Annotated in this window: 40 protein-coding genes, 1 other RNA gene and 2 pseudogenes; 25 read left to right on the forward strand and 18 right to left on the reverse strand. The window is 66.6% G+C overall.

What is annotated here, in order from left to right:
- The 3 genes and pseudogenes from Q0R27_RS02590 to Q0R27_RS02600 form a co-directional block, all read left to right on the forward strand.
- Positions 1-173 (forward strand): annotated as a pseudogene (locus Q0R27_RS02590) (N-acetylmuramoyl-L-alanine amidase); the annotation flags it as partial.
- A 15-nt stretch (positions 174-188) separates the two neighbouring features.
- Positions 189-564, forward strand: an RNA gene (gene rnpB / locus Q0R27_RS02595) — RNase P RNA component class A.
- Positions 565-725: 161 nt separating this feature from the next.
- Positions 726-1,271, forward strand: a complete 546-nt coding sequence (locus Q0R27_RS02600) for a DnaJ domain-containing protein (RefSeq protein ID WP_293940620.1) — start codon at positions 726-728, stop codon at positions 1,269-1,271.
- A 68-nt stretch (positions 1,272-1,339) separates the two neighbouring features.
- On the opposite strand, the gene Q0R27_RS02605 is transcribed toward Q0R27_RS02600, so the two are convergent.
- From Q0R27_RS02605 to pspA, 7 genes are read right to left on the reverse strand one after another with little or no spacing between them, the layout of a single operon-like run.
- Entirely contained in the window at positions 1,340-1,804 is a 465-nt protein-coding gene (locus Q0R27_RS02605) for a PaaI family thioesterase (RefSeq protein ID WP_293940622.1), read from the reverse strand.
- Positions 1,801-2,205, reverse strand: coding sequence for a SufE family protein (locus Q0R27_RS02610; protein ID WP_293940691.1), 405 nt, complete (start codon positions 2,203-2,205; stop codon positions 1,801-1,803). Before Q0R27_RS02610 ends, Q0R27_RS02605 begins: the two co-directional genes overlap by 4 nt.
- 30 nt (positions 2,206-2,235) lie before the next feature.
- Entirely contained in the window at positions 2,236-2,490 is a 255-nt protein-coding gene (locus tag Q0R27_RS02615) for a hypothetical protein (protein WP_293940624.1), read from the reverse strand.
- A complete protein-coding gene (locus Q0R27_RS02620; RefSeq protein WP_293940625.1) occupies positions 2,487-2,762 on the reverse strand; it encodes a hypothetical protein in 276 nt (91 codons plus the stop codon). The genes Q0R27_RS02615 and Q0R27_RS02620 overlap by 4 nt, the downstream gene beginning before the upstream one ends.
- 34 nt (positions 2,763-2,796) lie before the next feature.
- Complete coding sequence (gene pspC, locus Q0R27_RS02625) at positions 2,797-3,183, reverse strand: envelope stress response membrane protein PspC (protein WP_293940627.1); 387 nt, start codon at positions 3,181-3,183, stop codon at positions 2,797-2,799.
- Positions 3,184-3,187: 4 nt separating this feature from the next.
- Entirely contained in the window at positions 3,188-3,448 is a 261-nt protein-coding gene (gene pspB, locus Q0R27_RS02630; protein WP_293940629.1) for an envelope stress response membrane protein PspB, read from the reverse strand.
- Between the two features lie 21 nt (positions 3,449-3,469).
- Positions 3,470-4,138 (reverse strand): phage shock protein PspA, encoded by a 669-nt coding sequence (gene pspA, locus Q0R27_RS02635; protein ID WP_293940631.1) that lies wholly within the window; start codon positions 4,136-4,138, stop codon positions 3,470-3,472.
- A gap of 161 nt (positions 4,139-4,299) precedes the next feature.
- Here pspA and pspF point away from each other — a divergent pair, with 161 nt between their 5' ends.
- Positions 4,300-5,352 (forward strand): phage shock protein operon transcriptional activator, encoded by a 1,053-nt coding sequence (gene pspF, locus Q0R27_RS02640; protein WP_293940633.1) that lies wholly within the window; start codon positions 4,300-4,302, stop codon positions 5,350-5,352.
- 33 nt (positions 5,353-5,385) lie between these two features.
- On the opposite strand, the gene Q0R27_RS02645 is transcribed toward pspF, so the two are convergent.
- A complete protein-coding gene (locus Q0R27_RS02645; protein ID WP_293940635.1) occupies positions 5,386-5,955 on the reverse strand; it encodes a urate hydroxylase PuuD in 570 nt (189 codons plus the stop codon).
- Positions 5,956-6,110: 155 nt separating this feature from the next.
- Between Q0R27_RS02645 and Q0R27_RS02650 the strand changes: the two genes are divergently transcribed.
- Positions 6,111-6,734, forward strand: a complete 624-nt coding sequence (locus tag Q0R27_RS02650) for a superoxide dismutase (RefSeq protein ID WP_293940637.1) — start codon at positions 6,111-6,113, stop codon at positions 6,732-6,734.
- Positions 6,735-6,737: 3 nt separating this feature from the next.
- Here Q0R27_RS02650 and Q0R27_RS02655 read toward each other — a convergent pair whose 3' ends face one another.
- From Q0R27_RS02655 to dapF, 6 genes are all read right to left on the reverse strand, one after another.
- Complete coding sequence (locus tag Q0R27_RS02655) at positions 6,738-7,499, reverse strand: ABC transporter permease (protein ID WP_293940639.1); 762 nt, start codon at positions 7,497-7,499, stop codon at positions 6,738-6,740.
- Complete coding sequence (locus Q0R27_RS02660) at positions 7,496-8,431, reverse strand: ABC transporter ATP-binding protein (protein WP_293940641.1); 936 nt, start codon at positions 8,429-8,431, stop codon at positions 7,496-7,498. The genes Q0R27_RS02655 and Q0R27_RS02660 overlap by 4 nt, the downstream gene beginning before the upstream one ends.
- Complete coding sequence (locus Q0R27_RS02665; protein WP_293940643.1) at positions 8,428-8,985, reverse strand: inner membrane-spanning protein YciB; 558 nt, start codon at positions 8,983-8,985, stop codon at positions 8,428-8,430. Before Q0R27_RS02665 ends, Q0R27_RS02660 begins: the two co-directional genes overlap by 4 nt.
- Positions 8,986-9,196: 211 nt before the next feature.
- A complete protein-coding gene (gene ftsY / locus Q0R27_RS02670; protein ID WP_293940645.1) occupies positions 9,197-10,111 on the reverse strand; it encodes a signal recognition particle-docking protein FtsY in 915 nt (304 codons plus the stop codon).
- Positions 10,108-11,259 (reverse strand): radical SAM protein, encoded by a 1,152-nt coding sequence (locus Q0R27_RS02675; RefSeq protein WP_293940647.1) that lies wholly within the window; start codon positions 11,257-11,259, stop codon positions 10,108-10,110. Before Q0R27_RS02675 ends, ftsY begins: the two co-directional genes overlap by 4 nt.
- The gene (dapF, locus tag Q0R27_RS02680; protein WP_293940649.1) at positions 11,256-12,059 is read right to left on the reverse strand and encodes a diaminopimelate epimerase; all 804 of its coding nucleotides are present in this window, start codon (positions 12,057-12,059) and stop codon (positions 11,256-11,258) included. Before dapF ends, Q0R27_RS02675 begins: the two co-directional genes overlap by 4 nt.
- A 193-nt stretch (positions 12,060-12,252) precedes the next feature.
- Between dapF and Q0R27_RS02685 the strand changes: the two genes are divergently transcribed.
- From Q0R27_RS02685 to rimM, 4 genes and pseudogenes are all read left to right on the forward strand, one after another.
- Positions 12,253-13,278 (forward strand): outer membrane beta-barrel protein, encoded by a 1,026-nt coding sequence (locus Q0R27_RS02685; RefSeq protein WP_293940651.1) that lies wholly within the window; start codon positions 12,253-12,255, stop codon positions 13,276-13,278.
- A gap of 224 nt (positions 13,279-13,502) precedes the next feature.
- Complete coding sequence (gene ffh / locus Q0R27_RS02690; protein ID WP_293940653.1) at positions 13,503-14,954, forward strand: signal recognition particle protein; 1,452 nt, start codon at positions 13,503-13,505, stop codon at positions 14,952-14,954.
- A 32-nt stretch (positions 14,955-14,986) separates the two neighbouring features.
- Positions 14,987-15,454: pseudogene (rpsP, locus tag Q0R27_RS02695) on the forward strand (30S ribosomal protein S16); the annotation flags it as partial.
- Positions 15,455-15,745: 291 nt separating this feature from the next.
- The gene (rimM, locus tag Q0R27_RS02700; RefSeq protein WP_293940655.1) at positions 15,746-16,249 is read left to right on the forward strand and encodes a ribosome maturation factor RimM; all 504 of its coding nucleotides are present in this window, start codon (positions 15,746-15,748) and stop codon (positions 16,247-16,249) included.
- Here rimM and Q0R27_RS02705 read toward each other — a convergent pair.
- Positions 16,246-17,208, reverse strand: a complete 963-nt coding sequence (locus tag Q0R27_RS02705; RefSeq protein ID WP_293940657.1) for an NAD(P)/FAD-dependent oxidoreductase — start codon at positions 17,206-17,208, stop codon at positions 16,246-16,248. The two genes, rimM and Q0R27_RS02705, sit on opposite strands and share 4 nt — an antisense overlap.
- 56 nt (positions 17,209-17,264) lie before the next feature.
- On the opposite strand from Q0R27_RS02705, the gene trmD reads away from it, so the two are divergent.
- From trmD to Q0R27_RS02735, 6 genes are all read left to right on the forward strand, one after another.
- On the forward strand, positions 17,265-18,002 hold the full coding sequence (trmD, locus tag Q0R27_RS02710; protein WP_293940659.1) for a tRNA (guanosine(37)-N1)-methyltransferase TrmD: 738 nt from the start codon (positions 17,265-17,267) through the stop codon (positions 18,000-18,002).
- 4 nt (positions 18,003-18,006) lie between these two features.
- Complete coding sequence (gene rplS, locus Q0R27_RS02715) at positions 18,007-18,396, forward strand: 50S ribosomal protein L19 (RefSeq protein WP_293940661.1); 390 nt, start codon at positions 18,007-18,009, stop codon at positions 18,394-18,396.
- 163 nt (positions 18,397-18,559) lie between these two features.
- The gene (locus Q0R27_RS02720; protein ID WP_293940662.1) at positions 18,560-20,782 is read left to right on the forward strand and encodes an alpha/beta fold hydrolase; all 2,223 of its coding nucleotides are present in this window, start codon (positions 18,560-18,562) and stop codon (positions 20,780-20,782) included.
- A 50-nt stretch (positions 20,783-20,832) separates the two neighbouring features.
- The gene (locus tag Q0R27_RS02725) at positions 20,833-21,861 is read left to right on the forward strand and encodes an aspartate-semialdehyde dehydrogenase (protein ID WP_293940663.1); all 1,029 of its coding nucleotides are present in this window, start codon (positions 20,833-20,835) and stop codon (positions 21,859-21,861) included.
- Positions 21,862-21,902: 41 nt separating this feature from the next.
- On the forward strand, positions 21,903-22,376 hold the full coding sequence (locus tag Q0R27_RS02730) for a nuclear transport factor 2 family protein (protein WP_293940665.1): 474 nt from the start codon (positions 21,903-21,905) through the stop codon (positions 22,374-22,376).
- Positions 22,319-23,152 carry an alpha/beta fold hydrolase gene (locus Q0R27_RS02735; RefSeq protein ID WP_293940667.1) on the forward strand — a complete coding sequence of 278 codons (834 nt, stop codon included), beginning with the start codon at positions 22,319-22,321 and terminating at the stop codon, positions 23,150-23,152. The genes Q0R27_RS02730 and Q0R27_RS02735 overlap by 58 nt, the downstream gene beginning before the upstream one ends.
- Before the next feature lie 55 nt (positions 23,153-23,207).
- Here Q0R27_RS02735 and Q0R27_RS02740 read toward each other — a convergent pair whose 3' ends face one another.
- Together Q0R27_RS02740 and Q0R27_RS02745 are read right to left on the reverse strand one after the other, a co-directional pair.
- On the reverse strand, positions 23,208-23,726 hold the full coding sequence (locus tag Q0R27_RS02740) for a hypothetical protein (protein WP_293940669.1): 519 nt from the start codon (positions 23,724-23,726) through the stop codon (positions 23,208-23,210).
- 69 nt (positions 23,727-23,795) lie between these two features.
- Complete coding sequence (locus Q0R27_RS02745) at positions 23,796-24,275, reverse strand: peroxiredoxin (protein ID WP_293940671.1); 480 nt, start codon at positions 24,273-24,275, stop codon at positions 23,796-23,798.
- 97 nt (positions 24,276-24,372) lie between these two features.
- On the opposite strand from Q0R27_RS02745, the gene Q0R27_RS02750 reads away from it, so the two are divergent.
- From Q0R27_RS02750 to Q0R27_RS02775, 6 genes are all read left to right on the forward strand, one after another.
- The gene (locus tag Q0R27_RS02750; RefSeq protein WP_293940673.1) at positions 24,373-24,936 is read left to right on the forward strand and encodes a YqgE/AlgH family protein; all 564 of its coding nucleotides are present in this window, start codon (positions 24,373-24,375) and stop codon (positions 24,934-24,936) included.
- Positions 24,937-25,013: 77 nt separating this feature from the next.
- On the forward strand, positions 25,014-27,392 hold the full coding sequence (locus tag Q0R27_RS02755) for a PAS domain-containing sensor histidine kinase (protein WP_293940675.1): 2,379 nt from the start codon (positions 25,014-25,016) through the stop codon (positions 27,390-27,392).
- The gene (gene tsaE / locus Q0R27_RS02760) at positions 27,389-27,835 is read left to right on the forward strand and encodes a tRNA (adenosine(37)-N6)-threonylcarbamoyltransferase complex ATPase subunit type 1 TsaE (RefSeq protein ID WP_293940677.1); all 447 of its coding nucleotides are present in this window, start codon (positions 27,389-27,391) and stop codon (positions 27,833-27,835) included. The genes Q0R27_RS02755 and tsaE overlap by 4 nt, the downstream gene beginning before the upstream one ends.
- Positions 27,832-28,818: a phosphotransferase gene (locus Q0R27_RS02765; protein WP_293940692.1), complete on the forward strand. Its 987-nt coding sequence runs from the start codon at positions 27,832-27,834 to the stop codon at positions 28,816-28,818. Before tsaE ends, Q0R27_RS02765 begins: the two co-directional genes overlap by 4 nt.
- Complete coding sequence (locus Q0R27_RS02770) at positions 28,815-29,567, forward strand: nucleotidyltransferase family protein (RefSeq protein ID WP_293940678.1); 753 nt, start codon at positions 28,815-28,817, stop codon at positions 29,565-29,567. The genes Q0R27_RS02765 and Q0R27_RS02770 overlap by 4 nt, the downstream gene beginning before the upstream one ends.
- Positions 29,554-32,490, forward strand: coding sequence for a PD-(D/E)XK nuclease family protein (locus tag Q0R27_RS02775; RefSeq protein WP_293940679.1), 2,937 nt, complete (start codon positions 29,554-29,556; stop codon positions 32,488-32,490). Before Q0R27_RS02770 ends, Q0R27_RS02775 begins: the two co-directional genes overlap by 14 nt.
- A 315-nt stretch (positions 32,491-32,805) precedes the next feature.
- Here the strand turns inward: Q0R27_RS02775 and Q0R27_RS02780 are convergent, their stop codons facing one another.
- Positions 32,806-32,973, reverse strand: coding sequence for an isopropylmalate isomerase (locus Q0R27_RS02780; RefSeq protein ID WP_293940681.1), 168 nt, complete (start codon positions 32,971-32,973; stop codon positions 32,806-32,808).
- Between the two features lie 112 nt (positions 32,974-33,085).
- Here Q0R27_RS02780 and addA point away from each other — a divergent pair, with 112 nt between their 5' ends.
- From addA to Q0R27_RS02800, 4 genes are all read left to right on the forward strand, one after another.
- Positions 33,086-36,463 (forward strand): double-strand break repair helicase AddA, encoded by a 3,378-nt coding sequence (gene addA / locus Q0R27_RS02785; RefSeq protein ID WP_293940683.1) that lies wholly within the window; start codon positions 33,086-33,088, stop codon positions 36,461-36,463.
- 57 nt (positions 36,464-36,520) lie between these two features.
- The gene (trxA, locus tag Q0R27_RS02790) at positions 36,521-36,841 is read left to right on the forward strand and encodes a thioredoxin (protein WP_293940685.1); all 321 of its coding nucleotides are present in this window, start codon (positions 36,521-36,523) and stop codon (positions 36,839-36,841) included.
- A 133-nt stretch (positions 36,842-36,974) separates the two neighbouring features.
- On the forward strand, positions 36,975-39,716 hold the full coding sequence (gene secA, locus Q0R27_RS02795) for a preprotein translocase subunit SecA (RefSeq protein ID WP_293940687.1): 2,742 nt from the start codon (positions 36,975-36,977) through the stop codon (positions 39,714-39,716).
- A gap of 10 nt (positions 39,717-39,726) precedes the next feature.
- Positions 39,727-41,000: proline dehydrogenase family protein (locus Q0R27_RS02800; RefSeq protein ID WP_293940689.1), on the forward strand; the 1,274-nt coding region annotated here is incomplete at its 3' end.

Raw genomic sequence — 41,000 nt, forward strand, 5'->3', positions numbered from 1 at the left:
GGACCGACGCCGGATTTCTGCTGGCGCTGGAGCGGTTCGGTTATTCGGTCGCCGAGCCTCAAAAGGCGGTGATTGCCTTCCAGCGGCGCTTTCGCCCCGACCGGATCGACGGGATCATCGACGGTGAGTGCCGGGCCAAGCTGCTGTCGCTGTTGCTGCCGCGGCCGCAATAGGTCATATCACGGCCACCAGGCGGCCGGGCGACCGCGGCCTTCCGCAAGGAAGGGCGAGGAAAGTCCGGGCTCCACGAAAAAACGGTGCCGGGTAACGCCCGGCGGGCTCATTTTCGGATGGGTTCAGGGAAAGTGCCACAGAAAGCAATCCGCCGGCCTTCGGACCGGTAAGGGCGAAAGGGTGCGGCAAGAGCGCACCGCGTCCCCGGCAACGGGGGCGGCACGGCAAACCCCACCGGGTGCAAGACCGAATAGGGGTGGCATATGGGCATTTTCGGCTCGTCACCCGGGTTGGTCGCTTGAGCGGCGGAGCAATCCGTCGCCTAGAGGAATGGTCGCCCAGGTACCGCAAGGTGCTGGACAGAACCCGGCTTACAGGCCGCCTGGCGTTTTAGTTTTGTGCTGTGCCGACCCCCACCCCCACCCCCACCCGGCCAACCCATAGGATACACTCAGTGGGCTGGCCGGGTGGGGGCGTGGGCCGGCTCAGTTCTTCGCAACAAAAACATAAAACTGGTGGAGCCGACGCCCATCCCCTAAGCCGGACGAAGCATGGCCAAGGCAACGCGATCCGATAATTGGGGCTTTCCCCGCTGGAGCAGCTACGGTGCCAAGGGCACTGCCACGGCGCGGATCCGGCTGTGCGATCGCGAAGGCTGCAACGCGGCCGGTGACCGCCCCGCCCCCAAGGCGCCAAACCGTCCCGATCGCTGGTATTTCTGCGAGCCCCACGCCGCGGAATATAACAAGAACTGGAACTACTTCGCCGGGCTCAGCGCCGAAGAGGCGGCGCGCCAGGCGGCAGAGGCCGAGGATGGCCCCGCCTATCGCGCCTCGGCGCACTATCAGTGGGCAGGGCCGGGTGATGGCACGCGCAGTCGCGACGAGATGCGCGCGCTCGACGTCCTCGATCTTCCACCCGACGCCGATGCGGCGGCGGTCAAGGCCGCCTATCGCCGCATGGCCAAGGAAAACCATCCCGACGTCAATGCCGACGACAAGGAGGCAGCCACGCGCTTCCAGCAAATCCAGGCGTCGTACGACGTGCTGCGCAAGGCCGACGAGCGCCGCGCCGCGGTCGCGTCGGCAACCATCTAGAGCCTGATCGTTCGACGTGGGAGCGCATCGCGCTTCCGCCAAAAGCGTGAAACGGGATCCATCAAAGCCTAGGTCGGCATGAAGGTCAGCGCGGCGCGCGCGATCGGATCGTCGCGGTCGCCGACGTGCGCTACCCCCTCGACGAACGACACCGAGCGCGTGATCTTGATGCAACGGCACCACGCGAATACCGTCTCGTGCTTTCTCGCTGGCCGCAGATAGTCGATCCGCAGGTCGAGCGTCACGGCCGGACGGAACTCGCCCTGCTTGACCCAAACTGATATTCCGGCGGCAAGGTCGATCAGGCTGACAATCGCTCCGCTCGCCAGCAAGCCGGTTTCGGGCACCCCGACCAGCTCCTCGCGCCACGGCAGCGCGGCTTCGAACCAGTCGTCGCCGTGACCGACATAGTCGAAGCCGATCGCACCGCTATGGCCATAGCGGCTGATTATATCCGAAAACCGCCGCGCATCGAACGCGCCGCCTTTGATTCGCGCATCTTCCTCGGCGCTGACCGGCCGCTCGTCGCTCATGCAAGCCGCTCGGCGGTGTCGCGCACCAGCGTGATCATGTTGGGCAATCCCTGCGTTCGGTTCGAACTCAGCTCGCGGGTCAGTTCGAACGGGGCCAGCTGCGTCTCGATGTCGGCCGCCGCGACCTCGGCCGCCGGACGGTCCTGCACCGCCGCCAGCACAAGCGCGACAATCCCCTTTGTAATCGCGGCATTGCTGTCGGCGAGGAAATGCAGCCGACCATCATCGGTCCGCGTCGGGTAAACCCAAACCAAGGCGGAACAACCGCGCACTTTCGTGGCCTCGGTCTTGAGCGCGTCGGGCATCGGCTCGAGCAACCGGCCAAGCTCGATCAGCAGCCGATAGCGATCCTCGCTTTCGAGCATGGCATAGTCGTCGGCAATATCGGCCAAGGGGGGCAGGGGTGTCACGCTCCCGCGCCTACCGGTCGCCTAGCGGTCGCGCAATTGGTCGATTTCGCGCGCCAGGCTGTTTTCCTTCTCGACCGCGATCCGTTCGAGCACCTGGATGCGTTGCTTGAGCTGCGTGACCTCATCGCGCAGGCGGCGAGTCTCGCCCTCATCTTCCGCGCGGGGCGTGACGTCGAGTATCTCCGGACCACGATGGCGAAAGCGCCCCCTCGACTGCATGATTCGCCCGACCACCACGATCGCCACGATCAGCACGACCATTTCGAACGGGTTCATCGCACCTCCTCCTGCCCGGTCAGCCGCGGCGCGCGAAGCGCCTCGATTTGAGCAGCGGTCTCGACACCGCGATCGGTCGCAAGCTGTTCGAGTACGCGCACACGCTGTTCCAGCCGCTCGGTGTGCGCCGCATATTGCGCGCTCTTCTCGGCGGCGAGATTGCTCTGCGTTGCCAACTGCCGCTCCTTCAGCTTGAGCCACATCTTGAACGGTGCGATGCCGATCGCGGCGAGCGGGATCAGCACCCAGATCCAGCTGGCAATGTCATTCATAGGTTTCCCTTTCGAAGACTCAAACTGATCCGAATTATCGCAGCTGCTCGATTTCCTGCGCCAGGCTGCGATTTTCGGTCGTGACATGATATTCGATGTCGGCGAGCCGCCGGTCGATGTCGCGCATCCGGCTGCGGATCTCGCGCGCGCTCTGGGCGGGCGAGGCGCGCACGCCCTGCCAAAACTGGCGCTCGTCCTTGCTCTCGGCGGCGATCTCGCGCGGCTCGTCGCTGGCGATCCAGCCGACGATGAAATAGACCGGGATCAGCGCGCCCGCGCCGATAAAGATCGACAGTACCAGCCCGATGCGGACCAGGTTGACGTCGATCCCCGTGTAATTGGCGATCCCGGCGCACACTCCCATGACCTTCTTGTGGCGCTTGTCGAGGTAGAAGCGGGTCCGGCTCGGCGGCTGCGGCACGGCGCTACTTCCCTTCGTTCAGCAGGCGCTGGCGCGCACCGGTTTCAGGCAGGATATTCTGGCGCCAGTTGGGGTTCTCGGCGGTCATGATCCGCTCGATCGAGCCCAGGCGATCATCGAGTCGCCGCGCCGCATCGTACAGCTCGTCGAGTAATTTCTCGTCACCACCCGTCAGCCGCGCCGTGGTCTTCCATTTGGTGATGTAGTGAAACACCAGCCACGGCAGTCCAACGAACAAGACCCCCATCGTGATAAGCAGCGCCATGAGATCCCCGGAGTCCATGTCTTAATTACCCTTTGTCTTAAGCGCGGCCTTCATGGCCTGCAGTTCGGCATCGACGCTGTCGCTCGCGCGCAGGTCGGAGATTTCTTCTTCCAGGCTCTTCGGCCCGGTCATGCCGAGCGCGTCGGCGCGCCCCTCGGCAAAGTCGGCGCGCCGCTCCATGATCTCGAACCGCGAGAAGGCGTCCTCGGTGCGATTGCCGTGCAGCACTTCGCTCGTCCGGGCCCGCGTCACCGCGCTCTCGATCCGGCTGGCGATTGCGTTCTGCCGTGCCCGCGCCTCGCGCAGCTTGCCCTGCAGCTTGGCGATGTCGGCTTCGTAGCCCTTGAGCGTATGCTCGATCACCGAGATCTCCGCGCGTAGCCCCTCGGCCATGTCGGCCGCCTTCTGGCGCTCGCCGAGCGCGGCGCGGGCCAGGTCCTCGCGGTCCTTGGACAGCGCCAGTTCGGCCTTCTCTGTCCAGCTGCCCTGCAATTCGTCGAGCCGGTTGATCGCGCGGCGCATTTCCTTGCTGTCGGCGATCGAGCGCGCCGCCGAGGCGCGGACCTCGACCAAGGTTTCCTCCATTTCGAGGATGATCATCCGGATCATCCGCGCGGGATCCTCCGCGCGGTCGAGCAGCTCGGTCATATTGGCTGCGACGATGTCCCGCGTACGGGAAAAAATGCCCATTCAGCACTCCGTTCAAAATTCAGGCGCCAGTCGCAATTTCCTATGCAGCGAGCGTGCCAATATCGAGAAAGCCCCGAAAATGTAAAAAGCGCCAATCTTTTCGACGAACGGCGGTGCGAAGCATCTTGCCAGAACGTGGGAATTGCCACCAACTCTTGGCTATGGAGCGTACAACCCAATTTGTCGGTCAGAGCCTGGCCTTCCTCGACTCGGTCGAACGCGCCAGCCGCGCCGCGCCGCTCAACCGGCCAGTCCTCGTCATCGGCGAGCGCGGCACCGGCAAGGAATTAATCGCCGAGCGCCTTCACCATCTGTCGGGCCGCTGGGCCGGTCCGCTTATCACGATGAACTGCGCCGCGCTCCCCGAAACACTGATCGAGGCCGAGCTGTTCGGCCATGAAGCCGGCAGCTTCACGGGTGCCGCCAAGACCAGGCATGGCCGCTTCGAGGAGGCCGACGGCGGCACCCTGTTCCTCGACGAACTGGCGAGCCTGTCGTCGCCGGCGCAGGACCGCCTCCTGCGCGCGGTCGAATATGGCGAGGTCACCCGCATCGGCGCGTCAAAGCCGATCCGCGTCGACGTCCGCATCGTCGCCGCGACCAACGAGCATCTGCCCCGCCTGGTCGACGAGGGCCGCTTCCGCGCCGACCTGCTCGACCGGCTGTCGTTCGAGGTCGTCACCTTGCCCCCGCTGCGCGTCCGCAACGGCGACGTGCCGATCCTCGCCGACCATTTCGCGCGGCGCATGGCGGCCGAGCTCGAATGGCCGCAATGGCCCGGCTTCACGGCGCGCGCGCAGGCCGAGCTCGAAGCCTATCAATGGCCCGGCAATGTCCGCGAGTTGCGCAACGTGGTGGAGCGCGCGGTCTATCGCTCCGAGGATCCCGAGCGTCAGGTCGACGTCATCCAGTTCGATCCGTTCCACTCGCCGTGGGCTCCGGCCGATAGCGCCAGCGCCGCGCCGCACGAGAACCCCGAGCATCCGACCGCCGCTCCGCGTGCAGTCGAACCAGCGACTGCCGCCCTGCCGTCAGCCGCGACCGGCGACCTGCGCAGCGCGGTCAACGCCTACGAGCGCGCGCTTCTGGAGGACGCCTTGTCGCGTAACCGCTTCAACCAGCGCGCCACCGCCACGTCGCTCGGCCTCAGCTACGACCAGCTGCGCCACGCGATGAAGCGTCACAAGCTCCACGAAGGCGAGGCCGCCGCCTGAGGCGAACGGCCCCGTGATCGGTAACGGCTCGGCCTACGCCGGCAAGGTCTGGTAAGTCGTCATCGCATAGAGCATCGGGATCGACAGCAGCGTGTTGACCCGGCTGGTCAGCATCGCGGTCTTGGCCGATTTCGCCTTCGACGCATCGTCGGCCTCGACCAGTCCGAGCGCGCGCTTCTGGTTCGGCCAGATGATGAACCACACGTTGAACGCCATGATCAGCCCGAGCCACATCCCCGTTCCGATCAAGCGGAACCCCGGCTTGAACCCGAACGCCTCGTGGAAATAGCCGTTGAACCACGCCAGCAGCAGCCCGGCGAACACGGTGAACGCCGCGCCCCAACGGAAGTAGAACAGCGCCTGCGGGGCGATATATTTCGACACGCCCGGCTTCAGCTCGGCCGGGATGGTCGGCATGGTCGGGATCTGCACGAAGTTGAAATAGTAGAGCAATCCGATCCACACGATCCCGAAGAACGCGTGGAGCCAGCGGGTGATCACCGCGGCGGTGATCGTATCGGCATGGAACGTCGCGCTCAGCACGATCGCGAGCAGCAGTCCGATACCCAGCGTGATGTAAAGATTTCCGAGCAGTTTGGCCATCTGATCCCCCTGTCTGGCCGGACAGCTCCGGTCATGTTGCTGATCGTTACGGCGTCGTGTCGGTCGGATGCAAGCATTTGTCGCCGGTCGCGCATCCCAGGCGTTCACCGTTCGTTACTGGCCAACTACCACCGTCAATCCCACAAGGATTTCCCATGCCCTTCTCTCTGCCCGAACTGCCCTATGCCAAGGACGCGCTTGCCCCGCACATGTCGGCCGAAACGTTCGACTATCATCACGGCAAGCATCACAAGGCCTATGTCGACAAGGCCAACGGCATGCTCGGCGAGAAGGGCCTCGAAGGCGCCTCGCTGATCGAGGTAATCAAGTCCGCGTCGGACAAGGGCGAAAAGGGCCTGTTCAACAATTCGGCGCAGATCTGGAACCACAGCTTCTTCTGGCAGTGCCTCGCGCCCGCGGGTTCGACCTCGCCGTCGGGCAAGCTCGCCGAGATGATCTCGAGCGACTTCGGCGACCACAACACGCTGCTCGAAAAGCTGGCGACCGAAGCGACCAATCATTTCGCGAGCGGCTGGGGCTGGCTAGTCCTCAATAACGGCAAGCTCGAAGTGACGTCACTCCATGACGCCGACACCCCGGTCGCGCACGGGATGACCCCGCTGCTCACGCTCGATGTGTGGGAGCACGCCTACTACATCGACTATCGCAACGAGCGCCCGCGCTTCCTCAAGACGGTGCTCGAGAATATCGTCAACTGGGACTTCGTCGCGCACAACCTCGACGGCCAGGGCGCAAGCCGGGCAGATCAAATGAGCTAACCGCTACTTCTTCAATCGGTAGCCCGACTTGAAAATGCGCGTGATGGTGGTGAGGCAGATCAGGATGATCGCCGCCATCACCGCCACGCTCGACCACACCGGCACGTCGGCGCGGCTGTAGAAGCTCCAGCGGAAGCCGCTGATCAGATAGACCACCGGGTTGAACAGCGTCACCGTCCGCCACGGCTCGGCCAGCGCGGCCACCGAATAGAACGCCCCACCGAGGAAGGTCAGCGGCGTCACCACCAGCATCGGCACGATCTGAAGCTGCTCGAAGCTGTTCGCCCAGATGCCGATGACGAAGCCGATCAGGCAGAAAGTGATGCAGATCACGATGAGAAAGGCGAGCATCGCGAGCGGATGATCGAGATGGACCGGCACGAAGATCGTCGCGGTGGCGAGCGTTACCAGCGCCAGGACAAGCGACTTGGTCGCGGCCGCCCCGACATAGGCGACGACCGTCTCCAGGCTCGAGATCGGCGCTGAGAGAAGTTCGTAGATCGTCCCGCTGAACTTCGGAAAATAAATGCCGAAGCTGGCGTTAAAGATCGACTGCATGAACACCGACAGCAAGGTCAGTCCGGGCACGATAAAGCTGCCGAACGCAATCCCCTCCATCGCCGTCATCCGGCCGCCCAGCGTCGATCCGAACACCACGAAATAGAGCGCGGTCGTGATCACCGGCGCGACCAGACTCTGCCACAGCGTGCGCCGCGCCCGCGCCATCTCGAAGCGATAGATCGCCGCCACGCCATGCCAGTTCATTTCGCGCCTCCGTCATGGACCAGCGACACGAAAATATCCTCGAGGCTCGACTGGTGGGTCGACAGATCCTTGTAGCCGATGCCGAGCTCGCTCAGCTTGCGCATCAGCGACGCGATCCCGGTCCGCTCGGCATGGCTATCGAACGAATAGGCCAGCACATGGCCGCCATCCTGGGTCGTCACGCCCCATTCGCCAAGCTCGCCCGGCACCACCGCCATCACCTCGTTCAGCGTCACCTTGAGCGTCTTGCGCCCCAGCCGCGCCATCAGTGCGTCCTTGTCCTCGACCGCGATCAGCTCGCCTCGCGCGATCACGCCGACGCGGTCGGCCATCTCCTCGGCTTCCTCGATGTAATGGGTCGTCAGGATGATCGTCGTCCCGTCGTCGCGCAGCTGGCGTACCATGTCCCACATGTCGCGGCGCAATTCGACGTCGACTCCCGCGCTCGGTTCGTCGAGGAACAGCAGCGCGGGTTCGTGACTGAGCGCCTTGGCGATCATCACCCGCCGCTTCATCCCGCCCGACAACTCCATCATCTTGGTCTGGCGCTTATCCCACAAGGTCAGTCGCTTGAGCAGCGTCTCGATCATCTTGTCGTCACGTGGCTTGCCGAACAGCCCGCGGCTGAAGCTGACTGTCGACCACACGGTTTCGAACGCATCGGTCGTCAGTTCCTGCGGCACCAGCCCGATCCGCTGGCGCGCGTGGCGATAGTCGAGCGCATGGTCCTTCCCGTCGACCAGCACCGTCCCGTCCGACGGCGTGACGATCCCGCAGACGATCGAGATCAGCGTCGTCTTGCCTGCGCCATTGGGCCCGAGCAGGGCAAATATCTCCCCGCGGCGGATGTCGAGATCGATCGCCTTCAGCGCCTCGGTGCCGCTCGCATAAGCCTTGCGCAGCCCGCGGATCGAAAGGATGGTGTCGCTCATTCGGGGGGCAGTTCTTGCGGCTTCGCAGCGTCGGTGTTGAGGCCGTGCTTCAGCAGCATCGGCACATTCGCGATCGCGAACACGAAGGTCGCGGGCAGGGCGATCCACAATTTATAGCTGATCCATTGGTCCGTCGTCAGATTGCGCCACACCGCTTCGTTGGCGATCGCCATGGCGACGAAGAACAACGTCCAGTTGCGCGTCAGCTTGTCCCAGCCCGTCTGGTCGAGCCCGGGATAGGCCGAACCGAGCACGCTCTTGAGCAACGGCCGTTTCGTGACCAGCCCGAACAGCAGCAGCGCCGAGACGATCGCATAATAGATCGTTGGCTTGATCTTGATGAACGTCTCGTTGTGCAGCCAGATCGTCAGCCCGCCCATCACGATGACGAGGAACCCCGAGAACAGCTGCAGCGCCGACAGCGTGCGGGTCAGCGCGAAGCTCACCACCAGCGCGACGACGAATGCCGCGATGAATATCGCCGTTCCGGTGAACACCCCGAATTTCGCATTGGCGATGAAGAACAGGACGAGCGGCCCGAGGTCGAGCAGCAATCGTACGCCGGCCCCGACCTCGCGGACGGAGCGTTCGGGGGTATTAGGATCTTTTGGAACCGCTGCAATAACGAGGACTGCTATCGGTCCAAAGACAAAGCCCAATGCTCCCCATCCCAGCGGGGATCGGCCTTTTTCAGCCGCTATCACGCCGCAGATTACTGCGGAGCCGACCAAGGCTAGAAGACATACGAGCCAAAAAATCATATGCTTAAGCTCCCAACCCCGCGATGGCCCGCGCCACCGCCCGTGGATCGAATGGCCGCAAATCATCAACTCCCTCACCGACCCCGATCGCGTGGATCGGCAGTCCGAACTTCTCCGCCGCCGCGACCAGCACCCCGCCGCGCGCGGTTCCGTCGAGCTTGGTCATCACCAGCCCGGTTACCCCGGCAAGGTCGCGGAACACCTCGATCTGGTTGAGCGCATTCTGCCCGGTGTTCGCGTCGAGCACCAGGATGACGTCATGCGGCGCCTCCGGATTGAGTCGTCCGAGCACTCGCCGCACCTTCGACAATTCTTCCATTAAATGCGTCTTGTTCTGGAGCCGCCCCGCAGTGTCGACGATCAGCGCGTCGATCCCGGTCGCGGTGGCCTGCTTGACCCCGTCATAGACGATCCCGGCCGCGTCGCCGCCCTCCTTGCCGGCGATGACCGGCGCGCCGATCCGCTCTCCCCAGATCTGCAGCTGCTCGATCGCCGCCGCGCGGAACGTGTCGCCCGCGGCCAGCATCACGCCATAATCCTGTTCCTTGAGCAAATGGCCAAGCTTGCCGATCGTCGTCGTCTTGCCCGACCCGTTGACCCCGATCACCAAAATCACGTGCGGCCGAGGAAAACCCCATATGTCGAGCGGTTTGGCGACGGGCGCCAGGATGCGCTCTATCTCTTCGGCCAGGATCGTCCGCAGCCCGCGCTCATCGAGTTGCTCGAACCTTCGCGCGGCAATCGCCTCGCGAATCCGCTTCGACGCCGCCGGGCCCATGTCCGACGCGACCAGTGCTTCCTCGATGTCGTCGAGCGTCGCCGTGTCGAGCGCCACCTTCGACGTCAGCCCGCCGATGTTCTCGCCGAGCCGATCGGCGGTCTTCTTGAACCCGCCCGCCAGGCGCTCGAGCCAACTCATGCGAACTCCCCGATCAACTGTCCGTCGCCGACGCCGGTGACGGTCGCCAGTCCGCTCTGCCCGCGAACGCTGCCCGCAACGAATATGGGGGCGAATCCGTCGCTATGACCGCGTTCCTTATTCTCGATCAGCACCCGCTGGCGCGTCCCGGCCAGCGACCGCAGCCAGTCCGCCCGGCGTTCGGCAGCCCGGTCGCGCAACCGCGCCGCGCGTGCCTTGACGATCTCGCGTTCGACCTGCGGCATGCGCGCCGCCGGCGTGTTCGGCCTCGGCGAAAAGGGAAAGACATGCCCTGCGACGACATCACAATCATCAAGCAATTGCAAAGTGTTGAGCGCGGCTTCCTCAGACTCGGTCGGAAATCCGGCGATCAGGTCTGCCCCGATCGTCGCATCGCTCCGCGCCGCCTTGATCGCGGCCACGGTTCGCACCGCATCGCCGCGCGAATGTCGCCGCCGCATCCGCTTGAGGATCAGATCGTCCCCGGCCTGCAGCGATAAATGGAAATGCGGCATCAACCGTGTCTCGCCTGCGATCAGCTCCATCAGCGCCGGGTCGATCTCGATGCTGTCGAGCGACGACAGCCGCAGCCGTTCGAGCCGCGGCAACTCGCCGAGCAGCCTCTGGCATAGCGTCCCAAACCCCGTCCCGTCCGTCGTGTAGCTGGTCACATCGACCCCGGTCAGCACGATCTCACGCGCCCCCGCTTCCAGCTCGCGCACCACCGCATCGCGCACCGCGGCATAGGGCAGCGACCGGCTCGGCCCACGGGCCTGCCAGATGGTACAGAAGGTGCAGCGATGATCGCACCCGGTTTGAACCGCGACGAAACTTCGTACCCGCCCACGATACCCCGCCGCAACCGTCAGCGGCGCCGCGAAATCGCGCAACTCGACCGCGTCGACCTCGGGCATCGAACGATAAGCATCGGGGGACAGTTGCGCCGCGCACCCGATCACCACGATCCGCGCATCGGGCCGCTCGCGCCGCGCCCGCCGGATCGCCTGGCGAGTCTGGCGCTCGGCCTCCGCCGTCACCGCGCAACTGTTGACGATCGTCAGAAGATCATTGTCGGCGCGGAGCCGCTTCATCTCCTCGCTCTCGGCGAAGTTCAGCCGGCACCCGAGCGTGATCGTCTCGACACTCATGCTCCGAACGCGTCCAAGTCGATTTCGCCCGTAAACACGCGGGTCGCCGTACCGCGCATCCGCACCGGCTCGCCCGGCGCCCAGCTGATCACCAGTTCGCCGCCCTTCATCTGCACCGTCACCGGCGAGGAAGCGCGCCTGCTCGCGATCGACGCCACCGCCGTCGCGCATGCTCCGGTGCCGCACGCCATCGTCAGCCCGGCGCCGCGTTCCCACGTCCGCAGGCGGATCTCGTCCCCCTCGATCACCGCGACATTGACGTTGATTCGCTCGGGGAAGGCCGCGTCATGCTCGATCACCGGCCCCAACGCGCCCAGCCGCGCCTCGTCGATCGCCTCGACGAAGAACACCAAATGCGGATTGCCGACATTGACCGCCATCGGCCCCGCCAGCTCGTCCCATGCCATCGGCAGCGCGGCGGTATCCATTGCATAGGCCAGCGGAATCTCGTCCCACCCGAAGCGCGGCTCGCCCATCGCCACCTCGACCTCGGCCTCGACTGTCTCGCCATCGATGATCCCGCCAGCGGTCTCGATCCGCGCCGCGCCCGTCAGCGCAATGGCGCAGCGCGCAGCATTGCCGCACGCCTCCGCCAATCCGCCGTCGGCATTAAAGATGGCCATCCGCAGGTCGGCCTTGTCCGAAGGTTCCAGCACGATCAGCTGATCACAACCGATCCCCTGGTGCCGGTCGGCCAGCCGGACGGCGAGGGCAGGGGTCATCGCCACCGCCTCGCTCCTCGCGTCGAGGATCACGAAATCGTTGCCGAGGCCGTGCATCTTGTGGAACCGACGGAGCACGGCTCGCGACTTAGGGCTGCGCAATGAGTGTGTCCACCGTCGGCCGAGCCTGGCGGTTGGTCCGTCGCCAGCCCCGACTGTGTTCGCAAAGACACAGTTTTGCGCCAAAGACCTGCGCCGGCACTTTTTTGGAGAACCTTCTCGGGCGTCGGGTGTTCGGGTCGGACCACTAGCGCAACAAAAAGGAACCTCCATGCGCAAATATCTTCTCGCGGCCGCCGGGCTCGCGGCCATTGCCACGCCGGCAATGGCTCGTGACGGTGCGGCCTACGTCGGAATCGAAGGGGGCATCCTCTTCCCGCGCAATACCCACTATAACACTACTGCCAATCGCGCGACGACGATCGTCACGACGACCACCAACACGTCGGTGACGCCGAACGTTGTCGGACTTCCGGTCACGACGACCTCGACCGGAACGACGTCTTATAATTCCGGCTTCGTTTCGGACTATAAGAAGGGCGTCGATCTCGATGCTATCGTCGGTTACGACTTCGGTATGTTCCGCCTCGAGGGCGAGCTTGGCTACAAGCGCACTCGCGCGAAGGATTTCACGGCGAGCCCTGCGTTCCTCACTGCGATCAACAATCCCGGCATTCCGGGTTACACGACCACGACCTACACCAACAACAGCTCGCAGCTGGGCTTCAATGACCGCACGACTGTCTTGTCGGGCATGGTCAATGGTTTGGTCGATTTCGGCATCGATCCTTCGGTCCGTGCCTACCTCGGTGGCGGCGTCGGTCGCGCTCGCGTCAAGAGCTTCGGCGATCGTGACAGCGCTTGGGCGTGGCAATTCATTGCCGGTCTCGCGACCGCAATCTCGCCCAACGTCGATCTCGGTCTTAAGTATCGCTATTTCCAGACAGGTCGCCTGAACCTCAACAACGCCAACGTCGGCCCGTTCACCAGCTCGACGACGACGACCGGCGTGGGCACCAGCACCACGACCAACTACAGCTCGGTCTATGGTCTGTCGGATAGCGGCAAGTTCCGTTCGCACTCGTTGCTCGCCAGCCTGATCTTCAACTTCGGTGGTATGGAAGCGGCTCCTCCGCCCCCGCCGCCGCCGCCGCCCCCGCCGCCGCCTCCGCCGCCTCCCCCGGCGACGCAGACTTGCGCCGACGGTTCGGTGATCGCGATGGACATGGCGTGCCCGGTTCCGCCGCCGCCGCCGCCGCCGCCGCCGCCGCCGCCCTCGCAGGGTGAGCGTGGCTAAGGTTCAGGCACCAAGCCTGAATTGAAGTGACAAGATTGCTCCCGGGTTAGGCCACGGCCTGGCCCGGGAGTTTTCTTTTTGACCTTGTGCCGCCGTTTCGCTAAGCGCTGTTCCGTCGTTTTCGACAAACACATCGACAGGCGCGTCTTGGCACGCACGCTGGCCGGCGAGGTTTCGCCCGCCGGCGTTTTGCGCTTTGGTTTTGTCGATCTTGAGGAATTTGAATGTTCGACAGCCTGAGCGATCGCCTTGGCGGTGTGTTCGACAAGCTCCGCGGTCGCGGCGCCTTGTCGGAGGCCGACGTGCGCTCGGCGATGCGCGAGGTGCGTGTCGCGCTGCTCGAGGCCGACGTCGCACTCCCGGTCGCGCGCGAGTTCGTCGACCGTGCCACTGAGAAAGCGGTCGGCGCCGACGTCATTCGCTCGATCACCCCGGGCCAGATGGTCGTCAAGATCGTCCATGACGCGCTGATCGAAATGCTCGGCGCCGACGCGTCCGGGCTCGACCTCGACGTCAATCCGCCCGCGGTCGTGATGATGGTCGGCTTGCAGGGCTCGGGCAAGACGACGACCACCGCCAAGCTCGCCCGCCGCCTCAAGGACCGCGAGCGCAAGAAAGTGCTCATGGCGAGCCTCGACGTCGCTCGTCCCGCGGCGCAGGAACAACTCGCCGTGCTCGGCCGCCAGGCGGGGGTCGATACGCTCCCCATCGTCGCCGGCCAGGCCCCGGTCCAGATCGCCGAGCGCGCGCTCCAGTCGGCGCGTCTGCAGGGCTATGACGTGCTGCTGCTCGACACCGCCGGGCGGCTCCACGTCGACGACGCGCTGATGGGCGAGATGAAGGCAGTCGCCGCGGCGTCGCGCCCGACCGAGATCCTGCTCGTGGTCGACAGCCTGACCGGCCAGGACGCGGTCAATGTCGCGCAAGGGTTCGCCGGCCAGGTCGAACTCTCTGGCGTGATCCTGACCCGCATGGACGGCGACGCCCGTGGCGGCGCGGCGCTGTCGATGCGCGCGGTGACCGGCAAGCCGATCAAGTTCGCCGGCACCGGCGAAGGCCTCGACGCGCTCGAAGCCTTCCACCCCGACCGCGTCGCCGGCCGCATCCTCGGGATGGGCGACGTCGTCAGCCTGGTCGAGCGCGCCGCCGAAACCGTCAAGCTGGAGGACGCCGAGAAACTTGCCGCCAAGATGGAGAAGGGCAAGTTCGACCTCGACGACCTGCGCATGCAGATCCAGCAGATGCAGCGTATGGGCGGGCTCGGCGCGCTCGCCGCGATGATGCCCGGGATGAAGGGCCTCGCATCCGGCAAGACCGACGACAAGGCGCTGGTTCGTCTGGAAGCGATGATGTCGTCGATGACCGCGAAAGAGCGCGCCCGTCCCGACGTCATCAACGCCAAGCGCAAGATCCGGGTGGCGAAGGGCAGCGGGACCACCGTTCAGGAGGTCAACAAGCTGCTCAAGATGCATGCCGACATGGCGACCGCGATGAAGCGGCTCAAGAAGATGGGCGGGTTTGGCAAGCTCGCCGCGATGTTTGGCAAGGGCGGGCTCGAGGGCGCGCTCGGCGGGCTTGCGCCGGGTGGCCAGATGCCGGGCGGGCTTCCGGGCCTCCCTGGTGGCAGCGGCTTCGGCAACCTGCCGCCGGGCTTCAACAAATTTGGTAAGAAATAACTCCAATCCACTAATCAACAAAGGAAATACTCATGGCAGTTGCAATTCGTCTGGCCCGTGGCGGGTCCAAGAAGCGCCCTTATTACCGCGTCGTGGTGGCGGACAGCCGCAATGCGCGTGACGGCCGCTTTATCGAGAAGGTCGGCACCTACAACCCGCTGCTCGCCAAGGATTCGCCCGATCGCGTGAAGCTCGACGCCGATCGCATCACTCACTGGCTGTCGGTCGGCGCCCAGCCGTCGGACCGCGTCCTTCGCTTCCTCGACGCCGCCGGGATCAAGGAGCGCCCCGCGCGCAATAACCCGAACAAGGCCAAGCCGGGCGAGAAGGCCACCGAGCGCGCCGAGGAGCGCGTGACCAAGGCTACCGCAGCCGCCGAAGCCGCTGCCGCCGCCGCCGCCGCGCCGGCTCCAGAGCCCGAGCCGGAGCCGGTTGTCGAGGAGGTTTCCGTTGAGGAGGCCCCTGCCGAGGAAGCTCCCGCCGCGGATGAAGTGGTCGCCGAGGAAGCTGCCGCCGAGGCTCCTGCCTCCGTCGAAGAGCCCGCCGCTGTCGAAGAGCCCGCTGCTGAGGCGCCCGTCGCCGAGGAAGCCAATGAGGCGACCCCGAACAGCGACGCCGGCGATGGTCCCGCCGACGTGACCGGCGAAAGCGCCCAGGCCCCCGCCGAAGGTGCCGCCGAAGCCGCTCCCGAGGAAGCGTCGGCCGAAACCAGCGACGCCGACGTTGTCGCCGACGAGGCTGCCGCCGAGCCTTCAACCACCACGCCCGCCGCCTGAGCGAGCGAAGCGCCGATGACGTCCCCCGCGCCGGAAGGTGAGCGCCGCGTTGCGCTCGCCGCCGTCGCGGGGGCGCATGGCGTGGGCGGCGAGGTCCGCTTGAAACTGTTCGCCGGCGACCTGTCGAGCCTCACGAAAGGCGCGACGCTGCTCGTTGGCGGCACCGCGCGAAAGCTCACCGCGATCAAGCCCGCCGACAAGATGCCGATCGCCCGCTTCGAAGGCATCGACGACCGCTCGGCGGCCGAAGCCCTGCGCGGCACCCTTGTCGAAATCGACCGCGCCGTTCTCCCGTCGCTCGAGGAAGGCGAATTTTACCACGCCGACATCATCGGCCTGCGTTGCGTCGACGACGCCGGCGAGGAGCAGGGCAGGGTGGTCGCGATCGAGAATTACGGCGCCAGCGACCTGCTCGAGATCGAGCGCCCCGACGGCAAGCGCACGCTGATCCCCTTTACCGACCCAATTGCAGTCCTCGACGGCGACCGCATCGTCATCGACCCGGAATTCCTCGCCTAACCAGCTTCTTTCGCGGTCGCCAATTCGGGCTCGTTCATCGGCTCACGCAAGATCGGCGAGAGCTCGGCAAGGTCGTTCCGAATGGTCGTCGCGGCTTGCCCGCCTTCGCCCATCGCATGGCTGATCTGGTCGAGCCCATGCACCACGTCGCCCGCCGCATACAAACCCGCGACACTCGTCCGCATCTTGGTGTCGCACAGGAAGCAACCGTCCTCGGCCAGCGTCGCCCCGACCATTTCGCCCAACTGCGTATGCGTATCCGACCCTAGCGCCGGATAAACGCTGTCGAACGTCATCAGTCCCGCTGCGGTATCGACCGTGATGCCATTCTCGATCACTTCGATGGCCGCGGCCGGACCGTCGACCGTCGTCACCCCCGCTGCCTTCAATCGCTCGCACTCCTCCGCGGTCAGGTCGAGCGCGCGATCGGGCGCGATGAGCGTCACGTCGCAGGTGTAACTGCGCAGGAAGATCGCCTCGCCGACCCCGTTCTCGCTGGACCCGATCACCCCGACTTTCTTGTCGGTCACTTCGTAGCCGTCGCAGATCGGGCAGTAACGAATCAGTCCGCGCGCCATTGCCTCGTCATGGATTTCCGGGTCCATCGGCGGACGGCGGTTGATAATGCCGGTGGCGAGCAGCACCGAGCGGCTGCGTTGCGGACCCGAACCCCAATCGGCGGCGAACAGCCCGTCATCTTCCTTTTCGAGCCGCGTGACGCGCCCGGTCTCGACCTTCGCGCCATATTTCTGCGCTTGCTCGCGCATCCGCCGGAGCAGTTCCTTCCCGTTGATCCCGTCGGGATAGCCGGCATGATTATGGCTGCACGGTATCCAGCTCGCCCGGCTGTTCCCCGCGTCGATCACGCGAATATCGAGCCGGAAGCGCGCGAGGTAAATCGCCGCGGTCAGCCCGGCGGGGCCACCGCCGATGATCAGGCAATCGAGAGGTTCGTCCATCCTCGCCCAATGCTCGGCCTTCCACCGATGTTCCGTGTGCTTTAGGCACCAGCGCCATGACCTTCGCCGCCACCGTCCTGACCCTTTACCCGGAGATGTTCCCCGGCCCGCTCGGCACCTCGCTTGCCGGGCGCGCGCTCGGGGCGGCGTGGACCCTCGACACCCGCAACATCCGCGACTTCGCGACCGACAAGCACCGCAGCGTCGACGACACGCCGGCAGGAGGCGGGGCGGGGATGGTGCTCAAGCCCGATATCCTCGCCGCCGCGCTCGACAGCGTTGCCGCCACGGACGAGATCGCCCGCCCGATGCTCGCCATGACCCCGCGCGGCGTACCGCTCACCCAGGCCCGCGTTCGCGCCCTCGCCGCAGGCCCCGGCGCGATCATCCTGTGCGGCCGCTTCGAAGGCTTCGACGAACGCATCTTTGAAGCGCGCGACCTCGAACCCCTGTCGATCGGCGACTATGTCCTTTCGGGCGGCGAGCTTGGCGCGATGGTCCTCCTCGACGCTTGCGTTCGCCTCCTCCCCGGGGTAATGGGCGCGGCCTCCAGCGGTGAGGAAGAGAGCTTCGATGCGGGGCTTCTCGAATATCCGCATTATACCCGACCAGTCACCTGGGAAGGGCGCACGATCCCCGAAGTGTTGCGATCGGGGGATCATGCGAGGATCGCGGCGTGGCGACACGATCAGGCGATCCGCGACACACGGCTACGGCGGCCCGACCTGACCTTGCGCCATGGGGGCGCGAAGCAGGCACCGCCCTCTGGCGCGCACGACGACGACGAAGGCTAGACACATGAACCTTATCCAGACCCTCGAGGCCGAGCAGATCGCCTCGCTCGTGGAACTCCGCGCCATTCCCGAATTCCGCCCCGGCGACACGCTGCGCGTCGGCGTCAAGGTCGTCGAAGGCGAACGCGCCCGCGTCCAGAATTTCGAAGGCGTGTGCATCGCCCGCTCGAACAAGGGCATCGGCTCCAACTTCACCGTCCGCAAGATCAGCTTCGGCGAGGGTGTCGAGCGCGTGTTCCCGCTCTACTCGCCGTCGGTCGATTCGATTGAAGTCGTGCGCCGCGGTGCCGTCCGCCGCGCCAAGCTCTATTACCTGCGCGGTCGCCGCGGCAAGTCGGCCCGCATCGCCGAACGCCGCGACACGCGTCCCGCGAAGGGCTCGAAAGAGTCCTGAGCCACAAACGCGAAGGGCTCGAAGGAGTCCTGAGCCACAGACGCGAAGGGCTCACCGCTGGCTTGATCCGACTTCGCGTTAGGCTTCAATCAAGTGTGCCAGGCTCTTGGGTCCGGCGCGCTTTTTTGTTGGACGCGGGAGCTGCGCTCGTTAACCTCGCGCGATGTTGACCCGCGCCCTGCTGCTTGCCGCAGCCACCTTCGCCTTTCCCGCCACCGCTCAAACCGTCACTCCACAACGGCTGACCCTCGACCGCATCTTCGCCAGCCCCGCGCTGACCGGCAAGGTTCCGCGAACCGCCAAGCTGTCGCCCGACGGCAAGCTGGTGACCCTGCTGCGCAACCGCCCCGACGACATCGAACGCTACGACCTGTGGGCGATCGACCCCGCCACGGGCCAGGCGCGCATGCTGGTTGACAGCAAGAAAGTCGGCTCTGGCGCCGAACTGTCCGAGGCCGAGAAGATGCAGCGCGAGCGCGCCCGCCTGTCGGGGCTCAAGGGCATCGTCGCCTATGACTGGGCGCCCGACGGCCAGCACATCCTCGTGCCGATCGACGGCGACCTCTATCTCGCCGACCTCGCCGGCAACGTCCGCCGCCTGACCGACACAAAGGCGTCCGAACTCGACGGCACTGTCAGCGAGAAGGGGCGCTTCGTCTCGTTCGTTCGCGACAATCGCTTTCACGTCCTCGATCTCGCCAGCATGACCGACCGCGCCATCACCCCCGAAGGCGCTGCGACAACCAGCTGGGGCCTCGCCGAGTTCATCGCGCAGGAAGAGCTCAGCCGGTTCCGCGGTGCGTGGTGGGCTCCGGACGACAGCCGCATCGCGCTGACCAAGGTCGACGAAAGCGGGGTCGAAGTCGCGACGCGGGCCTCGATCGGCGCGGACAAGACAACGACCTTCGAACAACGCTATCCGCGCGCCGGCACAGCCAACGCCAAGGTCGATCTATACCTGATGAACCCGGATGGCAGCGGGATGGTCAAGGCAGATCTCGGCTCCAACCCCGACGTCTACCTCGCCCGCGTCGACTGGCTACCCGATGCCAGCGGGCTTATCGTCCAGCGCCAGAGTCGCGACCAGAAGACACTCGACCTGATCCGCATCGATGCGCGCACCGGCGCCGCGACACCGCTGCTCACCGATCGTTCGGACATGTGGATCAACCTCAACGACGATCTCAAACCGCTCAAGGACGGGAGTTTCCTGTTCTCGTCCGAACGCTCGGGCTATCGCCACCTTTACCGCTGGACCAGGGGCCGGATTACCCCGATCACCAGCGGCCCGTGGGTCGTCGACAAGCTCGTCGGCGTCGATGAACTTGCCGGCACCCTCTTCTTCACCGCCGATCGCGAGCGCAGCATCGACAATGGCTATTATCGCCTCGACTATCGCCGCCCCGGCGCAAAGCCCGTCCTGCTCACAAAGCCCCAGACCTCCAACGACGCAGTGATGGACAAATCCGGTCGGCTCGCGCTGGTCACCACCAACTACCCCGGCCAGCCGGCGCAAGTGTGGCTCGCCGACGGAACCGGCAAGCGCCTCGCCTGGGTCGAGGAGAACCGCATCGACGCGACCCACCCCTGGGCACCCTTTGCCGCCGCCCAATTCACCCCCACCTTTGGCCGCCTGACTGCCGCCGACGGCGTCACCCAGCTCGACTACAAGCTACTCAAGCCCGCGCTCGCCCCCGGCCAGCGCGCGCCCGTCCTCGTCCACGTCTATGGCGGCCCCCAGGCGCAGGACGTCACCAACGAGTTCGTTGCCCCACTCGACCAATACCTCGTCCAGCAAGGCTATGTGGTGTTCGCGGTCGGTAACCGCGGCCAGGAGGGCAGGGGCACCGCTTTCCAGAAACCCGCCTATCGCGCGCTCGGCGGAGTCGAGGTCGCGGACCAACTCGCCGGCCTCGCCTGGCTCAAGCAGCAGGGCTTCGTCGATCCGGCGAAAGTCGCGGTCTTCGGCTGGTCGTACGGCGGTTACATGACGCTTAAACTGCTCGAGGCCGCACCCCACGCCTTTGCCGCCGGAATTGCCGTCGCTCCGGTCGTGCGGTGGGACCTCTATGACACCCACTACAGCGAACATTATATGGGTGACCCGCGCACCGGCCGCGCCGCCTATGACAAGGCCGACGCGCTTCACGACACGACAAAGATCGCCGACCCGCTGCTGCTGATGCACGGCATGGCCGACGACAATGTCCTGTTCCAGAATTCGACCGAGTTCATGGCCAAGATGCAGGAAGAGAAAATCCCGTTCGAAACGATGCTCTATCCCGGCAAGACTCACGCCATCTCAGGCCCCAATGTTTCGGTCTTCCTTTACCAGACGATCGAGCGTTTCCTCGCCCGCAACGGGGTCGCTCCCGCTCCCCGCTAGACAATCGCGGTGGTGTCCCATATCGGCGGCGGCATATCGGAGTATGAAATATGGGCTATCGCGTCGTCATCGTCGGCGCGACCGGCAATGTCGGTCGCGAGATACTGAACATCCTCGCCGAGCGTGAATTCCCGCTCGACGATATCGCCGCCGTCGCCAGCTCGCGCTCGACCGGCACCATGATCGACTTTGGCGACAGCGGGAAAGAGCTCAAGGTCCAGAATATCGAGCATTTCGACTTCGCCGGCTGGGACATGGCGCTGTTCGCCGCCGGGTCCGACGTGTCGCGGGTTTACGCGCCGATCTCGGCCGCCGCCGGCTGCGTCGTGATCGACAACAGTTCGCTCTACCGGATGGACCCCGACGTCCCGCTGATCGTCCCCGAGGTGAACCCCTCGGCGATCTCGGGCTACACGCGCAAGAACATCATCGCCAACCCCAACTGCTCGACCGCGCAGATGGTTGTCGCGCTGAAGCCGCTCCACGACGCCGCAACGATCAAGCGCGTCGTCGTCTCGACCTACCAGTCGGTGTCGGGCGCGGGCAAGCAGGGCATGGACGAGCTGTTCGAGCAGAGCCGCAACATCTTCGTCGGCGACAGCAACACGCCGGTGAAGTTCACCAAGCAGATCGCCTTCAACGTCATCCCCCACATCGACGACTTCCTCGACGACGGCTCGACCAAGGAAGAATGGAAGATGGTCGTCGAGACCAAGAAGATCCTCGATCCCAGGATCAAGGTCACCGCGACCTGCGTCCGCGTGCCGGTGTTCGTTGGCCACTCGGAAAGCGTCAACATCGAGTTCGAGAACGAACTGTCCGCCGAGGACGCGCAGAAGATCCTGCGCGAAAGCCCCGGGGTGATGCTCGTGGACAAGCGCGAGGACGGCGGATACGTCACTCCGGTCGAATGCGTCGGCGACTACGCCACCTTCGTTTCGCGCGTCCGCGACGACCCGACGGTCGACAACGGCCTCAACATCTGGGTCGTCAGCGACAACCTCCGCAAGGGCGCTGCGCTCAACGCCGTCCAGATCGCGGAGCTTCTCGGCCGCCGGCATTTGAAGAAAGCCGACTAGCCCGCTAGTTTCCGGCTTGGACATTAACCGGAGGAAATCTCATGCGTACGGCGATGGCAATGCTGGCAGTGGCGACAATCATCACCGGGTGCAGCAAGGCGCCCGGTGAGCATCCCGCCGTGACCGCCGCCGAAGCGACCAGCATCGCCGCCGCCGCCGAGGCAAGCTTCACCACCGGCAACCTCGACGCGATCATGAACCAGTATGACGACAAGGCGGTGATGATCGACGCCAGCGCCGCCGACCCGAGCGACGACCGCAAGGTAACGACCGGCTGGGCAAAGGCCTTCGTCAGCATGAAGCCCGCCGACTACAAGGTCAGCGGCCGCCACATCCAGCTGCTCGGCCCCGATGCCTTCGTCAGCTCGGGGATCGAAAGCTTCAACGTCGCCGCCGGTACCGCCCGCCCGACCGTCAGCGCGCGCTTTACCGACGTCTTCCAGCGCAAGGGCGACGCATGGAAGATCGTCCACGAGCATGTCTCGATGCCGCCGACGCCGACCCCCACGCCATGAGCGATGCGTCGCATCGCCTCCCGATGACCGTGCCAACCATCCACCACTGGACCGCGTCCGACGGCATCGACCTTGCCTGGCGCGAACTGGGGGAGGGGGCGCCGGTCATCCTCCTCCACGGGCTCTTCTCCGACGGTCACGTCAACTGGGTCAAGTTCGGCCACGCCGCCAGGATCGCCGCGACCGGCAAGCGCGTCATCATTCCCGATCTTCGCGCTCACGGCCTGTCGGGCAAGCCCCACGATCCCGCGCACTACCCGCCCGGCGTCCTTGGCCGCGACCTGATCGAGTTCGTCGCCCACCTCGGCTTCACCAGTTACGATCTCGGCGGCTTCTCGCTCGGCGCCCGCACCACCGTCCAGGGCATCGGCGAGGGCCTCACCCCGCGCCGCGCCATTCTCGGCGGCATGGGCTACGAAGGCCTCATCCGATGGGCCAGCCGCAGCGGCTTCTTCCTCGACGCCATTGCCCTGTTCGACACCGCCAGGCGCGGCGACCCGCACTGGCTCGCGATCCAGTTCATGAAGACGATGAAGGTCGATCCGATCGCCGCGACCGCGCTGCTCCACAGCTTCGAGCCGGCGCCCGATGGCTGGCAGGCGAAGTTCACAATGCCGACGCTCGTGCTTTGCGGTGCGGACGACCGAGACAATGGCTCGGCCGCCGAACTCGCCGACGCGCTCCCCGCCGCGACCTATGCCGAAGTCCCCGGCACCCACATGAGTTCGGTCACCGAGCCCGCCTTCGGCGACGCGCTCGCCGCCTTCCTCGCCTGACACGAAAAAAGGCGCGGACTCAAAGCCCGCGCCCCTCATTCGATCAACTGATCGCTCAGTAAGCGACCGCGCCGACCTTGCTCTGCTCGGCGACCATCGGGTCGATCTGCTTCAGTGACAGCGCCTCGGCGGCGATGTCGTTCTGCGACCGCTTCGAGCGGCGACCCGACGTCATGCGATCGGCCTTGGCGGCGCTCGCCGGACCCACGTCGCTGCTGTTTTCGGCGGCGAAGAAACGGTCGTTGATTTTACCGCGCAGCGTGCCGGCCTGCTCGCCGGCCCGGTCGGCAAGCTCGCCGATCTTGTCACCGGCAACGCCGGCCTGCTCTCCGATCATGGCACGCTTGGCCCACAGGAACGCGCTTGCACCGGCGGCGCCTGCAGCGATCGCCGCAGCGGCATAGGGCCGCGCGCGAATGGCTTTCAGGAAGCTACCGGCAGTACCGCCGACGATCTCGCTGGTGCTCGCGTTGCTGGTCGATGCGTTGGCGTGGCTCTTGGTCGAGCGGGCGCGCGGGGCGCTGGTCTTGCGCTTGGTCGAATTGGTTACGCGGGTGCGCGTGGTGGTCGCCATGACTGATACTCCTTGGCTGGATGGTTGCGTCTTTAACGCCCGACCGGCCAAGGAGTTCAGTCGTTTAACTTACAACTGCTCGAGCATGTGCTCCGCGCTCGACGCCTCGTAAGCACCCGGCGCTTCGACGTTGAGCTGCTCGACGACGCCGTCGTTGACGACCATCGAATAGCGCTGGCTGCGTATCCCCATGCCGTACTTCGACCCGTCCATGGTCAGCCCGATCGCCTGAGCGAACTCGCCATTGCCGTCGGCGAGCATCTTCAAATCCTCGCTCCCCTGATGCTGGTTCCACGCACTCATCACGAACGCGTCGTTGACCGAGGTGCCGACGACCTCGTCGATCCCCTTGGCCTTCAGCTCGGCGGCTTTGTCGACGTACGACGGCAGGTGCCTCGCCGAGCAGGTCGGGGTGAAGGCGCCGGGCACCGCGAACAGCGCGACCTTCTTGCCCTTGAAGAATTCGTCGCTGGTCGTCGGCTGCGGCCCATCGGCGGTGGCGAGGGTGAGCGGAACGGACGGAAGGCGGTCGCCGACGTTGATGGCCATGGTTACTTCTCCGAAAAGGGATGAAATGGAACTTAGGCGCGCGGCGTGACAGTCTCAAGGCTTGCACGCAAATCCGCAGGCGAACATTATCATCGCGATGACCGATCAACCGCCGTTCCTGTCGGGCAAGCTGCTCCTCGCCATGCCTGGCATGGCCGACCCGCGCTTCGACCGCGCGGTGATCGCGATGGCGGTGCATGACGAGAATGGCGCCGTCGGCATCGGCGTCGGCCATGTTCGCCCCGGAATCCGCTTTCGCGACTTGCTCAAGCAACTCGACATCGACCCTGCCGGCGCGCCCGACTGCGCCGTGCTCCACGGCGGCCCGGTCGAACCCGGCCGCGGGTTCGTCCTCCACTCCGACGATTGGGGCGGGCAGGGCACGATCCAGATCGTCGGCCTCGGCGCGATGACCGGGACGATCGATGTGCTCAAAGCGATCGCTGCGGGGAAGGGACCGTCGCGCTGGTTGGTCAGCCTGGGCTATGCCGGCTGGGGCGCCGGGCAACTCGACGAGGAAATGACCCGCCACGGCTGGTTCGCCGCGGGTGGCTCTGCGGCGCTGTTGTTCGACACCCCGACCGCCGAACGCTGGACCGCCGCCTGGACCAGCGAAGGCATCGACCCACGACTGCTGGTCGGGCAAACCGGCGCGGCGTGACGCGCGGCTCCCGCCCTTTTGCTTTTACCGCTCGCCCCCTATGACCACCGCATGGGGTTAGCCGGGGCGCACGCGAGATGAACGGGCAAGGCGCCTCGACGCTGGTCCTCGTAACGATCGCCGCCGCCTGGCTGGCGATTGCGGTGGCACTGTCGCTGCTCGCCGAGCGGCGCATCCGCCGCGCCAATGCCGTCCTCTCCGCCGCGCGAATGACCGCCGCGCTGCTCGCCGACAGCCCCGCTCGACCGCTGTTCGTCGGCGCTGACGAGCGGATCAATCTCGACCCCGCGCTGCTGCGCGACATGGGGTTGCCGCGCGATCCGGCCAAGCTCGACGACCTCGCCCGTGACGGCCACGGCCTCAACCCCGACGATCTCGCCGCGCTCAAGGGCGCGCTCGCCGCCTCTCGGCTCACCGCCCAACCGGTCGAAGCGCAATTGCGCGCCGCCAGCTCGGATCGAATCTTCGAAGCGCGCGGCGGCCCGGCGCCGGCTCCCGCGCTCCCCGGCACGACGCTGCTGTGGCTGTCCGACGCGACCCGCTCGGTCGCCCAGCGCGCCAGTATGGCGCGCCGCCTCGCGCAGACCGAAGGCGCGCTCGACGCCCTCACCCACCTGATCGAAAGCGCGCCCTTCCCGATGTGGTATCGCGGGCCCGACCTCAGGCTGGGCCTCGTCAACGCCGCCTTCGTCCACGCTGTCGAGGGGCTCGACGCCGCCGATGTCATTTCGCGCGGGGTCGAACTGATCGACGCCGCCACCGCCCGCGCCGGTGCGTCACGCGCGATCGAGACCAAAGACGCCCATTCGCGCAACATTCCCGCCACCATCGGCGGTGAGCGGCGCATGCTCCGCCTGGTCGACGTACCGCTTGCGACCGGCGCCGTGGCGGGCTTCGCGGTCGATATCCAGGAGCTCGAGGACGCCCGCTTCGAGCTTGCCCGCAACATCCAGTCGCAGCGCGATCTCGCCGACCGGATGACCGCCGGCACCGCCCAGTTCGACGCCGAGCGCCACCTCAATTTCTTCAACCAGCCGTTCGCGATCATGACCCAGGTCGATCCCGAATGGCTCGCCGAATTGCCCGAGTTCGACCGCCTGATCGAGCGCATGCGCGAGAAGAACCGCACCCCCGAAGTGCGCGACTTTCCCGAATGGAAGGCCGAACGCCGCGCCTGGTTCACCTCGCCGGAGGAGATGATCGAGGAGGACTGGATCCTCGCCAACGGCGACCATCTCCGCGTCGTCGGCCAGCCGCTGCCCGACGGTGGCCTTCGCCTGATTCTCGAGGACCGCACCGAGCAGGTTCGCCTCTCCTCGGCGCGCGACACGCTGCTCCGCGTCCGCGCGGCGACGTTCGACAACCTCTTCGAATCGATCAGCGTGTTTGCCAGCGACGGCCGCCTTTACCTGTGGAACCGCCGCTTCTGCACGCTGTGGGACCTCGACGAAGCCTGGCTCGGCGAACATCCCCGGGTCGACGAACTGGTCCCCGCGATGGCCAAGAAACTGGTCAACCCGACCGCCGCCGCGCAGGTTCGCGAATTCGTCCGTGCCGCGACGTCAGGCCGCCGCGAGGGGCGCGGCCGCGTGTCGATGACCGACGGCCGCCACTTCGAATTCGCCGCCGTCCCGCTGCCCGACGGCAATGCCCTTTTCACGATGGTTGACATCACCGATTCCTTCCGCATCGAATCCGCGCTGCGGGAACGCGCCACCGCGCTCGAGGAGGCCGACCGGGTCAAGACCGATTTCGTCGCCAACATGTCCTATGAGCTGCGCACCCCGTTGACCTCGATCGGCGGGTTCGCCGAGATGCTTGCCGCGGGCTATGCCGGCAAGCTCGCGCCCGCCGCCGCCGACTATGTCTCCGCGATCCTCGAATCGGTCGAGCGATTGTCGAAACTGATCGACGACGTGCTCGACCTGACCCAGGGCGACACCCGCGGCGTCACGCTCGAAAGGGAGCGCGTCGACCTCGCCGGCCTGTGCCGCGCCGCGGTCGGCACGATCCATTCGCGTTCGGCTGACAAGGGCCAGAGCCTCGACCTCGACATCCAGCCGTCGACCGGCACCGTCATCGGCGATGTCCGCCGCCTTCGCGAAAGCCTCGAGCATGTCCTGCGCAACGCCGTCGCCTACACCGAGCAGAGCGGCTGCATCCGGCTTCGCGCCGGCGGCGACGATCATCGGGCGATCATCACCATCTCGGACAATGGCCCGGGGATCGATCCCGACGACCAGGCGCGGGTCTTCTCGCGCTTTCACCGCATCAGCGGCGTCGGCCACAGCGAGGCGGCACTCGGCCTCGGCCTGCCGCTGACCCGCCAGTTTGTCGAGGCACACGGCGGCACGGTCGAGCTGGTCTCAAAGCCGGGCGAGGGGACCGCGGTCACCCTGACCATCCCGCGCACGCCGCCCGAGCCCGAACCGCCCGCCGCGCCGCCGTCAAAATGATGCTGGCGAACGAAGCGGAGACGAGCGCGCTCGGCGCCGCGCTCGCGCTCGTGCTTCGCCCCGGTGACGTCATCGCGCTGTCGGGCCCGCTCGGATCGGGCAAGACGACGCTCGCCCGCGCGCTGCTCCACGCGCTTGGCGAACCGGGCGAGGTGCCGAGCCCGAGCTTCGCCATCGTCCAGCCCTACGACGATCTCGACCCGCCGGTGTGGCACGCCGACCTCTACCGCCTCGATCACCCGAGCGAACTCACCGAACTCGGCCTCGACGAAATTCTCGGCGACGGCGCGCTTATCGTCGAATGGCCGGAGCGCGCGCCCGGCGTATGGCCCGAAGCGCTCATCCTGTCGCTCGAACCGCTGGACGGCACCGCGCGGCGCTTGACAGCGACGGTCCCGCCGCCATGGGAAGGGCGATGGCCGCTTCCCCCTGTTCGACGATGATCCCGCCCGCAGGCGCTCCCGACTTCCTCGCCCGCCACGGCTGGCAGGGCGCGCGGATCGAACCGCTCGCCGGTGATGCCTCGTTCCGCCGCTATTTCCGCATCGTCCACGGCGACCGCACCGCCGTCCTGATGGACGCGCCACCGCCGCATGAGGATCCGGCGCCGTTCGCCCGCATCGCCGACTGGCTCGGCGCGATCGGGCTGAGCCCGCCGCCGGTCCTGGCGCGCGACCTCGACGCCGGGCTGCTGCTGCTCGGCGACTTCGGCGACGACCGCCTGCGCGAGACGCTCGACGCCTCGCCCGATCGAGAGGAGGAACTCTACTCGCTCGCCACCGACGTCCTCGTCCACCTCCACCGCAGCCCGCCGATGCCCGGGCTCAAGCCGCACGGCCTCGACCAGTGGCTCGACGAGCTGATGCTGTTCCCCGACTGGTACGCCCCCGCGACCGGCCTCGACGTCGACCTCACGGAGTGGACTGCGGCATGGCGCGAAGTGCTCGAACCGGTCGCCAGCGACGGCCTCGGCCCGGTCACCGTGCTGCGCGATTACCACGCCGAGAACATCATGCTGCTCGCTGGGCGAACCGGTATCGCCCGGTTCGGCCTGCTCGACTTCCAGGACGCGCTATCGGGCCATCCCGCCTACGACCTTTGCTCGGTGCTCGAAGATGCCCGCCGCGACGTTTCTCCCGCGATCGAACGCGCGATGATCCACCGTTACATGACAGCGACCGCGTCGGGCCCGGCCTATGAACGCGCCTATTGGGCGCTCGCGGCGCAGCGCAACACCCGCATCCTCGGTGTCTTCACCCGCCTGTGGAAGCGCGACCACAAGCCGCACTACACCGCCTTCCAGCCGCGCATGTGGGGCCTGCTCGAGCGCGACTTGTCCCATCCCGCGCTGGCCCCGGTCCGCGCGTGGTTCGACGCGAACGTCCCGCCCGAGAAACGCGCCCAAGCGTGGGACGCCAACCAATGACCAGCCGCGCCCTCCACCTTCGCGCCGACATCGCCGCCACCGTCCCAAAAACCGCGATGATCCTCGCCGCCGGGCTCGGCAAGCGCATGCGTCCGCTGACCGCGACCCGCCCCAAGCCGCTCGTCGAGGTCGCCGGCAAGCCGCTACTCGACCATGTCCTCGACCGGCTCGCCGCCGCCGGGGTCGAACGCGTCGTCGTCAACGTCCACTATCTCCCCGACGCGCTCGAGGCACACCTGCGCTCGCGCACCGACTTCGCCGTCACCATCTCCGACGAGCGCGACCTGCTGCTTGAAACTGGGGGCGGCCTCGTGAAGGCCGCGCCGCTGATCGACTGCGACCCGTTCATTGCGGTCAACAGCGACAATTACTGGGTCGACGGCCCCGCCGATGCGCTCAAACTGCTCGCTTCGCAGTGGGATGCGACGCGGATGGACGCGCTGCTCCTCGTCATCCCGCACGCCTTCGCTGGCAATCATCAGGGTCTCGGCGACTTCCACATGACCCGCGACGGACAGCTGCGCCGTCGCGGCAAGGCGCGGATCGCCCCGTTCGTCTTCACCGGCATCCAGATCATGGCCAAGCGTCTGCTCGAAGACGCGCCCGAGGGACCCTTCTCGACCAATCTCCTGTGGGACCGCGCGATCGCCACCGGCCGCCTCTATGGCGCGGTCCACCAGGGGCTGTGGTTCGACGTCGGCACCCCTCCCGCGATCCGCGCCACCGAAGACGCGCTTGCGCACGGTTGACGCAAAACGGGTTGACCTCCTGGCCGCCCGCCAGCCCGGCCAGCCGCTTGTCTATACCATCCCCGCACACCGCAGCTTCGCCGACGCCCTCGCTTCGGGCCTTGTCGCCGCCTACTCCGGCGACCCGCTCGCCCTTGCCCGCGGCCGAGTCCTGCTCCCCAACAACCGCGCCGTCCGCACCCTCACCGAGGCCTTCATCCGGGCGAGTGGTGGCGGCCTCCTGCTCCCCCGCCTGATCCCGATCGGCGACCCCGAGTTCGACGACCGCATCGGGGGTGCGCTCGACCCCGCCGACGCGTCCGACCCGCTCCCCCCCGCGGTCGATCCGCTCGACCGCCTGCTGAGCCTCGCCAACCTCGTCCGCGCCCCCGGCGAAAGCGCCGCTGAAGCGCTCCGCCTTGCGGCCGACCTCGCCCGCACCCTCGACCAGCTGACCATCGCCGAAGTCGATCCGGCGCGCCTCGCCACCGCTGCCGACGACGCCCCCGACCTCGCTCACCATTGGCAAGTCTCGCTCGACCGCCTCCGCGCGATCCTCGACCGCTGGCCACAGACCTTGCGCCAGCGCGGCCGGATCGACCTCACCGACCGCCGCAACCGCCTGTTGCGCGCCACCGCCGATCGCTGGAAGTTGAGCCCGCCCTCCGGCTTCACCCTCGCCGCCGGGATCACCACCACCGCCCCCGCGGTCGCCGCGCTGCTCGCCCGGGTCGCGCGGCTCCCCGACGGCGCGGTCCTGCTCCCCGCGCTCGCGCTTCCCGACACCATGCCCGACGAGGAATGGGACGCACTCGGCCCCGAAGACGGACAGCGTGGCGAACCGACCCACCCGCAATTCCACTTGAAGCAGTTGCTCAACCAGATCGGGGTCGCCCGCGGCGAAGTCCTCATCTGGCGCGCATCTGGCCGTGCTTCGTCCCCCGCCGTGCGCGGCCGCGCCGTCATGCACGCCATGACCGCCGCCGATTTCTCCGAGAAATGGTCCGCGCTCCCGCCGCGCGAGCGTCGCCTTACCGGCATCCGCGCCGCCGAGTTGCCCGACCCCGCCGCCGAGGCGATGACCATCGCTGTCGCCCTGCGCGAAGCCCTCGAAACCCCCGAGCGCACCGCCGCGCTCGTCACCCCCGACCGCGCCTTGGCCAGCCGCGTCTCGGCCATCCTCACCCGCTGGGGGATCGACGCCAACGACAGCGCCGGCGCCCCGCTCAGCCAGGCCGCCCCCGGCACCCTCCTGCTGGGTATCCTCGCCGCCGCCGCCGAGGGTCTGGCCCCAGTCGCGCTGCTCGCGCTCCTTAAGCATCCTCTGGTCGGCGGTACGGGAGACGAGCGCCTTGCCTGGCTCGACCGGGTCCGCGCGCTCGACCTCGCGCTGCGCGGCCCGCGCCCGCCCGCCGGCCTCGCCGGGCTCGACCGTCATTGCGCCGAAAAAGACGAATGGCAGCAGGCCTGGGCGCCCCTGCGCGCCAATGTCGCCCCGCTCGACACGTTCTTCGACGGCACCGTCACCCTCGCCATCCTCGCCGCCCGCCTGCGCGAAACCGCCACCGCGCTTGCCGGAGACGCCGCCTGGACCGGACCCGCCGGCCGCCTCGCCGGCGAACTCCTCGCCGAGCTCGAAGCCGCCCCCGCCGCCGCGACCACCTTCGCCACCCCCTCGGATGCCGTTCCGCTGCTGCGCCAGCTGCTCGACGAGCGCCCGGTCCGCCCGCCCTATGGCGGCCACCAGCGCATCCAGATCCTCGGCCTCATCGAAGCCCGCCTCCAGCAGGCCGACCTGATGATCCTCGCCGGGCTCAACGAAGGCGTCTGGCCCGCCGACCCGCGCCCCGACCCGTGGCTCGCCCCGCGCATCCGCGCCAACCTCGGCCTGCCCACGCTCGACACCGTCACCGGCCTCGCCGCGCACGATTTCGCCAGCGCGCTCGGTGCCCCCCGAGTGCTCCTCACGAGAGCCCGCCGCGACGGCCGCAGCCCGACCGTCGCCTCGCGCCTCTGGCTCAGGCTCCAGGCGATGACCGGCGGTATCGCCCGCGACCTCCGCCTTGAACGCCTCGCCGCGGCCATCGACAGCCCCCACGGCCCGCCCAACCCGGTCGACCGCCCCGCCCCGAACCCGCCGCTCGACGCCCGCCCGAAACGCATCGCCGTCACCGACCTCGACCGGCTTCAGGCCGACCCGTTCGCCTTTTACGCCAAGGCCATCCTCCGCTTGCGCCCGCTCGACCCACTCGACGCCGACCACAGCGCCGCGTGGAAGGGCACAGCAGTCCACCAGATCCTCGAGGAATGGTACAAACAGGACGACTGCGACCCCGAAACCCTCCTCGGCCGCGCGCGCGCCCTCATCGAAGGCGACGCCATCCACCCGATGCTCCGCGCGCTCTGGCAACCGCGCCTCATCGAAGCGATCAAGTGGATCGCCGAGCTCGAGGCGAGGCACCAATCCGAAGGCCGCCGCCCGACCGCTGCCGAGACCTGGGGCGAGACCGACATCGCCGGCGTCACTTTGTTCGGCAAGGCCGACCGCATCGACCGCCTGCCCGACGGCGGGCTCGCCATCGTCGACTACAAGACCGGCAAGGCACCGAAGCAGAAAGCGGTCGACGCCGGTTTCGCGCTCCAGCTTGGCCTGCTCGGGCTGATCGCGCGGGCAGGGGGATTCACCAACGTCGCCGGCACCCCCGAGCTCCACGAATATTGGTCGCTGGCCAAGGACAAGGACAACTTCGGCAAGCTCACCCGCCCCGACAAGGAACTCGGCGCCCCCGACTTCCTCGACCGCGCCGAACGCCAGTTCACCGCCGCCGCCGCCCACTGGCTGACCGGCACCGCCCCCTTCACCGCCAAGCTGAACTCCGCCTACGCGCCCTACGAGGACTACGACCAGCTGATGCGGCTGGAGGAGTGGTACGGGCGGGACTAGGGGAGAGCGACCGCAGTTGGTGGTTGGCTGCCATCGTGTGCGATATGGGGAATGAATGTATTGGTTCCGAGCCTTCGCTCTCGATGGAATGTGGCTGCCGAAGGTTCAGATTGCCTTCGGTTCGGTGATCATCATTGCGGCTTATCGTCAGAAACCGCGACCCGAGGACGTGCCTTCAAATATTTTCGACTTTTCTCAACTTACCTCTCGGCGTTGGCAGGCGCGCTTAGGGTGGTTCACGATCGCGGGCGCCCTACTGACAGCTTTCCTACGCCTCACCCGCTGACGTGCGCAATTGATTCGCTCGCGCCACCTTCAATCGGTCGCCGGCGGCATCCCCTTGGCCGGCTTCGGCTTCTTCACCCGCGAGCGCGATGCATAGAGCAGCGCCGCCACGATCGCCGCCGAGCCGATCCCGGCGGCGAAGCCCGCCTTGACCAGCGCCGCCTTGCGCCCCTCGTCGTTGCTGTCGTCGTCGGCCATATCGTCTCCTGAACCCGTTTCGCCCGATCCTAGTGCGATCCGCGTGATAGTCGAACCCCAAAAACACTACGATAAGGTTCGCACATCGCGCTTCGCTTGCTAACACCGACTCATGGCCCGCCGCTTCAAACATCTCCCCATCCTCGAAGGAGATCAGGCCCGGGCCGCCGACCCCAGCGCCCACGCCGCGCTCAGCGCCTCGGCCGGCACCGGCAAGACCCAGGTCCTCACCGCCCGCGTCCTGCGCCTGCTCCTCCAGGGCGTCTCCCCCAGTGCCATTCTCTGCCTCACCTTCACTAAGGCCGGCGCCGCCGAAATGGCCAACCGCATCGGCGACCGCCTCGCCAAATGGGTCCGCCTCCCCGACCCGCAGCTGCGTAAGGAATTGTTCGCGCTCGGCGAGCCCAGCAATCCCGCCGCCCTCCAGCGCGCCCGCCGCCTGTTCGCGCGCGTTCTCGAAACCCCCGGCGGCCTGCGCATCCAGACCATCCACGCCTTCGCCCAGACCCTCCTCGCCAGCTTCCCCGCCGAGGCCGGGATCACCCCCGGCTTCGTGCCCATCGAAGGTCGCGCCGAACAGGAACTCGCGACCCGCACCCTCGCCGACCTGCTTGCCAGGGCCGAGCGGGGAGGGGACAGCGGGCTTACCGCCGACGTCGCCACCCTCTCGATGCGCCTTGGCGAGGACGAGGCGGTCAAATACCTTATGCGTTGCGCCCACGCCGACGCGATCCGCACGCTCGACCCCGCGACCGCCGAGCCCGCGCTGCGCGCTGCGGTCGGCCTGCCCGAAGGCGACATCGCCGAGTTGCTTGCCGAGCGCTGCGCCGACGGAAGTTTCGACTGCGCCTCGCTTCATCTCCTCGGACACGCCAACCGCGCGTGGGGCACCGCCACCGGCGCCGGATATGCCGACGCCATCGACGCTTTCCTCGGCCAATCGGCGGGCGAGCGCGCGGCGACGCTCGACCTAGTCGCGGCGGTCGTCTTGAAGGCTGATGGCACGCCTCGCGCCCCGACCGCCGGCCAGCGCAAGGCCCACGCCGATTATGACACGCTCGCCGCGAGCCTTGCCGACCAGTTCACCGATCTCCAGTTTCTGCAAAGCGCCGCTGCGATCGTCGCGGTCCAGGCCGCGGGGCTTCGCGCCGGAGCCGCTTTCGCCACCGCCTACACCGCCGCCAAGCGCGCCGCCGGGGTGGCTGATTTCGACGATCTGATCAGCTGGACCCGCGCGCTGTTCGACCAGCCCGGGATGGGCGACTGGGTCCGCTACAAGCTCGACCGCCGCACCGACCATATCCTCGTCGACGAGGCGCAGGACACCAACGCCCACCAATGGGCGATCGTCGAGGCGCTCACCGCCGAGTTTTTTGCCGGGTCGAGCGAGTCCGAGCAGCGCTGGCGCACGCTGTTCATGGTCGGCGATTTCAAGCAGGCGATCTTCGGTTTTCAGGGCACCGACCCGGGCGAATTCAACCGCATGCGCGACACTGTTCGCACCCGGGCGCAATTGCTGATCGAGGCTGAGGATCAAGCCGATTCGGGCGGCCCGCGCCTTGCCCGCGAATTCCGCGACCTGTCGATCGACGCCAGCTTCCGCTCCGCTCCCGCCATCCTCGACGCGGTCGACGCCGTGATCCGCGAGGTCGGGTATGCCGAAATGGGGTTGCCCGACCGTCCCAATCCGCACCGCGCGGTCAATGCCGCCTGGCCCGGCCGGGTCGAGCTCTGGCCCGCGTTCGTCGCCGAAGCGCCCGATGAGGACGCCGACGGCGAGGAAGGCTGGATCACGGACGCCGACCGGCTCTACGCCACTCGCCTCGCCGATCAGGTCAAGGCGCTGCTCGACGAAGCCCCGATCCTGTCCTCGACCAAGCGCCCGCTGTGCGCCGGGGACATCATGATCCTCGTCCGCAGCCGCAAGGAATTGGCCTCGCTGCTCGTCGCACGATTGTTCGCGGCGAAGGTGCCGGTGGCGGGGATCGACCGGCTTCACCTCCAGAAGCCGCTCGCCGTGCGCGACCTCATCTCGGCGATCGCCTTCGCGGTCCAGCCGCTCGACGACCTCAACCTCGCCGGGCTGCTGGTCTCGCCGCTGATCGGCTGGGACCAGGACGATCTCTACCGCCTCGCCCAGCCGCGTCCACCGAAACAGCCGCTGTGGCGCGCGCTTCAGGAGGCGGCGAGGACCGAACCTTTCGCCGCAGACGCGCTCGCCAAACTGCTGGAATTGCTGCGGATCGCCGATTTCGTCACGCCCGCACGTTTCCTCGAAACGATCCTCTCGGGTCCGCTCGACGGCCGCCGCGCCTTGCTCGCGCGGCTCGGCGAGGCGGCGCGCGACCCGATCGACGAATTGCTCGCTGCCGCGCTCGAGTTCGAACGAACCGAGATCGCCTCGCTCGACCGCTTCCTCGCCTGGTTCGAACGCGGCGACGTCGAGATCAAGCGCGACACCGCCGCGCCGGGCAACGCCGTGCGGGTGATGACCGTCCACGGATCGAAGGGCCTCGAAGCCCCGGTCGTGATCCTCGCCGACGCCACCGCCGACCCGGCGAAGATGGGCGGCTCGCGTAGTTTCGAACTGCCGCTGGCGGGCGGGAAGGTGCCGCTCGTTCGCCCGCGCAAGGACGAGATGGTCGATCCGTTCGGCCCGATCGCCGCCGCCGACAAGAAGCGCGAACTGCAGGAGCATTGGCGCCTGCTCTACGTTGCCCTGACCCGCGCCGCCGAACGGCTGGTCATCGCTGGGGTCATGCCGCGCAGGCTGTCCGACGACAGCTGGCACAGCCGGGTTGAACGCGCGCTCACCGGGCTCGGGGCTGTGAAGGACGAAGTGGGAAGTTTGGTCTATCGAGGCACCATCCGTGGGTTTCCGGTGCGGCGGACGGGAAGCAGCGTGAAGATCGCGGCGGTGGCCCAACCCGCCTGGCTGCACTTCGTGGCGCCCCCCGAACCACGCCCCCCGCGCCCCCTCTCGCCCTCGTCGATGCGCGATGATCGAGAAGTTTCAGCGCCGCCAAATCCCGCCCAGATCGCCGCTGCGAGGAGGGGGACTTTGCTCCACGCACTGTTCGAACGCCTCCCCGGTGTCGCCCCCGCCGACCGCCGAACCGCCGCGCTGCGCTGGCTCGAGCGCTCGGCCGACGTCGCTGATCAGGAGGCGAGGGACGAGCTGATCGACACCGCGCTCCGGGTCCTCGACGATCCCGCTTTCGCCGCCGTCTTCGCCCCCGACGCCCTGGCCGAGGCCCCGATCGCCGCGACGCTGCCCGATGGCCGGGTCATCGCCGGCACCGTCGACCGCCTCTGCGTCAGCGACGACCTCGTCCGCGTGATCGACTACAAGACCGGCCGCGCATCTCCCTCGCACGCGATCCAGATGACCGCTTATCGCGATGCGCTTGCCGTCATCTTCCCCGGCCGCCGCATCGAGGCCGCGTTGCTCTACACCGCCACCCCGGAGCTGGTGACGCTTCCCGGTTGAGTGGGACGTCGATAGTTCCCATATGCGGGGTTAACTCGAGAACTGGGAGTATCCTACATGGCCACCAAATCCGTTACCGACCAGAGCTTCGACAGCGACGTGCTGCAGTCCGCGACCCCCGTGCTGGTCGACTTCTGGGCGGAGTGGTGCGGCCCCTGCAAGATGATTGCGCCAGCGCTCGAGGAGATTTCGGGCGCGCTCGGCGACAGGCTTCAGATCGTCAAGCTCAACATCGACGAGAACCCCGAGACCCCCGGCAAGTACGGTGTCCGCGGCATTCCGACGATGCTCCTGTTCAAGGGTGGCCAGCCGGTTGCGACCAAGGTCGGCGCCGCGCCGCGCAGCAACATCCAGCAGTGGATCGAAGCGCAGCTCTAACGCACTACCGCGCGCCCTCGTCCGAATTGACTAGTCGAGGGCTCAACCCTACATCGCGGCCATGTTTCGCCCCCTTGCGGGCGAGCCCTTTGCCGCGCCTGTTTGCCCGCTCGCGGCTCCTGAAGGAAGTCTAATGTTCGCCGCCCTTGCCAAGAATATCTTCGGTTCGTCCAACGATCGCTACGTCCGCAGCCTTGGCAAGATCGTCGACGCGATCAACGGCTTCGAACCGGCGATGGCGGCGATGTCGGACGACGAGCTTCGCGGCCAGACGCTGCGTTTCCGCGAACGGCTCGCCGGCGAAGATGCGCTCGATGACATCCTTCCCGAAGCGTTCGCCACCGTCCGCGAAGCCGCCAAGCGCTCGCTCGGCCAGCGCCATTACGACGTCCAGTTGATCGGTGGCATTGCCCTCCACCGTGGCGAGATCGCCGAAATGCGCACCGGCGAGGGCAAGACGCTCGTCGCGACGCTCGCCGTCTACCTCAACGCGCTCCCCGGCAAGGGCGCCCATGTCGTTACCGTCAACGACTATCTCGCCCGGCGCGATGCCGATTGGATGGGCCAGGTCTACCGCTTCCTCGGGCTGACCGTCGGGGTGATCGTCCCCAACCTGACCGACGAAGATCGCAAGGCCGCTTACGGCTCCGACATCACCTATGGCACGAACAACGAGTTCGGCTTCGATTACCTGCGCGATAACATGAAATACTCGCGCGAGCAGATGGTCCAGCGGCCGTTCAATTTCGCCATCGTCGACGAGGTCGACTCGATCCTGATCGACGAAGCGCGCACCCCGCTGATCATTTCCGGACCGACCGACGACAAATCCGAGCTCTACCTCAGCACCGACGCGCTGGTGAAAACCTTCGTCGAAAGCGATTACGAGCTCGACGAGAAGCAGAAGTCGATCGTGCTGACCGAAGAAGGCACCGAGAACGCCGAGCGCATGCTCGAGGCGCAGGGCCTGATTGAGGGTGCCAACCTCTACGCCGTATCCAACACGCAGGTCGTTCACCACCTCAACCAGGCCTTGAAGGCCAACAAGATGTTCAAGCGGGACATCGATTACATCGTCAAGGACGGAAAGGTCATCATCATCGATGAGTTTACCGGGCGGATGATGGACGGCCGCCGCTGGTCCGACGGCCTCCACCAGGCGGTCGAGGCCAAGGAAGCGGTCGCGATCGAGCCCGAGAACCAGACGCTCGCCTCGATCACCTTCCAGAACTTTTTCCGAATGTACCCGAAATTGTCGGGCATGACCGGTACCGCGCTGACCGAAGCGCCCGAATTCTTCGACATCTACAAGATGAACGTCGTGTCGATCCCGACCAACGTCGATGTCCTGCGGGTCGACGAGGACGACGAGTTCTACAAGAATATCACCGACAAGTTCGCCGCGATCGCCGACGAGATCGCCAAGCGCAAGGAGAAGGGCCAGCCGATCCTGGTCGGCACCGTCTCGATCGAGAAGTCGGAAATGCTGTCCGAATTCCTGAACGAACGCGGGATTCAACACGAAGTCCTCAACGCCCGCTTCCACGAGAGCGAGGCGCATATCGTCGCGCAGGCCGGATCGATGAGCGCGGTGACGATTGCCACCAACATGGCCGGCCGCGGCACCGACATTCAGCTGGGCGGCAACGTCGAGTTCCGCATCGAGGATGAGCTGAAGGACGTTCCCGAGAGCTCCGAGCGTGACGCTGCAATCGCCAAAATCAAGGCGGAGGTCGCTGAACAGAAACGGCTCGTGCTCGAGGTCGGCGGTTTGTTCGTGCTCGGTACCGAGCGTCATGAAAGCCGCCGCATCGACAATCAGCTGCGTGGCCGCTCGGGCCGCCAGGGCGATCCCGGCCTATCGCGTTTCTACCTGAGCCTCGACGACGATCTGCTGCGCATCTTCGGCCCCCAGACGATGTTCGCGCGCCTGATGAACAAGAATCTCGAGGACGGCGAGGCGATCGTCTCGCCGTGGATCTCGAAGGCAATCGAGACCGCGCAGAAGAAGGTCGAGGCGCGCAACTACGACATCCGCAAGCAGGTCGTCGAGTTCGACGACGTCATGAACGACCAGCGCAAGGTGATCTACGAACAGCGCGCTGACATCATGGATTCGGAGCATGTCAGCGACGTCGTGACCGACATGCGCGCCGAGACCATTGCCAGCATCGTCGCCGCGCACTGCCCGCCCGGAACCTATCCCGAGCAATGGGACGTCACCGGCCTGAAGGATAGCGTCGACGCCGTTCTCGGCATTCAGCCGCCGATCGATGCGTGGCTCAGCGAGGAATCGGTCGAGCCCGACATGGTCGCCGAGCGCATCCAGGCCGAAGCCGATGGCATCATGAATGCCAAGATCGCCAGTGTCGAGAATGACCATTGGGTGCAGATCGAGAAGAGCGTGCTGATCCAGACGCTCGACCATTTCTGGAAGGAGCATCTGGCCACACTCGACGCGCTGCGCCAGGTCATCCACCTGCGCAGCTATGCCCAGAAGAAGCCGATCGATGAATATAAGCAGGAGGCGTTCCTGTTGTTCGAACGGCTGCTGATTGCGATCCGCGAAGATGTTACCCGCGTCCTGATGCGCGCCCAGATCAATGTCGAGCCCGCGCCGATGGAGCTGCCCGACTTCATCACCAGTCATATCGACCCCTTGTCGGGCGACGATAACAGCTATGATATCGATGCCGGGACGGGGACGCTTATGTCGAGCCTGCCGCCACTCCAATCACCGTTGCCGACGATGCCAGACGGGCCGCTCAACGAGGATGGAGCCTCGGCGCCTTTTGCCGAGCCGGAAAGTCGCAATTCGCCCTGCCCGTGCGGGTCGGGGCGCAAGTATAAGCATTGCCACGGCGCGCTCGTCTAGGCGGGCGCCGATGATCGATCGAAGCAAAATTCGGGCAGCGTATCGGCCTGACGAAGAACTGCTGATCGCCGAGCGGATCGAGCAGGCGCGATTGCCCGTCTCGACCGCGCCCGTGGCGACCGCGATTGCACGGACGCTGGTCGAGCGGGTGCGGGCGCACAAGCCGGCCGGGCTGGATGCCTTTATGCATGCCTATGACCTGGGCAGCGACGAGGGGGTGGCGCTGATGTGCCTCGCCGAGGCGCTGCTACGGATCCCCGACGCCGGCACTGCCGACGACCTGATTCACGACAAATTGTCTGGGCCGGACTGGGCGGAAAAGCTAGGCGGGACCCGTTCGACCTTCATCAACGCCGCGACGATTTCATTGCTACTGACGGGCAAGGTGCTCGACGGCGCGAATGACCGCAGCGAGGGGTGGCGCGCGTCGCTGGGACGCGCAGTCGGGCGGCTGGGCGAACCGGTCATTCGCACGGCGGTGGCGCAGGGCATGAAGATCCTTGGCGGCCAATTTGTGTTCGGGCGCACGATCGACGAGGCGCTAGCCAATGCCCGGCCCGAGCAGGCCAGAGGGATCAGCCACAGCTTCGACATGCTCGGCGAGGAGGCGCGCACGCACGAGGATGCCGCGCGCTACGCCCAGTCCTATCGCGATGCACTGGGCCGGATCGCGGCGACCGCCAAGGGCGGGTTTCGCACGTCGCCCGGGATTTCTGTCAAGCTGTCCGCGCTCCACCCGCGCTATGAGTATGCCCATGCCGAGGAAGCCAAGGCGGCGATCCTGCCGGTGCTCCGCGAGCTGGCGGCAGTCGCCAGCGCTGCCGACGTGCACCTCACGATCGATGCCGAGGAGACTGACCGACTCGAACTGTCGCTTGACCTGATCGAGGCGATTGCGGCTGATGACGCGCTATTCACCAACGGCTGGGGCGGGTTCGGGCTGGCGCTCCAGGCCTATAGCAAACGCGCCGTCCCGCTGATCGAATGGGTCGCCGAGCTCGGACGCAAGCATCGCCGGCGCCTGATGGTCCGCCTCGTCAAGGGCGCCTATTGGGACAGCGAGATTAAGGCGGCGCAGGTCGCGGGCCTAAGCGATTATCCGGTGTTCACGCGCAAGGTCGCGACTGATGTCTCGTACCTCGCCTGCGCCAAGGCGATGCTCGCCGCGGATGACGTAATCTATTCGGCCTTCGCGACCCACAACGCCAATACGATCGGCGCGGTCAAGGCGCTGGCCGAGGGAACGCCAATCGAGTTCCAGCGGCTCCATGGCATGGGCGAGGG

Source organism: Sphingomonas sp., from assembly GCF_025362505.1.
In the GTDB taxonomy this organism is placed as follows: Bacteria; Pseudomonadota; Alphaproteobacteria; order Sphingomonadales; family Sphingomonadaceae; genus Sphingomicrobium.

Coding starts and splice junctions, on each gene's coding strand:
- pspF (WP_293940633.1), top strand. CDS start 4,300: ATGGAGCGTACAACCCAATTTGTCGGTCAGAGCCTGGCCTTCCTCGAC.
- addA (WP_293940683.1), top strand. CDS start 33,086: ATGGCCCGCCGCTTCAAACATCTCCCCATCCTCGAAGGAGATCAGGCC.
- Q0R27_RS02650 (WP_293940637.1), top strand. CDS start 6,111: ATGCCCTTCTCTCTGCCCGAACTGCCCTATGCCAAGGACGCGCTTGCC.
- Q0R27_RS02675 (WP_293940647.1), bottom strand. CDS start 11,259: ATGAGTGTCGAGACGATCACGCTCGGGTGCCGGCTGAACTTCGCCGAG.
- Q0R27_RS02730 (WP_293940665.1), top strand. CDS start 21,903: ATGCGTACGGCGATGGCAATGCTGGCAGTGGCGACAATCATCACCGGG.
- Q0R27_RS02620 (WP_293940625.1), bottom strand. CDS start 2,762: ATGAATGACATTGCCAGCTGGATCTGGGTGCTGATCCCGCTCGCCGCG.
- Q0R27_RS02780 (WP_293940681.1), bottom strand. CDS start 32,973: ATGGCCGACGACGACAGCAACGACGAGGGGCGCAAGGCGGCGCTGGTC.
- Q0R27_RS02740 (WP_293940669.1), bottom strand. CDS start 23,726: ATGGCGACCACCACGCGCACCCGCGTAACCAATTCGACCAAGCGCAAG.
- Q0R27_RS02750 (WP_293940673.1), top strand. CDS start 24,373: ATGACCGATCAACCGCCGTTCCTGTCGGGCAAGCTGCTCCTCGCCATG.
- Q0R27_RS02755 (WP_293940675.1), top strand. CDS start 25,014: ATGAACGGGCAAGGCGCCTCGACGCTGGTCCTCGTAACGATCGCCGCC.
- Q0R27_RS02705 (WP_293940657.1), bottom strand. CDS start 17,208: ATGGACGAACCTCTCGATTGCCTGATCATCGGCGGTGGCCCCGCCGGG.
- Q0R27_RS02770 (WP_293940678.1), top strand. CDS start 28,815: ATGACCAGCCGCGCCCTCCACCTTCGCGCCGACATCGCCGCCACCGTC.
- Q0R27_RS02605 (WP_293940622.1), bottom strand. CDS start 1,804: ATGAGCGACGAGCGGCCGGTCAGCGCCGAGGAAGATGCGCGAATCAAA.
- Q0R27_RS02655 (WP_293940639.1), bottom strand. CDS start 7,499: ATGAACTGGCATGGCGTGGCGGCGATCTATCGCTTCGAGATGGCGCGG.
- Q0R27_RS02720 (WP_293940662.1), top strand. CDS start 18,560: ATGTTGACCCGCGCCCTGCTGCTTGCCGCAGCCACCTTCGCCTTTCCC.
- trmD (WP_293940659.1), top strand. CDS start 17,265: ATGACCTTCGCCGCCACCGTCCTGACCCTTTACCCGGAGATGTTCCCC.
- Q0R27_RS02725 (WP_293940663.1), top strand. CDS start 20,833: ATGGGCTATCGCGTCGTCATCGTCGGCGCGACCGGCAATGTCGGTCGC.
- Q0R27_RS02745 (WP_293940671.1), bottom strand. CDS start 24,275: ATGGCCATCAACGTCGGCGACCGCCTTCCGTCCGTTCCGCTCACCCTC.
- Q0R27_RS02735 (WP_293940667.1), top strand. CDS start 22,319: ATGGAAGATCGTCCACGAGCATGTCTCGATGCCGCCGACGCCGACCCC.
- tsaE (WP_293940677.1), top strand. CDS start 27,389: ATGATGCTGGCGAACGAAGCGGAGACGAGCGCGCTCGGCGCCGCGCTC.
- Q0R27_RS02645 (WP_293940635.1), bottom strand. CDS start 5,955: ATGGCCAAACTGCTCGGAAATCTTTACATCACGCTGGGTATCGGACTG.
- trxA (WP_293940685.1), top strand. CDS start 36,521: ATGGCCACCAAATCCGTTACCGACCAGAGCTTCGACAGCGACGTGCTG.
- rplS (WP_293940661.1), top strand. CDS start 18,007: ATGAACCTTATCCAGACCCTCGAGGCCGAGCAGATCGCCTCGCTCGTG.
- pspB (WP_293940629.1), bottom strand. CDS start 3,448: ATGGCGCTGCTTATCACGATGGGGGTCTTGTTCGTTGGACTGCCGTGG.
- Q0R27_RS02660 (WP_293940641.1), bottom strand. CDS start 8,431: ATGAGCGACACCATCCTTTCGATCCGCGGGCTGCGCAAGGCTTATGCG.
- secA (WP_293940687.1), top strand. CDS start 36,975: ATGTTCGCCGCCCTTGCCAAGAATATCTTCGGTTCGTCCAACGATCGC.
- pspA (WP_293940631.1), bottom strand. CDS start 4,138: ATGGGCATTTTTTCCCGTACGCGGGACATCGTCGCAGCCAATATGACC.
- Q0R27_RS02765 (WP_293940692.1), top strand. CDS start 27,832: ATGATCCCGCCCGCAGGCGCTCCCGACTTCCTCGCCCGCCACGGCTGG.
- Q0R27_RS02600 (WP_293940620.1), top strand. CDS start 726: ATGGCCAAGGCAACGCGATCCGATAATTGGGGCTTTCCCCGCTGGAGC.
- rimM (WP_293940655.1), top strand. CDS start 15,746: ATGACGTCCCCCGCGCCGGAAGGTGAGCGCCGCGTTGCGCTCGCCGCC.
- Q0R27_RS02615 (WP_293940624.1), bottom strand. CDS start 2,490: ATGAACCCGTTCGAAATGGTCGTGCTGATCGTGGCGATCGTGGTGGTC.
- ftsY (WP_293940645.1), bottom strand. CDS start 10,111: ATGAGTTGGCTCGAGCGCCTGGCGGGCGGGTTCAAGAAGACCGCCGAT.
- ffh (WP_293940653.1), top strand. CDS start 13,503: ATGTTCGACAGCCTGAGCGATCGCCTTGGCGGTGTGTTCGACAAGCTC.
- Q0R27_RS02685 (WP_293940651.1), top strand. CDS start 12,253: ATGCGCAAATATCTTCTCGCGGCCGCCGGGCTCGCGGCCATTGCCACG.